The 57,671-nt window shown below is 30.5% G+C and carries 56 protein-coding genes, 7 tRNA genes, 2 pseudogenes, 1 riboswitch and 1 other annotated feature (1 of these 67 running past the window's edge); of the genes and pseudogenes, 14 read left to right on the top strand and 51 right to left on the bottom strand.

Going from position 1 to position 57,671, the window contains the following annotated elements:
* The 7 genes from OCU47_RS00325 to OCU47_RS00295 form a co-directional block, all read right to left on the bottom strand.
* Positions 1 to 549, bottom strand: the 5' portion of a protein-coding gene (locus tag OCU47_RS00325) for a tetratricopeptide repeat-containing diguanylate cyclase (protein ID WP_261826635.1). It extends 924 nt beyond the left edge of the window; 549 of the gene's 1,473 nt are visible here — the first part of the coding sequence; it begins with the start codon at positions 547 to 549; its stop codon lies beyond the left edge, outside the window.
* 255 nt (positions 550 to 804) lie between these two features.
* Entirely contained in the window at positions 805 to 2,331 is a 1,527-nt protein-coding gene (locus OCU47_RS00320; protein WP_261826634.1) for a recombinase family protein, read from the bottom strand.
* 8 nt (positions 2,332 to 2,339) lie between these two features.
* A complete protein-coding gene (locus OCU47_RS00315; protein WP_261826633.1) occupies positions 2,340 to 2,504 on the bottom strand; it encodes a hypothetical protein in 165 nt (54 codons plus the stop codon).
* Between the two features lie 228 nt (positions 2,505 to 2,732).
* Entirely contained in the window at positions 2,733 to 3,683 is a 951-nt protein-coding gene (locus OCU47_RS00310) for an aminoglycoside phosphotransferase family protein (RefSeq protein WP_261826632.1), read from the bottom strand.
* A gap of 78 nt (positions 3,684 to 3,761) precedes the next feature.
* The gene (locus OCU47_RS00305; protein WP_261826631.1) at positions 3,762 to 4,724 is read right to left on the bottom strand and encodes an aldo/keto reductase; all 963 of its coding nucleotides are present in this window, start codon (positions 4,722 to 4,724) and stop codon (positions 3,762 to 3,764) included.
* Between the two features lie 81 nt (positions 4,725 to 4,805).
* The gene (locus tag OCU47_RS00300) at positions 4,806 to 6,590 is read right to left on the bottom strand and encodes an ABC transporter ATP-binding protein (protein ID WP_261826630.1); all 1,785 of its coding nucleotides are present in this window, start codon (positions 6,588 to 6,590) and stop codon (positions 4,806 to 4,808) included.
* On the bottom strand, positions 6,591 to 8,348 hold the full coding sequence (locus tag OCU47_RS00295; protein ID WP_261826629.1) for an ABC transporter ATP-binding protein: 1,758 nt from the start codon (positions 8,346 to 8,348) through the stop codon (positions 6,591 to 6,593).
* Positions 8,349 to 8,479: 131 nt separating this feature from the next.
* Here OCU47_RS00295 and OCU47_RS00290 point away from each other — a divergent pair, with 131 nt between their 5' ends.
* Positions 8,480 to 9,325: an AraC family transcriptional regulator gene (locus OCU47_RS00290; protein ID WP_261826628.1), complete on the top strand. Its 846-nt coding sequence runs from the start codon at positions 8,480 to 8,482 to the stop codon at positions 9,323 to 9,325.
* A gap of 167 nt (positions 9,326 to 9,492) precedes the next feature.
* Here OCU47_RS00290 and OCU47_RS00285 read toward each other — a convergent pair whose 3' ends face one another.
* The 7 genes and pseudogenes from OCU47_RS00285 to trhA form a co-directional block, all read right to left on the bottom strand.
* Entirely contained in the window at positions 9,493 to 9,672 is a 180-nt protein-coding gene (locus OCU47_RS00285; RefSeq protein ID WP_261826627.1) for a (2Fe-2S)-binding protein, read from the bottom strand.
* A gap of 167 nt (positions 9,673 to 9,839) precedes the next feature.
* A complete protein-coding gene (locus OCU47_RS00280) occupies positions 9,840 to 10,412 on the bottom strand; it encodes a hypothetical protein (RefSeq protein ID WP_261826626.1) in 573 nt (190 codons plus the stop codon).
* A 248-nt stretch (positions 10,413 to 10,660) separates the two neighbouring features.
* Complete coding sequence (locus tag OCU47_RS00275; RefSeq protein WP_261826625.1) at positions 10,661 to 11,578, bottom strand: coiled-coil domain-containing protein; 918 nt, start codon at positions 11,576 to 11,578, stop codon at positions 10,661 to 10,663.
* A gap of 11 nt (positions 11,579 to 11,589) precedes the next feature.
* Positions 11,590 to 13,365, bottom strand: a complete 1,776-nt coding sequence (locus OCU47_RS00270; RefSeq protein WP_261826624.1) for a hypothetical protein — start codon at positions 13,363 to 13,365, stop codon at positions 11,590 to 11,592.
* A gap of 158 nt (positions 13,366 to 13,523) precedes the next feature.
* A complete protein-coding gene (locus tag OCU47_RS00265; protein WP_261826623.1) occupies positions 13,524 to 14,090 on the bottom strand; it encodes a LytTR family DNA-binding domain-containing protein in 567 nt (188 codons plus the stop codon).
* A gap of 428 nt (positions 14,091 to 14,518) precedes the next feature.
* Positions 14,519 to 14,779: pseudogene (locus tag OCU47_RS00260) on the bottom strand (sugar phosphate nucleotidyltransferase); the annotation flags it as partial.
* 65 nt (positions 14,780 to 14,844) lie between these two features.
* Positions 14,845 to 15,492, bottom strand: a complete 648-nt coding sequence (trhA, locus tag OCU47_RS00255; protein ID WP_261826622.1) for a PAQR family membrane homeostasis protein TrhA — start codon at positions 15,490 to 15,492, stop codon at positions 14,845 to 14,847.
* A gap of 293 nt (positions 15,493 to 15,785) precedes the next feature.
* Here trhA and OCU47_RS00250 point away from each other — a divergent pair, with 293 nt between their 5' ends.
* The gene (locus OCU47_RS00250) at positions 15,786 to 16,112 is read left to right on the top strand and encodes a hypothetical protein (protein ID WP_261826621.1); all 327 of its coding nucleotides are present in this window, start codon (positions 15,786 to 15,788) and stop codon (positions 16,110 to 16,112) included.
* Between the two features lie 56 nt (positions 16,113 to 16,168).
* Here the strand turns inward: OCU47_RS00250 and OCU47_RS00245 are convergent, their stop codons facing one another.
* On the bottom strand, positions 16,169 to 16,336 hold the full coding sequence (locus tag OCU47_RS00245) for a hypothetical protein (RefSeq protein WP_261826620.1): 168 nt from the start codon (positions 16,334 to 16,336) through the stop codon (positions 16,169 to 16,171).
* 426 nt (positions 16,337 to 16,762) lie between these two features.
* Here OCU47_RS00245 and OCU47_RS00240 point away from each other — a divergent pair, with 426 nt between their 5' ends.
* On the top strand, positions 16,763 to 17,503 hold the full coding sequence (locus OCU47_RS00240; RefSeq protein ID WP_261826619.1) for a hypothetical protein: 741 nt from the start codon (positions 16,763 to 16,765) through the stop codon (positions 17,501 to 17,503).
* A gap of 270 nt (positions 17,504 to 17,773) precedes the next feature.
* Positions 17,774 to 18,181: a hypothetical protein gene (locus OCU47_RS00235; protein ID WP_261826618.1), complete on the top strand. Its 408-nt coding sequence runs from the start codon at positions 17,774 to 17,776 to the stop codon at positions 18,179 to 18,181.
* 622 nt (positions 18,182 to 18,803) lie between these two features.
* On the opposite strand, the gene OCU47_RS00230 is transcribed toward OCU47_RS00235, so the two are convergent.
* From OCU47_RS00230 to manA, 7 genes are all read right to left on the bottom strand, one after another.
* The gene (locus OCU47_RS00230) at positions 18,804 to 19,445 is read right to left on the bottom strand and encodes a hypothetical protein (protein ID WP_261826617.1); all 642 of its coding nucleotides are present in this window, start codon (positions 19,443 to 19,445) and stop codon (positions 18,804 to 18,806) included.
* Between the two features lie 61 nt (positions 19,446 to 19,506).
* Complete coding sequence (locus OCU47_RS00225) at positions 19,507 to 20,148, bottom strand: hypothetical protein (RefSeq protein WP_261826616.1); 642 nt, start codon at positions 20,146 to 20,148, stop codon at positions 19,507 to 19,509.
* Between the two features lie 61 nt (positions 20,149 to 20,209).
* Complete coding sequence (locus OCU47_RS00220; protein WP_261826615.1) at positions 20,210 to 20,854, bottom strand: hypothetical protein; 645 nt, start codon at positions 20,852 to 20,854, stop codon at positions 20,210 to 20,212.
* A 61-nt stretch (positions 20,855 to 20,915) separates the two neighbouring features.
* On the bottom strand, positions 20,916 to 21,563 hold the full coding sequence (locus OCU47_RS00215) for a hypothetical protein (RefSeq protein WP_261826614.1): 648 nt from the start codon (positions 21,561 to 21,563) through the stop codon (positions 20,916 to 20,918).
* 61 nt (positions 21,564 to 21,624) lie between these two features.
* Complete coding sequence (locus tag OCU47_RS00210; protein WP_261826613.1) at positions 21,625 to 22,272, bottom strand: hypothetical protein; 648 nt, start codon at positions 22,270 to 22,272, stop codon at positions 21,625 to 21,627.
* A gap of 61 nt (positions 22,273 to 22,333) precedes the next feature.
* Positions 22,334 to 22,981, bottom strand: coding sequence for a hypothetical protein (locus OCU47_RS00205; RefSeq protein WP_261826612.1), 648 nt, complete (start codon positions 22,979 to 22,981; stop codon positions 22,334 to 22,336).
* Between the two features lie 562 nt (positions 22,982 to 23,543).
* A complete protein-coding gene (gene manA / locus OCU47_RS00200; RefSeq protein WP_261826611.1) occupies positions 23,544 to 24,479 on the bottom strand; it encodes a mannose-6-phosphate isomerase, class I in 936 nt (311 codons plus the stop codon).
* Positions 24,480 to 24,617: 138 nt separating this feature from the next.
* On the opposite strand from manA, the gene hydE reads away from it, so the two are divergent.
* Entirely contained in the window at positions 24,618 to 25,664 is a 1,047-nt protein-coding gene (gene hydE, locus OCU47_RS00195) for a [FeFe] hydrogenase H-cluster radical SAM maturase HydE (RefSeq protein ID WP_261826610.1), read from the top strand.
* An 89-nt stretch (positions 25,665 to 25,753) separates the two neighbouring features.
* On the opposite strand, the gene OCU47_RS00190 is transcribed toward hydE, so the two are convergent.
* The 4 genes from OCU47_RS00190 to OCU47_RS00175 form a co-directional block, all read right to left on the bottom strand.
* A complete protein-coding gene (locus OCU47_RS00190; protein ID WP_261826609.1) occupies positions 25,754 to 25,882 on the bottom strand; it encodes a hypothetical protein in 129 nt (42 codons plus the stop codon).
* Positions 25,883 to 25,985: 103 nt separating this feature from the next.
* Positions 25,986 to 26,822, bottom strand: a complete 837-nt coding sequence (locus OCU47_RS00185) for a YjjW family glycine radical enzyme activase (RefSeq protein ID WP_261826608.1) — start codon at positions 26,820 to 26,822, stop codon at positions 25,986 to 25,988.
* Positions 26,823 to 26,825: 3 nt separating this feature from the next.
* The gene (locus OCU47_RS00180; protein ID WP_261826607.1) at positions 26,826 to 28,304 is read right to left on the bottom strand and encodes a YjjI family glycine radical enzyme; all 1,479 of its coding nucleotides are present in this window, start codon (positions 28,302 to 28,304) and stop codon (positions 26,826 to 26,828) included.
* A 335-nt stretch (positions 28,305 to 28,639) separates the two neighbouring features.
* On the bottom strand, positions 28,640 to 29,356 hold the full coding sequence (locus tag OCU47_RS00175; protein ID WP_261826606.1) for a DUF3298 and DUF4163 domain-containing protein: 717 nt from the start codon (positions 29,354 to 29,356) through the stop codon (positions 28,640 to 28,642).
* A 394-nt stretch (positions 29,357 to 29,750) separates the two neighbouring features.
* Between OCU47_RS00175 and OCU47_RS00170 the strand changes: the two genes are divergently transcribed.
* The 3 genes from OCU47_RS00170 to OCU47_RS00160 all read left to right on the top strand — a co-directional run bounded on the left by OCU47_RS00170 (position 29,751) and on the right by OCU47_RS00160 (position 32,694).
* Complete coding sequence (locus OCU47_RS00170) at positions 29,751 to 30,683, top strand: alpha/beta hydrolase (protein ID WP_261826605.1); 933 nt, start codon at positions 29,751 to 29,753, stop codon at positions 30,681 to 30,683.
* Between the two features lie 4 nt (positions 30,684 to 30,687).
* Positions 30,688 to 31,542 carry a polysaccharide deacetylase family protein gene (locus OCU47_RS00165; RefSeq protein ID WP_261826604.1) on the top strand — a complete coding sequence of 285 codons (855 nt, stop codon included), beginning with the start codon at positions 30,688 to 30,690 and terminating at the stop codon, positions 31,540 to 31,542.
* 273 nt (positions 31,543 to 31,815) lie between these two features.
* Positions 31,816 to 32,694: a polysaccharide deacetylase family protein gene (locus tag OCU47_RS00160; RefSeq protein ID WP_261826603.1), complete on the top strand. Its 879-nt coding sequence runs from the start codon at positions 31,816 to 31,818 to the stop codon at positions 32,692 to 32,694.
* 23 nt (positions 32,695 to 32,717) lie between these two features.
* On the opposite strand, the gene rluF is transcribed toward OCU47_RS00160, so the two are convergent.
* From rluF to OCU47_RS00145, 3 genes are read right to left on the bottom strand one after another with little or no spacing between them, the layout of a single operon-like run.
* The gene (gene rluF, locus OCU47_RS00155; RefSeq protein ID WP_261826602.1) at positions 32,718 to 33,485 is read right to left on the bottom strand and encodes a 23S rRNA pseudouridine(2604) synthase RluF; all 768 of its coding nucleotides are present in this window, start codon (positions 33,483 to 33,485) and stop codon (positions 32,718 to 32,720) included.
* Complete coding sequence (locus tag OCU47_RS00150; RefSeq protein WP_261826601.1) at positions 33,485 to 34,513, bottom strand: anti-sigma-I factor RsgI family protein; 1,029 nt, start codon at positions 34,511 to 34,513, stop codon at positions 33,485 to 33,487. The genes rluF and OCU47_RS00150 overlap by 1 nt, the downstream gene beginning before the upstream one ends.
* A gap of 11 nt (positions 34,514 to 34,524) precedes the next feature.
* On the bottom strand, positions 34,525 to 35,118 hold the full coding sequence (locus OCU47_RS00145; RefSeq protein WP_261826600.1) for a class D sortase: 594 nt from the start codon (positions 35,116 to 35,118) through the stop codon (positions 34,525 to 34,527).
* 236 nt (positions 35,119 to 35,354) lie between these two features.
* Between OCU47_RS00145 and OCU47_RS00140 the strand changes: the two genes are divergently transcribed.
* Together OCU47_RS00140 and ispF are read left to right on the top strand one after the other, a co-directional pair.
* Positions 35,355 to 35,525, top strand: a complete 171-nt coding sequence (locus tag OCU47_RS00140) for a hypothetical protein (RefSeq protein ID WP_261826599.1) — start codon at positions 35,355 to 35,357, stop codon at positions 35,523 to 35,525.
* Between the two features lie 107 nt (positions 35,526 to 35,632).
* The gene (ispF, locus tag OCU47_RS00135) at positions 35,633 to 36,109 is read left to right on the top strand and encodes a 2-C-methyl-D-erythritol 2,4-cyclodiphosphate synthase (RefSeq protein ID WP_261826598.1); all 477 of its coding nucleotides are present in this window, start codon (positions 35,633 to 35,635) and stop codon (positions 36,107 to 36,109) included.
* Between the two features lie 41 nt (positions 36,110 to 36,150).
* Here ispF and OCU47_RS00130 read toward each other — a convergent pair.
* The 8 genes from OCU47_RS00130 to OCU47_RS00095 form a co-directional block, all read right to left on the bottom strand.
* A tRNA-Lys gene (locus tag OCU47_RS00130) sits at positions 36,151 to 36,226 on the bottom strand.
* Positions 36,227 to 36,232: 6 nt separating this feature from the next.
* Positions 36,233 to 36,306: transfer RNA gene (locus OCU47_RS00125), tRNA-Gly, on the bottom strand.
* 136 nt (positions 36,307 to 36,442) lie between these two features.
* A tRNA-Gln gene (locus tag OCU47_RS00120) sits at positions 36,443 to 36,517 on the bottom strand.
* A 57-nt stretch (positions 36,518 to 36,574) separates the two neighbouring features.
* Positions 36,575 to 36,649, bottom strand: a tRNA-Gln gene (locus OCU47_RS00115).
* A 5-nt stretch (positions 36,650 to 36,654) separates the two neighbouring features.
* A tRNA-Arg gene (locus OCU47_RS00110) sits at positions 36,655 to 36,731 on the bottom strand.
* Positions 36,732 to 36,979: 248 nt separating this feature from the next.
* Positions 36,980 to 37,654 carry a coiled-coil domain-containing protein gene (locus tag OCU47_RS00105; protein ID WP_261826597.1) on the bottom strand — a complete coding sequence of 225 codons (675 nt, stop codon included), beginning with the start codon at positions 37,652 to 37,654 and terminating at the stop codon, positions 36,980 to 36,982.
* A 300-nt stretch (positions 37,655 to 37,954) separates the two neighbouring features.
* Positions 37,955 to 38,029: transfer RNA gene (locus tag OCU47_RS00100), tRNA-Gly, on the bottom strand.
* 5 nt (positions 38,030 to 38,034) lie between these two features.
* Positions 38,035 to 38,119, bottom strand: a tRNA-Leu gene (locus OCU47_RS00095).
* A 154-nt stretch (positions 38,120 to 38,273) separates the two neighbouring features.
* Here OCU47_RS00095 and OCU47_RS00090 point away from each other — a divergent pair.
* On the top strand, positions 38,274 to 38,537 hold the full coding sequence (locus OCU47_RS00090) for a hypothetical protein (RefSeq protein ID WP_261826596.1): 264 nt from the start codon (positions 38,274 to 38,276) through the stop codon (positions 38,535 to 38,537).
* Between the two features lie 61 nt (positions 38,538 to 38,598).
* Positions 38,599 to 38,808: a binding site (T-box leader), on the top strand.
* Between the two features lie 89 nt (positions 38,809 to 38,897).
* Positions 38,898 to 40,835, top strand: coding sequence for a threonine--tRNA ligase (gene thrS / locus OCU47_RS00085; protein ID WP_261826595.1), 1,938 nt, complete (start codon positions 38,898 to 38,900; stop codon positions 40,833 to 40,835).
* Between the two features lie 139 nt (positions 40,836 to 40,974).
* Here thrS and OCU47_RS00080 read toward each other — a convergent pair whose 3' ends face one another.
* From OCU47_RS00080 to OCU47_RS00070, 3 genes are all read right to left on the bottom strand, one after another.
* Positions 40,975 to 42,195 carry a homoserine dehydrogenase gene (locus tag OCU47_RS00080; protein ID WP_261826594.1) on the bottom strand — a complete coding sequence of 407 codons (1,221 nt, stop codon included), beginning with the start codon at positions 42,193 to 42,195 and terminating at the stop codon, positions 40,975 to 40,977.
* Between the two features lie 31 nt (positions 42,196 to 42,226).
* On the bottom strand, positions 42,227 to 43,507 hold the full coding sequence (locus OCU47_RS00075) for an O-acetylhomoserine aminocarboxypropyltransferase/cysteine synthase family protein (RefSeq protein ID WP_261826593.1): 1,281 nt from the start codon (positions 43,505 to 43,507) through the stop codon (positions 42,227 to 42,229).
* A gap of 253 nt (positions 43,508 to 43,760) precedes the next feature.
* Positions 43,761 to 43,895, bottom strand: a riboswitch (SAM riboswitch).
* Positions 43,896 to 44,124: 229 nt separating this feature from the next.
* On the bottom strand, positions 44,125 to 44,670 hold the full coding sequence (locus tag OCU47_RS00070; protein ID WP_261826592.1) for a 5-formyltetrahydrofolate cyclo-ligase: 546 nt from the start codon (positions 44,668 to 44,670) through the stop codon (positions 44,125 to 44,127).
* A gap of 172 nt (positions 44,671 to 44,842) precedes the next feature.
* Here OCU47_RS00070 and OCU47_RS00065 point away from each other — a divergent pair, with 172 nt between their 5' ends.
* Positions 44,843 to 47,278, top strand: a complete 2,436-nt coding sequence (locus OCU47_RS00065) for an ArnT family glycosyltransferase (RefSeq protein WP_261826591.1) — start codon at positions 44,843 to 44,845, stop codon at positions 47,276 to 47,278.
* 59 nt (positions 47,279 to 47,337) lie between these two features.
* On the opposite strand, the gene OCU47_RS00060 is transcribed toward OCU47_RS00065, so the two are convergent.
* The 7 genes from OCU47_RS00060 to OCU47_RS00030 form a co-directional block, all read right to left on the bottom strand.
* Complete coding sequence (locus tag OCU47_RS00060; protein WP_261826590.1) at positions 47,338 to 49,086, bottom strand: methyl-accepting chemotaxis protein; 1,749 nt, start codon at positions 49,084 to 49,086, stop codon at positions 47,338 to 47,340.
* A 471-nt stretch (positions 49,087 to 49,557) separates the two neighbouring features.
* On the bottom strand, positions 49,558 to 50,016 hold the full coding sequence (locus tag OCU47_RS00055) for a GNAT family N-acetyltransferase (RefSeq protein ID WP_261826589.1): 459 nt from the start codon (positions 50,014 to 50,016) through the stop codon (positions 49,558 to 49,560).
* The gene (locus OCU47_RS00050) at positions 50,016 to 50,501 is read right to left on the bottom strand and encodes a hypothetical protein (protein ID WP_261826588.1); all 486 of its coding nucleotides are present in this window, start codon (positions 50,499 to 50,501) and stop codon (positions 50,016 to 50,018) included. Before OCU47_RS00050 ends, OCU47_RS00055 begins: the two co-directional genes overlap by 1 nt.
* 57 nt (positions 50,502 to 50,558) lie before the next feature.
* Positions 50,559 to 51,353 (bottom strand): sugar phosphate isomerase/epimerase family protein, encoded by a 795-nt coding sequence (locus OCU47_RS00045; RefSeq protein ID WP_261826587.1) that lies wholly within the window; start codon positions 51,351 to 51,353, stop codon positions 50,559 to 50,561.
* Positions 51,354 to 51,410: 57 nt separating this feature from the next.
* Positions 51,411 to 51,911 (bottom strand): GNAT family N-acetyltransferase, encoded by a 501-nt coding sequence (locus OCU47_RS00040; RefSeq protein ID WP_261826586.1) that lies wholly within the window; start codon positions 51,909 to 51,911, stop codon positions 51,411 to 51,413.
* A 34-nt stretch (positions 51,912 to 51,945) separates the two neighbouring features.
* Positions 51,946 to 52,401 (bottom strand): GNAT family N-acetyltransferase, encoded by a 456-nt coding sequence (locus tag OCU47_RS00035; RefSeq protein WP_261826585.1) that lies wholly within the window; start codon positions 52,399 to 52,401, stop codon positions 51,946 to 51,948.
* Positions 52,402 to 52,438: 37 nt separating this feature from the next.
* Entirely contained in the window at positions 52,439 to 53,350 is a 912-nt protein-coding gene (locus tag OCU47_RS00030; protein WP_261826584.1) for a nitroreductase family protein, read from the bottom strand.
* Between the two features lie 422 nt (positions 53,351 to 53,772).
* Between OCU47_RS00030 and OCU47_RS00025 the strand changes: the two genes are divergently transcribed.
* Positions 53,773 to 54,210, top strand: a complete 438-nt coding sequence (locus OCU47_RS00025) for a GNAT family N-acetyltransferase (protein ID WP_261826583.1) — start codon at positions 53,773 to 53,775, stop codon at positions 54,208 to 54,210.
* Between the two features lie 94 nt (positions 54,211 to 54,304).
* On the opposite strand, the gene OCU47_RS00020 is transcribed toward OCU47_RS00025, so the two are convergent.
* From OCU47_RS00020 to OCU47_RS00005, 4 genes and pseudogenes are all read right to left on the bottom strand, one after another.
* Complete coding sequence (locus tag OCU47_RS00020) at positions 54,305 to 54,520, bottom strand: heavy-metal-associated domain-containing protein (RefSeq protein WP_261826582.1); 216 nt, start codon at positions 54,518 to 54,520, stop codon at positions 54,305 to 54,307.
* Between the two features lie 80 nt (positions 54,521 to 54,600).
* On the bottom strand, positions 54,601 to 57,060 hold the full coding sequence (locus tag OCU47_RS00015) for a heavy metal translocating P-type ATPase (RefSeq protein ID WP_261826581.1): 2,460 nt from the start codon (positions 57,058 to 57,060) through the stop codon (positions 54,601 to 54,603).
* Between the two features lie 32 nt (positions 57,061 to 57,092).
* On the bottom strand, positions 57,093 to 57,359 hold the full coding sequence (locus tag OCU47_RS00010; RefSeq protein WP_261826580.1) for a metal-sensing transcriptional repressor: 267 nt from the start codon (positions 57,357 to 57,359) through the stop codon (positions 57,093 to 57,095).
* A gap of 126 nt (positions 57,360 to 57,485) precedes the next feature.
* A pseudogene (locus OCU47_RS00005) lies at positions 57,486 to 57,671 on the bottom strand (hypothetical protein); the annotation flags it as partial.

Below are 57,671 nucleotides of genomic sequence, written 5' to 3'. Positions count from 1 at the left end.
CGCTAATTTTATTTTTCCTAATTTGGAATACGCATATCCCAAATTACTATAAATCATAGCCTCCAAATCATAATATTCACAATTTTTTATTGCTTCTATTCCTTTTTGAAAATACTTTAATGCTAATCTCTTAGCTTCTATATTATTCTCATCTGTGCTATCAATACACATTGCACCTAATGCATTATAGGATTTTCCAATGTAAAACTTGTCCCCATCATTTTCAGCTATAGTTAAAATTTCTGCTATTAAATCTTTCACTTTTTCAAAATCAGATATTGCACAATACACAGAAATCATGTTGTATTTAGCTTCAAATATTAATTTATTATCTTTAAACTCTTCTGCTATGATTAAACAATTTTTATAGTAACTTATTGCTTTCATATAATTGGCTAATCTATAATGAGACATACCTAGATATTTATTTATTTTAAGTATTTCTTCTTTATCAAAGGAATCCAAAGATTCTATACTTGTTAATAATTTAATTGTTTCTTCATACCTATTTTCATTATAAGCTTGTATTCCTTTTTCCAGTGTCCCCATATGCTTCACCTCAACACACTTTTCTTCACCTTGATTTACACAACACTTAATTTTCTTTAATAACTTTTATCAAAATACCATTATTTTTAATTTATTTAAAATATTATATCATAAAAGCAGCTATAATTTTGTTAATTAATAAATATAAATATATTTTTTTCTTATAATCCAAAAAATAACAAATATTGGCTTATAATAAAAAAGAAAGCAACTCACTGAAAGTTCTATACTTTTGTAAATTGCTTATATTATACATTATTTTTTAAATTTAAAAAATATTTCTATATACTTTTGTTTAGTTAAATTATTTTCTGAAACAATAATTTTATCCACAAAGGATTCAATAAAATTACGATCAATATTTTTTAGTTTTATAAGATCATCTATCTCTCTTGTTACACGCATTTTTATATCTACATCTCTGCTTTTTTCTTCAAGGATTGCATTGTTAATACCCACCCTTTTTTCAATGAGTTTTTCCTGTCTTTGCTGTATGGAAAACAACATATTTTCAAAGTTCATATCTGACAGTATGTTCTTAGATTTATCCTCATATAATTGTTCAATTCTTCTATTTATTGTGGATAACTCTGTATTAATACTGGATAACTTTTTTTTAAAGCTACTACCAAAGTTAATATTACTTATACTTTTATAATAAATATCTATGTTGCTTACATTATTTATACTATCCTTTATACATTTTTTCAGCTCATTAAGTAAGAATTCCTCTTTTATGCTGTGTGCTGTACACTTTTTTTCACCACTTTGAGACTTTGCACATTTGTACCCTAAATACTTACTTCTATATTGCATTCTACTTCCACATTCAGCGCATCTCAACACTCCACTAAAAAGATGTTTGACTCCACCTTTATATCTATAACTTTTTCTCTTTTTATCTATTAACTCCTGAACATAATTAAAGGTATCTTTTTCAATTATCCCTTGAAACTCAGCACCTATTATCCATTCTGCTTTAGGCACAGCTATTACCTTTTTACATTTATAGCTAACTTTTCTGTATCTTTGTTGGACCATATATCCACCATACTTAGGATTTTTAAGTATATAAACTATGGTGTTATTGGTCCATCTAGAATTTCTATTTGAGGGAGAAACTACCCCCTTTTTATTCAAGTAAGATGCTATTTTGCCTATCCCAAAACCATTTATATATAATTCAAATATCTTTCTTACTACCTCTGTAGTTTCATCTCCTCTTGGTACTAAATATATATATTTTTGTGATCCCACCATTTTTGTTTCAAACTTATATCCATAAGGTGGCTTACTAGCAATAGATGAGCCTCTTTGCATCCTTTCTGTCAATGCTGCTCTTACCCTCTTGCTACAATCTTTTATATACATCTCATTTAAAATATTCTTAAATGGGATTATATCATCAAAATCTTTATCTGTATCTACATTATCTAGTATTGAGACAAATCTAACATTATTAACTTTGAAATAGTCCTCTAGGTAATATCCTGCTAATATATAGTTTCTTGAGAACCGAGAAAGATCTCTTGTAATCACCATATTTATTCTAGCCTTTTCAATATCCTTTTTCATTCTTATAAATGCATCTCTTTCAAAGGTTGAACCTGAAGTCCCTTCATCTTCATATATGTCTACTATGTTATATATATTTTCTTTGTCTTGTCTTGACTTTTCAACAATCCACTTTTTCATGTTCCCAATTTGTGAAGAAATTGATTCAGATTGATCCTGCTTGTCTGTTGATACTCTTGCATATATTGCAACATTCCATACCTTCATACTAGCATTCACTCCTGACATTCTTCATAATTATCACTTGATGTATTGCACTGCTTGTATTCACCATTTTCAAGCTGCATTGTGAGCATTTCTATTTTTTCATTGATCAAACGTTGCATTATTTTCTGGAAATCTTCTTCACCATAATGTATCTTTGTAGTTATCTTTACCAACTTACTACACCTATCAATATTATTGTTGTTATACTATATTCCTTATAAAATATAAAAATGCTTTGTTACTTGTTGCAATTTGCAAAGAGCTTATCTTTTCCAAACATCTGGTTTTTCTTGCACTCACTAAGTTAGTAAATTAAAATTCATAAGCAAAAATGAGGCTGCAATTGCAACCTCATTCAAGTTCATTTTCTATATAAGCTCAAATAATATCCTACATCTATCTTATAATAATTTATCTAATTCTTGCTTTAGCATATCCTTTGCCCATTCTCTTTGTCCACTTTCATTATGCCTATAATCACATTCTATAGTCATAACCAAAAACAAATAGATGTTGTATAGAATTCTTCTCGTCTTAGCCTTATCATCTAGCTTTATAGGATTATATCCAGAATTAAATTCTGCACTAAAAGCCAAATTGCTAAAGTAATACTCCATCAATGGATCTCCCCAGATGGCTCTTTCAAAATCAATTATACCTACTATTTCACCATTATCGACAAATACATTTCCATCCCATAAGTCCCAATGTACCAATTTAGGCTGTAACACATCATCACAAATATATAAGTTAGATTTAACTATACTCAAAATGTTATTGGACTCCATAGGAAGTTCAGTACCAATATCAATAGAATCATTAATCAAATCAGATACAAAATTATAAAAGGTTTCTGACCAATTCGTATTCTGCTTACCTTCTTGTGCAAAATACCCAAATCTATCATTGGTAATCTCGTTTATTTTTCTATTATACTGACCTAACTTAAACTCAATAACTTTCCTCTCATCTTCAGTTAATGAATCTTTAATTGAAGAATAACTACTTCCATCAAGCTTAGTCATAAAGAAATAATCAGAATCACATATACTATGAGTATCATCGTAGAACAAAATTTCTGGAACTGGTACCTTAGTATTTTTTCTGACTAATCTCATAACCTCCACTTCTGCTTTCATTATGTTTTTTTCATAACGCATTACTTTGGCTGAACTTGGTGGCGCAATCTTTAATATTACCTCGTTTCCATTAGATAAAGCTATTAAATAAGCTACATTAAAATATCCTTCTGTTAATTCTGTAACTTTGTCAATGTATACATCTTTAAATGCTTTTTGAACTAATTTATTTAGAGTTTCTTCATCTTTATAATTCTTAGTTAAACTCTCCATATAATATGCCTCTACATATTTAGACATATGAAAATACATAGGTTTATATGCTAATCTATTTTCAGATGCCTTATTTTTCTATCTCAATATTGTGTCTATCATATCTAATTCTTCTTGAGAGAAACTTAGATTTTCTATTGCCTTTACATTATCTTCAACTTGTTTAACCTTACTTGCTCCTATTAAAGTTGAAGTTAAATCTCCTCTTAATGTCCAAGCTAGTGCCATTTGGGCAAGACTTTGGCCTCTTTCTTTTGCTATTTCATTTAGCTTAATAATCTTATTTACTTTTTCTTCTGTTACATCATTATCATGAAGATATAAGCTATTTCTTCCTATTCTTGAATCCTCAGGTATTCCATGAATGTACTTATCTGTAAGTAATCCTTGAGCCAATGGCACAAAGGCTATGGTACCAATTCCTTCTTCCTTATGAGTTTCAAAAAGATTATCTTCTTCAATATGTCTATCAAACATTGAATAGCTGACTTGGTTTATAAGACAAGGTGTTCCTAACTTCTTCAAAATCTCAGAAGCCTTCTTTGTTTGCTCTGAATTGTAATTTGAAATACCTACATATAAAGCTTTTCCTTGTCTAACAATCAAATCAAGAGCAGCCATAGTTTCTTCTAATGGTGTTTCTGAATCTGGAACATGATGATAGAATATATCTACATAGTCGAGTCCTAAACGCTTTAAGCTTTGATCTAAGCTGGAGATTAAATATTTTTTTGAGCCTCCAAATTCATAAGGACCGCCACCCCACATGTCAAACCCTGCTTTTGTCGCTATAACCATTCTATCTCTATCATTTGAACTAAAATTCTTTTTTAGTATTTTTCCAAGAGTCTCTTCTGCTGAACCATCATATGGTCTTCCATAATTGTTTGCCACATCAAAGTGCGTAATTCCAAGTTCATAAGCTCTCTTTAATATAGCTTCACTATTAGCATAAACATCACCTGCACCAAAATTATGCCAAAGTCCTAGAGAAATTGCAGGTAACTTAAGTCCACTGTTTCCACATCTGTTATATATCATAAATAATCCACTCCTTAATTAAACGTCTGAAAATAAATAACAAGTCCAAATACGCGATCTTAATTATTTTTTGAAGATGCTTTATATTGCTTTTATCATATCATATTGAGAGCTATAAAGCTCATAATACTCTCCTTTTAGTTCCATTAGTTCATCATGATTTCCTTGTTCTACAATTTGCCCATTATTTATAACCATTATTCTTGTTGCATTCTTAATAGTTGATAATCTATGAGCAATTACAAAGGAAGTTCTGCCCTTTAACAATCTATCAAGCCCTATTTGTAAAGCTTCCTCTGTCTTAGTGTCTATACTTGAAGTTGCTTCATCTAAAATGAGAATCTTAGGATCAGCTAAAAGAGCTCTTGCAAAAGAAATAAGCTGTCTTTGTCCAACTGAAAGTCTGCTTCCTCTTTCATTAACCTCTGTATAATATCCATCCTTCAAAGTTACAATGAAATCATGAGCTTTTACTGCCTTTGCAGCTCTTATTATCTCTTCATCTGTAGCATCTAATTTTCCATATCTTATATTGTCCATTATTGTTCCTGAGAATATGAAGGTATCCTGTAACATTACACCCATTTGCTTTCTTAGAGAATCCAAGGTTACATTTCTAACATTATTACCATCCACTAGTACTTCTCCAGAGTAGACATCATAAAATCTGCTTAATAAATTTATAATTGTAGTCTTTCCAGCTCCTGTTGGTCCAACTAAGGCTATATTTTCTCCTGGCTTTACTTCAAAAGACACCTTCTTTAAGATTTCTCTTCCATCGTCATCATACTTAAATACTATATCTTTAAATTCTACATGACCATTTATGTTTGGCATCTTATATGCACCAGGCAAGTTATCTATATCCACTGGTTCATCTAAAGTTTCAAAAATTCTTTCAAGATATGCCATAGCCATTATCAAAGTGTTATAGAAGTTTGAAATATTAACTATAGGATTCCAGAATCTCCAGATGTAACCCACAAATGCTATAAGTGTTCCTATGGTTATACCATTTCCTATAGAACTTACGCCTATTAGATATACAAAAGAAATTGTTATTACTGATATATTATCAATAGCTGGCCAAAGCAGCATTTGATATCTTACTGCTGTCATCCAAGTACTTCTATTTTCATCACTTACTTTTCTAAACTTCTCTGCATTGGTCTTCTCTCTTGTAAAAGCTTGAGTAACCTTCATACCACTGATGCTTTCTTGAATATAAGCATTTAAGTTTGATTGCTTATTACTAAAGATTTGAGTTGTTCTTCTTTGCACCTTTTTAAGCAAACCTACCACCAAAATAAGAAATGGTAAACCAAGCATACACACTATAGTCAACTTAACATTTATAGCAAGCATAAAACCTATTATTACAAAAATACTAAGTAAATCCGTAACTAAATTAATCAATCCGTTTGATAGTAAATCACTTAATGAGTTTACGTAGTTAACTACTCTTACTAAGATCTTTCCATGTGGTTTATCATCATAATAGGAAAAAGGTAATCTTTGAAGATGATTAAATATATCTGTTCTTATATTTTTAATTACACTTTGTCCAACATATGTCATGGTTTTAATCTTATACACCATGCAAGCAGCACCTATAACTATAGTAAGTAAGATCAGAGCACATACTCCTATTAATCCTTTTATATCCTTATTAGGTATGCTTGTATCCATTGCAATCTTAACTAAGTATGGGCTTAATAAGCTGGCTATACTAGCTATGATCATAATAATAAGAGTAATAATCATTTCTTTCTTATATGGCTTAACATAAGCTAGTAATCTTTTTGTGTACTCCCAACTAAATTCAATCTCTAAATCTTCATCTACATCATATTTATTTCTTGCCATTTATTGCACCTCCTCACGTTGCTCTTCTTCCTCTGACAGATAGCTACCATATTGTGCCTGATACACTTCATAGTAATGTCCTTTTTTCTTAAGCAATTCATTATGTGTTCCACTTTCAACTATTCTTCCATCATCTAAAACTAAAATTAAATCTGCATCCTTTATTGATGAAATTCTATGAGCAATTATAAAGCAAGTTGTGTCTTTATAGACTCTATTTAAGTTTTGTTGAATCATAGCCTCTGTTTCCACATCTAAACTTGAAGTAGTATCATCTAAAATTAATATAGATGGATCTTTTATTATAGATCTTGCTAAGGTTATTCTTTGCTTTTGACCTCCTGAAAGACCTACTCCTCTTTCACCCACTACAGTTTCATAGGAGTCAGATAATCTTTGGATAAAGTCACTGGCATCTGCCATTTCAGCAGCCCAACTCACCTTATCTTCATCCATCTTAGGAAGACCATAACTAATGTTCTCTTCTATAGTATTTGAGAATAAAAATACATCCTGCATTGATATTGATATGCTTCTTCTTAAAGCTTCAAGGTCATACTTCTTAATGTTTATTCCATCAATTAGCACCTCACCTGAAGTTACATCATAAAACCTTTCAATAAGATTGATTATTGTAGATTTTCCTGCGCCTGTTTGTCCAAATATAGCTACAGTCTGTCCCTGTTCTACCTTGAAATTAATATCCTTTAAGACAGGTTCATAGCCATACTCAAAGTTTACATTTTTAAATTCAACGCTGCCCTTTATTCTTTCTGGCTTAATTCCATCCTCAGGGTTCTTTATTTTAGTTTCTTCACTAATTAAAATTTTTATTTTTCTTGATGATGCTAAGAATCTTTGAACATCATTTATAAGGAATCCAACCATATTCATTGGATTGTTTATCGCCCAAATAAGTCCATTAAATGTTACTAACTCACCCATTGTCAGCTCATTATTTATAATTAGGATTCCACCAACCAAAACCATAACTATGGTAAACATATTTGCAAGGGCATTTAATATTGGTAAATATGTCTTAGTAACATTAGCTAACTCCATATTAGTTTCCATATATCCTTGATTTTCATTTTCAAACTTAACCTTTTCATAGTCTTCCTTGGCAAATGCCTTTACAACTCTATTTCCACTAATATTCTCTTGAACCACTGTATTTAATCTTGAAAACTTTTCTCTAATTTTATAAAACACTGGATTTGAGCTTTTAGCCATCATATATGCACTTAATCCTACAAAAGGAGTTACTAATAACATAAGTAAGGTAAGTTTAATATTAATAACTGCCATTGTTAGTACAGCACAAATAAATGCAGTAGCATTTTCTAATATATTGTACATAACCCAAGAAACAAAATGTCTAACTGCATCCATATCACCAGTCATTCTAGCCATTATGTCTCCAGTTCTAGTTCTATTGTAATAATCTAAATCAAGCTCCTGAAGTTTATCATACATTTCTCTTCTTATTTCAAATATTACATCTTGAGATATTCTCTCAAACAACATCTGATAAGTATATCTAACTATTGATTTAACTAGTGTTATCCCTATCATCATTGCCAAAATAGAGATTAATAAATTCTTCTTACCATGAAGTATTACTTCATCAACTAATTTTCCACTTAAGTATGGATTTATCATAGATATTGCAGAACAAACCAATACTATTATCATTGCAAAAGTAAACTTGAACTTATACTTATTTATATAGCTAAAAATCCATCTAATTCTATCCATCCCTATAACCTCCTTAAAATGCTGCTGTTGTTTTTAACAATTTTAATTATCTAATAAAAACATTTAAATAGAAATGTACTTTTCTAAACATATGATGTATATTCTTATATATAAAAGGGGTGTGATGTTTAGTGTGTAACGTTGGAATTTCTATTGATAAATTTAATCCTGAAATACTATTTGCATTTAAGGTTGATAATAAAGATTACATTAATACAACATATCATTGCCATGACTTTATTGAGTTTAGTTATGTTGTGTCTGGATCTGTGACATATAGAATAAATGATAAATATTATAAGATTAAGGAAAAAACTCTTCTACCTTTTAACCCCAATGTATATCACAAAGAGTCATTAAACGTGGGGGAAACAGCAACAGAACTTCATATTGGTTTCAGAAACCTTCAAATAGAAGGCCTTCCAATCAATACAGTTATAAGCGAACATTTTGAAGGGCCTCTTGAATTTAAGCAATTTAGAGAAGATTTTCATAAATGCTGTTTGGAAATAATTGAAGAACAAACTGCCTGTGAAGTAGGACATGAGCTTATTTTAAAAAGCCTTATAATGAAATTGATTGCTCTCTTTTTAAAAGAAACAAATTATGTACAAAATAAAAAGAAAATTAATCGCTGCGAATTTTCTTTTTACGATAAATCCAACATTGTGGAGATTATATTAAAATATTTTGATGAAAATTATATGGACAACATATCACTTGATAATATAGCAAAAAATATGTACCTAAGTTCAGTTTACATCTCCAAGATATTTAAAGATAAGACTGGTGAATCTCCAATAAATTATTTAATAAATCTTAGATTAGAAAAGGCAAAAGATTTGTTGGCCTCTACAGAGCTTCCTATAAAGGCTGTTGCTCAGTCTGTAGGATATAAGGATGCATATTACTTTAGCAAATTATTTAAGAAATACTCTTGTTATTCTCCAAGTAAATATAGAAGTATAAATTCATAATATATCCTTTAAATAAAGCTTTTCTATATAATTTAAATTAATGTTTTATAAAATAGACAATATAGTATACTTATAAAGTTTCAATCACATAAATTAGAACCTATACAATATAACTTTCATACCAAAAAAGTGTATCAAAGACTCATGTCTCTGATACACTTTTTTAATTACTTGCCTAATAGTTGATTAACTATTTCTCTTGCATGTTCTTCGCATCCACCACAACCAGTACTAACTTGAGTAGCTTCTTGAACTTCTTCAAATGATTTTGCTCCATTCTTTACAGCATCCTCTAAATCTTGTACAGTAACGTTCATGCAGTTGCATACTACTTCACTCTTATCCATAATTCTGCCTCCTAAAATTCAATTTTTTATGCAATTCTTTATAATCACAGAAAAATCACAATATTCTGTCTTATTTAATTTTACCATAACTTATTTTATTATGTATACAATAAATTATAAGCATGAAAAACTTCTATGATTTAAAATATCTTAGAGGCTTTTTATATCTAAATTGCTAAAGTTTGAGTACTTGCAACAGCTGGTATTACGCCAGGAGGTGAATCAACATTTATAATATGCTTTCCTGCTGCGTGATAATGTCGGCTATTAAAATTCCAATTTACACCTGTCCAGTGCAAAAAATTTGTAACAATACGAACAGAATCCATATAGTTCCATGGATAATTATTAGGGTTATAGCTAACAACATTGACTGGGAGAAATGGTCCAACGCCAGCGTCAGCTAAGTCAGCATAAGCAGCAAAACGAATTGTATATCCTGCAGCTTGCCATTGGGCAATTGACCTATGATCATGATCATGCATCACTCTCCAAGCACCATGAGCTAACGGCGCAGCACCAATTGGTACAGCTGATGCAACCACAAGCGAGCATCCATTCATACCTGTGGTAAATAAAAAATGAGCATCTAAAGGACCAGGTGCAATAGCAATGTCGCAAAAAGGCAAGGCATTAAATGCCATCCCACCATTGCCAGCTCTACAATAGAACGCATCAATTGTTCCTAAAACTCCACCTCCTGGCTGAGCAACAACAGGTGGAGCACCTGCTGGTTGCATACGTAATTCTGGAAAATCATCATCGCCTGGAATACCGGCGTCCGTATTTGTTGACAAAGTAAACATTCTACGTAAGTTATTATTCGCAGGTATACCAACGCCAAGTAAATTATCAGCTATAAAATTTAATACAATAGGATTTGCAATAATAAACGCTCCCGGCGCTTGTATAAATGCTATAGAATCATCTCTCATATTTACACCTCTTTCTACTTTTTTATTAAGAATTAATATCCAACTTATAAAATTTATGCTATAGAATCTAAATCAACAGTTTCTAAGATTTTATCAAATTTCACTAAGGCTTCATTAAGTGAAATTAGAGTTCCTCCAGAGCTATCAAAATCTACTATTGTTGGTGTGCTATCATTCAACAGACTTACAATATCAATAACATCATCTATTCTATGACGTATTTGTTCCAACATAATTGATAATTTACCATAAAACAAAGCTATATCTGTTATAAAAGCAAGGTTTTGCCTGCATGTTTTTTCATATTGTTGCAGAGTATATTCTCTTGATTTTAATTCAGCAATTTGAACCTCATATAAATTTTTCTGTTCATATAAACTTTTTAGAAGAGAGTCCGCTGTTTGAATTCCTTGAGCATTATTCTCTAATTCTTGTCTGAATTTAGAAATTTGATCCTTTAATGATCTTATACGACCAGTATCATCATTAATTAAGCTTTGGATTCCCATAATTGCTCTATCTAGCCCTAATGAACAAATAGACCTAATTATACTCCATGCAGAAGAATCATTAAGTTCATCTAACTTTTTTTGATGCTCTCGAAGGCTTCTCTCGTCCTCTTCTAATTCTCTTTGAACCGAATTAACATGCTTTATAAGTTCAGTTCTTTCAGTGCTCTTTTTGCTGATATCTACATTCAAAGTGTCAATACTTTTTTGTGTTCCTAAATAACTATCTCTAATAGTAGCTTCACTTTTAATCATATCAGCAAGAGTTTCTGTAAGCTTTGCTTGTTCTTTTTTATTTGCAACTTCCATTTTTTCCGAACTAGTACTTAAAAGTTGAATTTCCTGAGAAATACCTAAAACTGTGTTTATTGCTTCTTCTTTCTTTTCACTTTTTAATTGATCAACTGATTTTTCTAGTGCATTCATTACAATACTAAAATTGTTTTTTCCAATTGAACTCATTTTTTCTCCTTTTAATTACTTTTTTCTGTAATAATAGATTTCTGCTGTTCTAAATCTGCAATAATCTGTCCAGATTCATTTAGACTCTTACCAATCATCACTTCCATATTCTTAGCTAATTCAGGAGCCTTTCTTAACGCTTCTTCTATTGTTGGAGATTGTTTTAAATATTCAACTGCTTTTTTCTGCGCTTCACTAGCAGTTATTAAATACTCACCAGATAATCCGTTTATAGCCACCCATTGGCACATATAAGTTAAAAATGATCTCATAAAATCATTTGCTCTATATTCCACTATTCTTTCTTCAGGACTTAAACCAGATTTAGGATCAGTTAAATCAGTTATTTGTTGCTGAAAACCTTGTTTTGACATTCTTTTACAATAACTTGACATCTGATCCCAAAATAAACTTGCATCAGTAAGTGTCGCAATAATTTTTCCTACGGCTTCAACAGCTGCATGTAAAGAGTTTACTGACACTGATGTCATACTTTCTTCAACTTTTAGATTTTTAACGCTTTCTGCATATTCCGCTAAAGCAACCAAGGACTGTCTTTTTTGTTTCTCTAATTCTAACTTTTGATTAAGAAAACGCATTTTTTCTTCATGTATAGACTCTTCTGCATTTGCTGCTGCCTGCGTCATTTGTCCAGTACTTTTAGCCAACTCTTGTAATACAGTAGCTGCTGCTGCATAATAAGCTGTTGCATCCTTAGAAGTTTTCTCCAAACCTTCAATTTCACCACTTATTTTTGTTAATTCTTTTTTAGCTTCATCCAACTCGTTGCTTTTTGCATCTTTTTCTTCTTTTAACTTTGAAAGATTATCTGGATTTTGCTCACTCTCTGTGATTTTCTTATTTATTTCCTCAATTTCTTTTGTCAATTTATCTACTAAATTTTGTTTTATTACTTTTTTATCATTAGCAGCTAATAGATCTTGTTGCGCTTTATCTGCTTGTGCTTTTTTATCAGTGGCATTCTTCTGCGCTTCTGCTACTTGTACATTAGATGTTACATTTGTCAATTGGGAAACAGGATTCTGGGCAGCAACAAATGCACCTAACCCTGCACCTATTGAAGTAGTTATAGCTGATGTAATGCCCAAAATAAGCGCCTTAGTTGATTCTTTTTCTTCCCTTTCTTTTGATTCATTATACTTACTTTGCATATCAGCAATTTGTTCCAACAACTCTTGTTGATTTTGTTGTTCTGCTGCTTGCTTAGCTACTAATTCTCTCTCAGCTTTCTCAGCTGCTAGTTTTTTATCTCGCTCGCTAGCTTCCTCCTCAATTGTGTTGGATCTTGCCTTTGTAGATCTAATTTGTAACTCTTTAAAGCCTTCAGCCAAACTGTTGGCTGCTGCTGACATATTTAATGATGATTCTGAACAATGTGATAGTTTCATCAACGCTAAATTTTCTTTGCCCTTTGTGAGCCATTTATATGTGTCAACCAGTTCCATAAGTATATTTTGGGTTTCTACTTTAAAACTAGTCATTGTCTTTACACACTCATTGCAAAGCATTGCTAATTTACTTTGTATTGATGCTATTTCTGCTTGTATTGTTCCACCTCTTGCACCTGCAACACCATTATACGCAACATAAAACAATTCTACAGTAATATATAAATTATCCGTAATATCTTTAAGGCTTAGCTGATTTAATACAGTCTTGACCTCTTCCTGGACTAGTATGTCAGTATAGTTCGGTATAGTGGTCAAGTTATATGTTTTACCATTTATTTCCACAGAGTTCTCATCCTTCACTATTATTTCTGGCATTCTTTAACACTCCTCATATTTTAATATATTAATTTGCATTATGGCTATCTAGATAACTATATAAACAGTATACGTACATATTTAAAGAATATATTTCTTTAAGGATAAAATGCCAAAAACGGTGTGCGTACTTCAAAAATATGAGGTTGAAATACATATTACCAACCTATTGCGTATTTTAAATGTTTTACAAATTTCCTTCCTACAGGCACAATGTTTTTATGCGCCTTGAACTTTAACGCTAATGTAGAATTAAAGTAAGGAACTATCTCTATCACTTTTTCTATATTTACTAAGTATCCCTTTTGACATCTAAAGAAATTCTCTTTTGAAAGCCTTTTTTCCCAAAAGTTAAGAGATTGATCTACATAATACGTAGACTCATCATCTATCACTATTTTTATGTTTTTCCCATCACAATAAAAATACAATATCCTATCTATATTTAATAAAAATCTTTTGTTCTCTCTTGAAGCAACTATTTTTTTAGGAAATACTTGAACTGCTGTATCTGTCATATTCAGATATTTAGAAAGGTCTTGCTTTTCTTTACTCTTTTCAGTTTCATCATCCCAAAAGATAAGAATGGCATTTCTCCAATTTGTTATAGCAGGTAAGGATATCGAATTATCTATGTTATTAATAAACTCAAACTCCTCATTTTCAGGAATTCTACCCAACTGTTTCAGTGATTCGTCTCTACATAAGGTCAGTATTTTTATCATAATTGATTCCTCCTATAATTTAATTAACTCATTACTATAATTATTAATGCTATTTTTTTAAATTTATTCAGTTTTTTCATATTGATAAAATTACACATTATAGACTTGCACAAGTTCTATCACTTTATCTATCTTTCACGTATCACCTTGACTCTTCTTTAAAATATTAGAAGCATCTTTTGATTTCAATAATCCGCTTTCCTCTTAACATAAAAAAATATGCTCACTTTGTGATAAACAGTTTTATTATTTTAACTGTCTATCACAAAGCGAGCATATCAAGTTTTACACTCACAATATAATACATGTTTATTGGCATGTTGGTAAGAGTTATTTATACTGTATTAATACTAATACACTTTACATCATTGTTATAATATTTAAGAGCCACACTTTCATTACCTACAAAGGACCAATATCATCTACAAAGCAGTCTCTTTATTCTCAGGTTCAGTAAATATATTTTCTTCTTTTATATCATTTAATTCCTCTTTTACCTTTTGTCTATAGGTTTCATTGGTAACTACATATACATTATCCTTATCTACAATTGGAGCCACCCTTTCCACAGTATTTACTAGGAAACTCTTGTCATTGACTACCTTTAAGAATTGTTTAGGATTATTAGATCTTGATAAAGGATATAATCTTGATCCTTTACCTCCAGCCAAAACTAGTGCATAAAGCAAGGTTACTCACTCCAGCAAATTATTTATATATTAATATATGATAAGTACCAAATTGTGTGCCTACTCTAAATATATAATAAACTCATAACTGCTACAAAATGTAATGCACTTCCTGCAAGTACAAATAGATGCCAAACTCCATGATTATAGTTTAAATCATCACGAGAAAATACATAAGTACCTGCTGTATAAGCAACTCCCCCTAAAACAAGAGTAGTTAACCCCCACCAAGTCATTTGTCTATATAAGGGTAATATAGCTATAATTATTATCCATCCCATAGCTATATATAGTGCTACAGATAACTTCTCATATTTTCCTGTCTTAAAAGACTTTATTATTATACCTACTACAGCACAAGCCCAAACGATTCCAAATATTGTCCAACCTATCGCACCTCTTAATATAGTTAAACAAAAAGGAGTATACGTTCCTGCAATAAGAATAAAAATAGACATATGATCAAATTTTCTAAAAACACGCTTTGCTTTCTTATTAGTAATGCTATGATACAAGGTGGATTCTAAATAAAGAATAAATTGTGTTACACCGTATATAATAAAACTAACAACGTGCCAAGCTGTTCCTCTCATAGTTGAAGCTATTATTAAAATTACTAAAGCAGCTATTGCAAGGGCCGTACCAACACCATGAGTAATTGCATTAGCTATTTCTTCACCTTTGGTATAAAAATTATCATTTTTTTCATCCATAACACTACATCCTCCATTCCATATTTTTGATATTCTTATAATATGATAACTCAAAATCATTAAAATATGAAATATTTTTCTTGAAATATTTTTCTTTTACTCTTAATATGTTATTATGTCATATGTATGATTACATTGTTATAAACAATTTAGACATCTTCAAAAAAATAAATAAATTTATGTGCTAGTCTATTTTCAGATGTCTTATATAAAGTTTATAACTTGCAGTAATGGTATATAAACTATGATATAGTTTAAAATATTATTATCTAACGCAGAAGGGGTGCTAATATATGAAATCTTTTCAATCTTTAATAGATGAAACATTAGAAGCAGAGGACTTAGAAGAATTAGAATCAGCTGCTGACCTATTCCAATTTGGTGTTGAAAAAGGATATTATAATAAAAGACAGGCAGATAAATTTAACGTAACTTATTGGAAAAAGAAAAACAAATTTTTAGCTTATGATATTTCTCCAGAATTTAAAATGAGCAAAATAGACTTAATAACTATAGTTTCTAATGCTCCTATGGAGATTAAGGACAATAGAGAAGAACTAATGAACTATGTAAGAGGACGTTTAAAAGCCCTTAAAGGAAAAATACATGGTATAAAATAAAAAATAGTACTGTCTTATTAGCTGTAAAAACTTTGCTAATAGGCAGTACTTATTTTTTATATAACACTATGGAAGTTTATATGTTCTATTCCATATAGATAATTGTCTCTCGTAATGTCACCCTCACTATATGTAGTAAAATATGCATCTGCAAGATACATCTTATACGCATTAGAACCTTTAACTATTATACCATTCTTTACTGCTTCCTCTGCAGCATACAAATATGAATCTAACTTCTATTTATATCACCCAGAGAAGTCATCATTAGACATTCTATAATTATAATATTTTAAAGCATCATTATAGTATTGATTTAAAAAGTTAATATAGGCATCTTGTTTCTTCACTATTATTGTTCTATGATAGTTTAGTTCTACTCAGTCATTACCTAACTAACTTTGCCAGCAAATTATGAAGATAATAAAATATCTCTATTTCTTGATATCATGATATCAAGAAACGCTAAAAGACTAGGTTTATTAAAAATAAGACTGTCTTATTAATTATTTTTTATATGATAAAATTTATACGCTTTTATAAAGTACCTTGCAATTATTAAAACGAGAAAATATGGTATAATATACACAAATATGAATCAATGCGATTTATTTTACAAAAACAGTTTTATTAAAAGGGGATTAATGAATATGGGAAAAATACTTTTCATTTTTAAAAAAGCACCTTTTCCAGCAATAATAACAATACTTTCTTTTGTAGCATTTATAGGTGTATATTGGCTAATGACTGCAAAATCAATTGAACCACATTATTTTAAAGGGTTAATATTTGCCATCCCATTTATTTGCTTTGGGATAATAACATTTTTTACTACAATAGGAAAATTGAATTTTGGTGTTTCATCTACAATAACCATTTGTTTAATTTTTATTTTAGGGATTGGCTCTTTATTTATGTTTATTTATATTGCTATCATTGAATCAACAGATTTAATTACTGATACAAGTAAATATGAAAGAGTTTTAAAAGTCACTGGCTATCCCAATAAAGAATTAATAAAATACTTTCCTAATAAAATTCCTAGAAATGCAAAAAATGTTGTGTTTAAGTATTCCCCTGCATTCTTACAAGGTGGTGAAGATTTTAACTTAAAATTTGAAACTGATTCACCTTCAATTAATAATTATAGCAATGAATTTTCAAAGAAAGCCAAATGGATAGGAAAATGGAGCAACAGCCAAACTGAAAATAACGGAATAATTCTAGGCACATTTGGTATGGTAGGTTATGATGTTCTCCCTGAAGATTTTACAATATATTTATTTGACAGCAAACCATATCACTCAAATGATTGGAATCATGGTCATTTAAGTACTGCTGCTATTAGCAAACAAAGAAATATGATAATATTCATTTCAGAAGATTGGTAATTTACACCTAATCATTAGCAGTACTCTCTGATTTATAAAATAAAAATAAGTACTGTCTTGTTAGCTGTAAAAATATCTAATAGACAGTACTTATTTTTTTATATTTCTTCTGTAAACAAATTTTGCTGCTTCATCATGTCCGTTCAATAAAATTTCTTAATTAACACTAGAATGATTAATAATACTATAAGTTAACTTCTATATTCTTTGAAAAAGAACTTTTATATGGTAAATTAGTAATTAATACAATAAATCATTGGGGGGAGAAGTATGAAAATAATAATTGATAATTTATTAAGAAAAATATGTAAAGTATGGTCTGTAATAGTTTGCATTATAGTAGGTATATTAAATCTGTTTTTGTTTGCAGCTGGTGTTCCAGTTTTTGATATTACCAATAATAGAACTAGCATATTGTTAATAATATATATATTCATAATTATATTATTAAATAATAAAAGAAAAATCGCCATAAAATATTTAATCCAATTGACTTTTAGTTTATTATTAGCACTCTATGGGATATTGTACCTAAGACAAATTATTAATGATCCATCTGTTAAGTTTAATGCTGATACAGCACATATGTATCTATATATAATTGGAGGAAGTATAATTCCAAGTATTCTATTATTATTATCAACAGCATGTTCCTTCTTTTTGAATAAAAAGAAATAAATAACGAATATTCAATTTATAAATTGAATATTCGTTATTTAGTGAAAAAAGATGGCTGTATAATGGTATTATAGCCATCTTTTAAGTTAATTAATATTTTTACAGATCGTTAAAAATATAACTGGCTAATGCTTCTGAAGCTACCATAGGAATTTTAGAATCATTTTGGTCTGAAGTAGCATCAAATTGTTTATTAGCAACCTTGTGTCTTAATGCAACGCCTTCAACATGTTTGAATCCACTAGTACCTGTAATTAAAGTGAAAAACTTATTTTTTAAATCAGATTGTGAAGCAGATGAGATAGACCTTATCTTTTTAAACTAACTATTTTATAAATACCTAAAGCACCTAATACTAATGCTATAACTAAATATACCACAATATTAGTTGTGATAAGAAAAGTGGAACTAACACTAAACTAAATAAGTTAAAGAGACAATGAGCCACTATATTACCATATAAAGAATCTGTATATATTTATTAGAGCTAAGATTATACCAAAAACAAAGGTATAAATATTTTTAATGGTCTCCTTCTTCTATTTATACTAACGCCATTAACATACTGTCTTTTTGATTTAATGCAATTGCTTCTGATATTTCTATATTCATATGTCCTCCTTCACTCTGCTGGATAATCTATTATCTTCGTCTCCGCTGTACTTCTCTCTTGCAAGGTTTTTAAAATTTCTTCATTTCCTTCAAAATATAAATACAATCTTATTCTTGTTCCTGGTTTATTAACATTTTTATTTCTTGTATACTTTCCATTTCTATAATCCGGATACCATAGTTCCTTCCTTCTCCCATAAATATCAACTTGTTGATTATATGTGTTATATATAATTTCCGTTATATCTTCATATCGCATTTCTAATTGCTCAAAGCTATATACATCACTCCTGTCACTTGGGTGATATATATATTTTAAGTCTTCATCTGTAATAACTAAGGTATCATTTTGCCTATCACGACTTTCACCCACACAACTTCCTTCCAGAATCTTTCTGTATCCTATATATGGAATTAGTGCAAAAATTCCCATTCCTACTGCCATCATAACATTCATTGAGAAAAGATTCTCACCATCATATTGTAGCTTTGAATTTTTACTAAAGTAAAAGTAAAATATTATTGTAGCTATTGGACCAATCATAGCTAATATTGTCCTTACCCATTTTCTCTTAAGCCACTTAGGATGCTTCTTATATTGTGCTCTTTCACATATTTTCTTTAACTTTGGATTTGGATAATATTGCTTCATATTTAAATCTCTCTTCTTTCCACACTAAAAACTTAAAGTCTCTATACTTATTCTTAACTATTTACTCTGTCGGATAATCTATTATCTTCGTCTCCGCTGTACTTCTCTCTTGCAAGGTTTTTAAAATTTCTTCATTTTCCTCAAAATATAAATATAGTCGTATCGTTTCATTTGGATCATCTACATCTGCAATCCTTGCTATTTCTCCTGTAGTAAAGTCTTTATAATATATCTCTTTTTGCTTTCCATAAATATCTACCCTGTTGTTATACGTGTTATATATAATCTTGGTAATATCTTTAAATCTGATTTGGAATTCAGTAAATAACACTATATTACTCTTATAACTTGGGTGATATATATATTTTAGCTCCTCATCTGTAATAACTAAGGTATCATTGTCTCTATCACGACTATCGGTAACGCAGCTTCCTTCCAGAGCCTTTCTGTATCCTATATATGGAATTAGTGCAAAAATCCCCATTCCTACTGCCATCATAACATTCATTGAGAAAAGATCCTCACCATCATATTGTAGCTTTGAATTTTTACTAAAGTAAAAGTAAAATATTATTGTAGCTATTGGACCAATCATTGCTAATATTCTTCTTACCCATTTTCTCTTAGACCACTTAGGATGCTTCTTATATTGTGTTCTTTCCAATATTCTCTTTAACTTTGGATTTGGATAATATTGCTTCATATTTAAATCTCTCTTCTTTCTACACTAGAAACTTAAAGCCTCTATACTTATTCATAACTATTTACTCTGCTGGATAATCTATTATCTTCGTCTCCGCTGTACTTCTCTCTTGTAAGATTTTTAAAATTTCTTCATTTTCCTCAAAATATAAATATAGTCGTATCGTTTCATTTGCATCATCTATATCTGCAACCCTTGCTATTTCTCCTGTAGTAAAATCTCTATAGTATATCTCCTTTTGTTTTCCGTAAATATCCACTCTGTTATTATACGTGTTATATATAATCTTGGTAATATCTTCAAATTTAATTTGAAATTCGGTAAATAACACCCTATTACTCTTATAACTTGGGTGATATATATATTTTATCTCCTCATCTGTGATAACTAAGGTATCATTTTCTCTATCGCGACTATCAGTCACGCAGCTTCCCTCCAGCACCTTCCAATAGACCATGTATGGTATTAATGCCAAAATACCCATTCCAAATCCCGTAATGACATCCATAGTATTCACATAGTCTTCATCTAACTCTATTAAAGGTTTCTGCTTACTTATATTTAGATAAAACATCACTCCTACTATTGGCCCAATTATAAACAATATTCTTCTTACCCATTTTCTCTTAGGCCACTTAGGATGCTTCTTATATTGTGTTCTTTCACATATTTTCTTTAACTTTGGATTTGGATAATATTGTTTCATATTTAAATTTCTCTTCTTTCCACACTAGAAACTTAAAGTCTCTATACTTATTCTTAACTATTTACTCTGTCGGATAATCTATTATCTTCGTCTCCGCTGTACTTCTCTCTTGCAAGGTTTTTAAAATTTCTTCATTTTCCTCAAAATATAAATATAGTCGTATCGTTTCATTTGGATCATCTACATCTGCAATCCTTGCTATTTCTCCTGTAGTAAAGTCTTTATAATATATCTCTTTTTGCTTTCCATAAATATCCACCCGTTCATTATACGTATTATATACAATCTTTGTAATATCCTCAAACCTGATTTCAAATTCAGTAAATAGCCTTATATCACTATCATAGCTTGGGTGATATATATATCTTAAATCTTCATCTGAAATAACTAAGGTATCATTTTCTCTATCACGACTATCAGTCGCACAACTTCTCTCTAAAAACTTACGATATCCTATATATGGTATTGAAAAAAATATTGCCATACATACTGGTATAGAGATATTTGTTACTTTAATAAACAATTCATCCTGTACGTATATCGGTTTAGGAGTATTTATATTATAAAAATATATGATTATCCCACTTATAGGTACAATCATTGCTAATATTCTTCTTACCCATTTTCTCTTAGACCACTTAGGATGCTTCTTATATTGTGTTCTTTCCAATATTCTCTTTAACTTTGGATTTGGATAATATTGCTTCATATTTAAATCTCTCTTCTTTCTACACTAGAAACTTAAAGCCTCTATACTTATTCATAACTATTTACTCTGTTGGATAATCTATTATTTTCATCTCTGCTGTACTTCTCTCTTGCAGTGTTTTTAAAATTTCTTCATTTCCTTCAAAATATAAATACAATCTTATTCTTGTTCCTGGTTTATTAACATTTTTATTTCTTGTATACTTTCCATTTCTATAATCCGGATACCATAGTTCCTTCCTTCTCCCATAAATATCAACGCGTTGATTATATGTGCTATATATAATTTCCGTTATATCTTCATATCGCATTTCTAATTGTTCAAAAATATATACATCACTTCTATCACTTGGGTGATATATATATTTTAAATCCTCATCTGTAATAACTAAGATATCATTTTGCCTATCACGACTTTCACTCACGCAGCTTCCCTCTAAAATCTTACGGTATGCTACATATGGTATTGAAAAAAATATTGCCATACATAGTGGTATAGAAATATTTGTTACTTTAATAAACAATTCATCTTGTATGTATGCAGGTTTAGGGGTATTTATATTATAAAAATATATGATTATCCCACTTATAGGTACAATCATAGCTAACATTCTTCTTACCCATTTTCTCTTAAGCCACTTAGGATGCTTCTTATATTGTGTTCTTTCCAATATTCTCTTTAACTTTGGATTTGGATAATATTGTTTCATATTTAAATTTCTCTTCTTTCCACACTAGAAACTTAAAGTCTCTATACTTATTCATAACTATTTACTCTGTTGGATAATCTATTATTTTCATCTCTGCTGTACTTCTCTCTTGCAATGTTTTTAAAATTTCTTCATTTTCCTCAAAATATAAATATAGTCGTATCGTTTCATTTGGATCATCTATATCTGCAACCCTTGCTATTTCTCCTGTAGTAAAATCTCTATAGTATATCTCCTTTTGTTTGCCATAAACATCCACTCTGTTGTTATACGTATTATATATAATCTTAGTAATATCTTCGAATCTGATTTGAAATTCAGTAAATAACACCATATTACTCTTATAACTTGGGTGATATATATATTTTAACTCCTCATCTGTAATAACTAAGGTATCATTGTCTCTATCACGACTATCAGTCACGCAGCTTCCCTCTAAAATCTTACGGTATGCTATATATGGTATTGAAAAAAATATTGCCATACATAGTGGTATAGAAATATTTGTTACTTTAATAAACAATTCATCCTGTACGTATATCGGTTTAGGAGTATTTATATTATAAAAATATATTATTATCCCACTTATAGGTACAATCATTGCTAATATTCTTCTTACCCATTTTCTCTTAGCCCACTTAGGATGCTTCTTATATTGTGTTCTTTCCAATATTCTCTTTAGCTTTGGATCTGGATAATATTGCTGCATATTCAAACTCCCCCTTTTATCAGACTATTCTTTTAATTTAATGAAAACTTATACCATTTTACTTTGGAATCTTCAATACCCTTCAATACCCTTCAATATTCTTCAATATTTTCTCTATATTTTCTTTTATTTTGCTAATATTAGGGGTAACTGATTTACTTATATTAACTTAAAATAAATAGCTGTTGCATACAATACCCTCTTCTTACCATATTACCAAATTTCACTCATATGATAAAGTACTTTCCGCATTTTATGTATATAATACCATTATTATGTATTATCCTGTAAATTAGTCCATGCTTGCTTTTAATTCTTTTTTTCGTATATTCCTCATAGTTCAAATGCCTCCATTTATATATGAATACATCGAAAAATTAATAACTTCAGCCTTTAACAAATGAAATCCTTAACAATTATCCGAATAAAAATAGAGCTATTGCACTAATTATTTCATGCAATAGCTCCATTTTTATTTCTTCTATATTCTTTTAGGAATCTGAAAATAAATAACAAGCCCAAATAGACTAGCAGATGGACTTATTTATTTTTTGAAGATGCCTTATATAGTAGCCATTAATATTTCAACTTTTCCAGTAAACATTAATTGCTTATAGCCACTTGGTATAATAAAGTTGTCACCTTTCTTTATAACTTCATCACCAATTTTTCCGTTTCCCTCTACTACAGTACATAATATAAATGGCGCCTTTTCGTTAATTTCAGCTTTTCCATCAATACTGTATCTAAAGGAAGTAAAGTATTTGCTTTCAACAAAAGTAGTCTTCTTATAACCTTCTCCTGCTTCTTCTTTAGGTACAACAGGTGTATTTTCTTGTGGAACCTCGATTACCTCAATTGATCTATCAATGTGAAGCTCTCTCTTGTTTCCATTATCATCTACTCTATCATAGTCATACAATCTATAAGTTGTATCAGATGATTGTTGTATTTCATATATTAATGTATTTTCACAGATAGCGTGAACTGTTCCTGATGGAATGAAGAAATAATCACCTTTCTGTATGTTTCTATAATTAAGGAACTTATCCCATTCTCCATTATTAATTCTATTAACTAACTCTTCCTTAGTTTTTGCTGTGTGCCCAATTTCTAATACAGTGTCTTCATTGCAATCAAGCACATACCATGCTTCTGTCTTGCCAAATTCTTGATTTTCAACCGTTCTTGCAAATTCATCATTTGGATGCACTTGAATTGAAAGATTATCAGATGCATCTAAAATCTTTGCTAGTAGTGGAAATTCCTTATCTTGAATGTTTCCAAACAGTTCTCTATGTTCTCTATATAATGAAGATAAAGTTTCTCCTTTAAATTCATCATTTAATATGTTACAATCTCCTTCTTTATGAGCTGAGATTGCCCAGCATTCCCCTGTCTTATCTGATGGTATATCATATCCATATATCTCTTTTAATTTTTTACCACCCCATATTTTTTCTTTAAATACAGGTTGTAATCTAATTATGTTTTGCATTCACTTTCCTCCAATCATCTATAGATAATTTCTTTATTTATCTGTATAATAATTTTATCATACTTACTATAATATTTTTACTAATCATAAAAAATGTATAATAATCTAAAATATTGTCTTATATTTATAGGAGGCCAGATGAAAAATTTAATTATAAAAGCAAAAGAAACTCATTCATTAACCAAAGAAGAAATTATAGCCTTACTTCAAGATGAAAGTATAAATGAAGATTTGCTTAAGGCTGCTGATGAGGTTCGTGAAAAATATATAGGTAATGCCGTTCATTTAAGAGGACTTATAGAATTCACTAATATTTGCAAAAGAAATTGTCTTTATTGCGGCTTAAGAAGGGATAATGACAATCTAAAACGTTATAGATTATCTGAAGAGGAAATCATTGATTTTGCCACAAAAGCTGTTGAGTATGGCTATAGAAGTATTGTTCTTCAAGGTGGTGAAGATGATTATTTTACTGTTGAAAGACTTACTAGCATAATAAAAAAGATTAAGGCTCTTGATGTAGCACTTATACTAAGTATTGGCGAAAGAAGCTATGAGGAATACAAGGCATTAAAAGAAGCTGGAGCAGATAGATATTTAATAAGAATAGAAACTACTGATACAGCTTTATATGAAGAGCTTGATCCTGGCATGAGTCATGAAAATAGAAAACAATGCTTAAGAAATTTAAAAGAAATAGGATATGAAGTTGGAAGTGGTTCTCTTGTTGGTCTTCCTGGACAAACTGTTGAATCTCTTGCTGATGACATACTATTCTTCAAAGAAATTGATGCGGATATGGTTGGTATTGGCCCATTTATTCCAAATGAGGATACCCCTCTTAAGGATGCTAGTGTAGAAGGACACTTTACCCTTGCCTTAAAGGTAATGGCAATAACAAGATTACTTATGCCTACTCTTAACATTCCAGCTACAACTGCTATGGAAAGTTTAAATAAAAATGGTAGAGTTATGGCCTTACAAAGTGGTGCAAATGTTGTTATGCCTAATGTTACAGAAGGTGAATATAGAAAATTATATGCACTTTATCCAGGAAAGATATGTATAAGTGATACTCCTGCTCATTGCAGAGGTTGTATTTCCGGAAAAATTCAAGGCATTGGCAGAACCATTTCCACAACTACTGGTTCCCATAAAGATCAAATGTCTATGCATAAGGAATAATATTTTGCAAATAATAAGAACTAGGAGAAGGTTACCCTCTACCTAGTTCTTATTATTTACTATAAACTATTATTGTGCATCTTCACACATTATCTTCTATTAACTCTTACTCTCTTAACTCTTAATGAATTAAGAACTCTGAATTTTCTGTAAAACCATACTGTTACAGCTACGACTTCTAATACGAATCCGCCTATTAATAAACTATGTGTTAACATATAACATCAACTCCTAAGTATAATTTACTTTTAAGCTATATTGTTATTATATCACTTTCAACTTTAATCTCAATGGTTATATTGTTACTAAAGTTTTAACATTCTACACTATCACCACATTTTCACATCCATTAGAAATACAGATATCCTTCAATGCTTCCATATACTCTACTGATGGAGACGGACAATTTTTAATATCTTCTCTTACTCCTAATGGACGAAATTTTATAAGTTTATATCTAACCTTTGGATTTAATTCAGCTATTTTTTTGCTTACCTTTTGTATTGTCTCTTCATTATCTAATATGTCTGGAACAACTACTGTTCTGACCTCATACATCTTATCCTCTTTTAAAAGATAGTCTAGATTGTCCAAAACATTTTTATTGTCTGCTCCAATATACTTTTTGTGTTCTTCACTGTCCCAAGCCTTAACATCTAACATAACTTTGTCTGTTAAACTAAGTAATTCTTGCATTTCACTGAATAAATTAGATCCATTAGAATCAATAAAGCAAGTTAGACCTTTCTTCTTTGCTTCCCTGAAAAGTTCAATCAAAAATTCTTCTTGAAGAGTACATTCTCCTCCAGAGGTTGTAATCCCCGAAATAAATGGTTCATACTTTTCTATTTCCGCAATTACCTGCTGTACATTCATTTTTTGAGTCTTTGGTGTACTCAGCTTTTTACAAGTCTTAACACAGGTATCACAATTCACACAAATCTCTTTGTTCCAAATTACATTACCTTCTGATAAGGTCAATGCCTTAACTGGGCATGCTTCCACACATTGTCCACAACCCACACAACTCTTTATGGTTTCTGGATTGTGGCAATATATACAATTAAAGTTGCATCCTTGAAGAAATATAGCAGTTCTATTACCGGGCCCATCTACAGAACTAAATGGAATAATCTTATTTACTATAGCTTCTTTCATAGACTATCTTACTTTTCTCTCTAATACTTTAGATGCTTTACATGTTCTTAAACCTAGAACTACTGTATCTTGAGTAACTGCTTCACCCCTGTCTAACTTCTCCATATCACTTCTTTTTACAAGATATCCAGTGATTCTTATAACATCACTATCTGATGAATAAAGTGAGAAATATCTAACACCTTGCTTAAAGGCTCCATTAATGATATCAAGGATGTATTCAGGATTATTTGTAGAATTCTTTTCAAATGGGAATATGTCTCCAATTCCTGATACGAAATACTTATGGAATAATCCACAATGTCTTAATTGTTTCCACAATTCTGGTTCTTCACCTAATGGAATTCTACATCCTGGACTTGTTCCATTATCACTTTCTATACCTACTTGAGCATGTAAAAGGAACTGCTCATTTGTACAGTACTTATTTTTGTGCTCTTTAACCATCTTATCCATAATCTCTATGATTTCAACACCTAGGTTATCAGCCTTATCTGAATGTCCAAATCTATCTTCTTGCTTTGTAGCATTTAATAAACCATTAACACATTCAGCTAAACCAAACATTCCAAACATACCTGTGAATTTATCTCTGTGAATAAATCCTTCCTTAACCAAGAAAGAAGTTTCAAAGAATCCGCTTTCTTCAACCAAGTATCTTATTCTTTCGTCCATATAACCCAACATCTCTTTTATGGCATGTGGTAATTGAACATTTTTAAAATCTTCTACTGAACTAGCTTTTGCTGCAAGTTTAGCTAAATTCATTCTTACAAGGGTAAAGCTACCTCCCCCTATGCTTAGGCCGTTATAGCAGCTTGCTATAGCATACTCTCCTTTAAAATCAGCTCTGAACATCTCATCATTTGCAAAACTAGGCTTTGCTGTAACTAATGCTGTCTTAACTGATTCTATTGCAAATTCTCTTTCAGTTTCTTTGCTATACTTTAATGTTATATTTGGTATAGCAGTTTCAAGCTCTCTTTCTGCTCTTAATATTATTCTTCCCGCCTTAGAATCTCTTGGTCCTATATCGGCATGGCAGAATGAATCAGTAATTGTTCTATCAATATGCTTTAAGAATAGTTTAATTGCCTTATATGCCTCTTCTTCATCCTCTATATATGGATCAAGTAAGTAATCAATGTTTCCAAGATATACAGGCATAGTTGTTATTGATGGAACGTGTTTGTAAAGTATCAATAAATTATTCACTGCATCCCAAATGTCTGTTGCTGGCTCTAAGCCTAAGAATTCACATCCGTCTTTCATGAATTTTTCATAATCAGGAATAATGTATCTTGGTCTGTAAGGTGCATGACCTTCAAACAAATCACATATTATTCCTTCATCTCTTAGTTTTTGAGCTTCAGCACTAATGTTCAATACATTTAGAGAATCTTCTGCTGCATGAGCTAAAGAAACTAATCTTTGCTCGTAAGTTAAAGTTGGGTCCTTAATAATTTTTTCTACTTCGTTCATTTATACATTCACTCCATAATCATATTTTAACTACTCGAATAAATGTAGTTCTTTAACATGTAAATGGATTAAGGCATCTGAAAATACATAGGTTTATATACTAGTTTATTTTCGAATACCTAGACATGCTGTTAACCTTATTTTATACTAAATTTTTTCTTTCGTAAATATCGTCTTTCCACTAAATATGTATATATTTATATTGATACATATATATTTTTTTATTATTAAATATTTATATTTTTATGCCCAAATTATAAACATCTCTATAAAACTTATTTTTCTAATCTCTCTCTAAAATTAATAAGGAAAGTCAATAAATGACTTTCCTTACACTAAAAATTATATATTAAACCATCTTTAATCAATGAAAATGGTATTAAAAATTCTCTATATCCTGAGGAATATGGTGCAATTTCATATAATCCAAAATGAATCACTATACCATCTTTAGTTATGTAGTAGCTTTGATTATCTTTTATTCCTTTAAATTGTTTTCCTGCATCAAAATATATATCCTTCTCCTTGAGTATATCCGTTCTAATTTTAGTGTTTATTACTCTTTTAAAATCATAATTTTTCTTAAATAGTTCATTTAACTTTATATACTTCTGCTTTTTTATATCAAAGTTATACATAGACTTTGAGCTTATACCATGAGCCCCTCCTGTATATTGATATTTATCTAAAAAAGTGCTTATAAAATCATTGTTATTATATGTAATTTTATATGTACCAAATAACTCAAATTCTCTTATTGGAAAATTATTTTTCTTTGCTTGTTCAATATATTGTTTATCTAACTCCATCATATCTCTTTTCCACGTATCTATTTCTTGCTTTATTCTATTGTTTAAATCTTCAAGCTTTTTATCCTTACCACCAAATTGCGGATATTTTATGTTTATCTTGATATTCTCACCAACACTGTTCTCACTCATTTCAATCTCAGGTACTGAATTTTCAATAGCATAACAGCTTTGAACCATTCTATTTTGAAAAATAATCATTATAATCAAAACAAATATGGAAAATCTCGTAATTTTTTTCATAACTTAAACCTCCAAATTATTTTTTAATATACCTTATCCACAGTTATTATTATCCTAAGCTAAATTTTTTATTATATATGCCACTATTACTTTTCTACATCTATTTTTTAGCCATTTGCTTAAAACGTTGAATAAATAAATATCATTTTACTATACTAGAATATATTACTTAAGCATCTTAAAATAAATAGCAAGTCTAAATATGCTAGTGAACTTCATAATTTTGGATTTTTTTCTTTATTAACATACTATTCAACAAGTTATCCACAGGCACCTGTGGATTATGTTGATAACATCCAATTTTTGTATTTAATTTTATTTAAACTTTATTAACTGTTATTATTACCCGTTTTTTGTTATTATTATATTGATTCTATTTTTAGGGGGATTGTACATGCTTTTTTATATTATTTTCATTGTTTTTATAATATTTATGTTGAGTTTATATTTTACAAGCAATTATCTTTTAAGCTTAGTTACTAGTCGTAAACTACATAATGAAGAAGAATCTCTAAAAAAATTAGCCAATAAGAAAATACTTAATATGAATTTACTAAAATCTTTAGATAAAGAAGATATATTTATTACATCTAAGGATTCTTTGAATCTTCATGGTGTATTAGTAAAAAATTCGCAAAAAACAGATAAATTTATTATACTTATTCATGGAGTTTCTATCGGTTATGTAGGTTCATTAAAATATATTGAGTCTTTTTATAATAGGGGATTTAACATTCTCATTATAAGTCAAAGGCGTCATGGTAAAAGTGAAGGAAAATATTCTACTTATGGTTATTACGAAAAATATGATTTAGATTGTTGGGTAGAATATTTAATAAATAGATTTGGAAAACAAATTTATCTTGGAATGCACGGTGAGTCAATGGGAGCTGGTACTGTTCTTCAATACCCTGCTTTAAATAAATATGTCAAGTTTATAATTGCTGACTGTGGATATAGTGATATGATTACATTGATAAAATTTGAGATCAAGCATGACTTTCCAAAATATCTTCATGCTTTTCTACTTTTAGTGCTGAAGTTATCAAGAATAAGAGCTCTTTATAAAGCTAAATTTGATTTTTCTAAAGTATCACCAATTAAAGTTGTTGAAAAAACAGAACTTCCAATCTTATTTATTCATGGAAAAGAAGATTATTTCGTTCCTTGGCACATGAGTGTAGATATGTATGAAAAAAAGCTTCACGGATATAGACAATTACTTCTAGTAGATAAGGCTGAACATGCTAATTCTATAGAAGTTAACAAAAAGCTCTATGAAGAAGCTATAGATACTTTCTTTAAAGAAATTCAATGTAAGGAGTAAACAAATGAATTTTAAAAAACAAAATATTATTCTAGTTCTTCTTTGTATTATGTTATTCTGTACTACCAGTTATGTTGTTTTCTTAGGGAAAAATAACCTATTAGCTGAAATAGCAAAAAAGGCAGAACAAATACAAAATAAGCAAAACAAAACTGCATCTCAACAGAAGGAATCACCTGCTAATGAGGATGATTTAACGACTGATGATATTGGCATTCCTGTTCTTGTTTATACTGCTATTAACTCAAATAACGTTACCCCTGAAAACTTTAAAGCTCAAATGAATTATATAAAGGATAATGGTTACACAACTATAACTTTGGATGATTTGTACCAATATCTTAGCGCATCAAAAAAAATACCTAAAAAGTCTATTGTAATAACTATAGATAATGGATACTCAAGCATATATAGATATGCTTATCCAATATTAAAAGAATTAAATTTCAAAGCTACAGTATTTGTTTCTTCTGATTCCATTAATTCTAAAGACTATCTAAAAAACAATGAACTTAAGGACATGGTCAATAACTCTATTGACATTGAAAGTAATTCTGCAAAAGATCAAATTCTTTCTAGCTTAAGCGTTAGTACACAAAACACAAGTTTAGCAAATTCAAAAAAGAGCATTCAAGATATTACTGGAAAAGAAGTAAAATATCTAGCCTATCCTCAAGGTAAGTGTTCAGAATCAACAAAAAAGGCAGCTAAAGATTCTGGATATCTAATGGCTTTTAATCTGGCAAATAAACTTGCTGATAAAAAAGATAATCTCTTAAATTTGGATAGATTATTCATAACAAAGGCTGACACATTAGAATCCTTTATGCAAAAGGTAACTAAAAGTCCTAAAAATTAATGTATTTAATCAGTATTCTTCTGGACATATCACTCAATAAGCAATTTAACTTAATATGACTTTTTTCAAAAATCTCTTTTCAAATTAGATTCTTATTAGAAATTTAATTTAAAAAGAGATTTTCTTATTTCAAGGATTCATATGAAATTTTTTTAGAAATTATGGCAATAATATATTTCTAGAAACATATATTTCAATTATTATGCTTCATTTTCTAGAACAAGCAAGTAATTTGTCTATATAAAATCTACTTGATATTGGAGTTGATAATTAATGAATAAGAAAAAAGTCATTCTCAATCTGGCAGCTACTATAATTTTAATCGCTGCTTTCAGTATTTTTATATTATTAAAAACCAAATATATACATAATCCTATTTCTAATGGATCTATTACTTCAAATATTAAAACTGCTGATGCAAAGGTAAAAAATAACGTTAAAGAGCAGGTACTAAATTTCAATGAAATCCCACTAACTAGAGGAGATATCAATATTCCAGTGCTTTGTTATCATGATGTGAACCCAAAACAAAGTAATGCTCTTTTATTAGATCCAGAAAAATTTAAAGCTCAAATGCAGTATTTAAAAGACAATAATTATATTCCCATTACTCTAGAAGAACTTTATGGTTTCTTAAAAGAAAATAAAGAAATTCCAACAAAATCAGTAGTTATTACTTTTGATGATGGATATAAAGGAAACTATACCTATGCCTATCCTATTTTAAAAGATTTTAACTTTAAAGCTACCATATTTATGATATCTGATTTTGCCGACAATGATTTATACTTAAGCAAAAAAGAATTAAAGGAATTATCAGATAACGGAATAGAAATTCAAAGCCACACTGACATACATCGCGATTTATCTAAATTGAGTAAAGAAGCACAAATTTCAACTATGAAAACTTCTAAGAAGAACCTAGAAGCTATTATTAATAAATCTGTAGATTATATTGCTTATCCTTTTGGTAATAGCAACCCTTCTACTAGAGAAGCAGCCAAAGAAGCTGGTTATAAACTAGGCTTTAACCTTAACGGGAAAATGGCAGATAAATCTGATAATAGCTATAATATAGATCGACTATATATTAGCAATGATTATTCTCTGCAACAATTTATAAATAAACTAACTAAAAGCCCTAAAAATTAAACCATATAAATAGAGGAAGCATACTAAATTTTTGATGCTTCCTCTGTCTTTTTAGATGATTTTATAAGTTTATCAAGTTCTCTAAGCTCATTCTCCGTTATATTTCTCCACTTACCTATAGGTAAATTACCTAGCTTTATATTCATTATTCTAACTCTCTCAAGTTTTACTACCTTATACCCAAAGAATTCACACATACGTCTAATTTGTCTGTTTAAGCCTTGAGTAAGAATTATTCTAAACACTTTCTTACCTTCTTTTTTGACTGTACACTGCTTAGTAACACAGCCTAAAATGGGCACACCATTTGCCATTCCATCAATAAAACTATCTGTTATAGGCTTATCTACTGTTACAACATATTCCTTATCATGGTTATTTCCTGCTCTCAAAATTTTATTTACTATATCACCATCATTAGTCAAAAAAATTAATCCTTGTGAATCTTTATCTAACCTTCCTATTGGAAAAATTCTTTTTTCGTGATTTACGAAGTCAACTATATTTCCTTTAATCTTATGTTCTGTTGTGCAAGTAATTCCTACTGGCTTATTTAATGCTATATAGACTAGTTTCTCTTCTTGTGATATAAGCTTGCCCTGAACTTCTACCCTATCACCTTTTTTAACTTTAACTCCCATAATAGCAACTTCGCCATTTACTTTTACCTTGCCTTGTTCTATTAACTTATCTGCTTCTCTCCTAGAAGTGTATCCAGATTCACTAATAAATTTATTTAACCTTACCTCATCTTTTCTTTCTTCATGAGTTATTATAGAATTGTCATGCATTAATTACTATCCTTTCCTTTTTTATCACTCTTAAACTCTACTTCAGTTCCAGCATTATTTACATTGACTTGTATGTTTTTATCATTAAGTGTTTCCTTCATTAATATAAAGTCTTTCTCCTCTAGGGGTTTCCCACTTACTACTATAAGTAACTTGTTAGGACTTTGTGGTACCATTTCTTCTTTTATTATATCCAATGCTAGAATATTTAATAAGGAATCCACAGGTTGAGATTCATAATCAATATCTGCAATTAATCTCTTGCCCCTCTTAGTTTCAGATGTTAAATTTATAACCTTTGAAAATCTGTTTATATCTATTTTAATATCTGATGTACAGCTAACAACTACTGTAGTAGTTACAGAACTACTTATAGCTATCCAAGCTATTATTGCAATTGTAAGAATGCCAGCTGCAGGAATAATAAACTTACTATAAAATTTAAATCCTTTTGCTTTGATACCTGTAACCTCATATCCAATATTAGAATCAGGTAACTTTAATTTTTGAACTTTTCCATTTGCGGTCAGTATTATTGTATATCTATTATTTTTTGCTAAAACAAGCCCTGTTGCCATCTTCTTCTCATCCTTAATTAAAGCTATCTCAGTATCTTCAACACTCTCAATAGCAGATATTTGAAGATAGTCTTTAATAATTTTGTAATCCGGTCTTGATAGCATTACAACGTAAAATTTAATATAGTCACTCCACTTTTCCAAAAAACTTTTAGATTCAAAAGTTTCTTTTACTATTCCTCTATACGGCAAATCTCTTTTTCTAAAAAAAGCCTCCATCAATTCTTCATTTTCTACTATAAAATAGGCTATATTAAATATAACATTTCTTACATCATCTGATGGGATATTACTGCATAGATCTGCTAAATGAACTTTATACAGTCTAAGTTCCTTATAAAAGAAAGATATAGCTTCCTTTTTCTTTTTTACATCAATCTCATTTTCTACAACTCTTATACTTCTTCTTTGACTAAACTTATATTTACTTCTATTAAATATCTCGCTCATCTTTTCTTCCCCTATTTCTTTAATATACCTTTAATAACCAACCTCTGCTTTGCACCAATTGTACATGTTACTAAAGTAATTGTTTTTTCTTTTGTTGAATCTAAGATTTCTACTTTATCTGGGTTTACTATAAAACTATCGTTAACTATATACGTGAATTGTGCTTCTTTAGTTTGTACTATAATTTCATCACCTTTATTGAGCTTGTCCAAATCTTTAAAATACTCCGCATAGGTAAAATTTCTGTGTCCTGCCACAGCAAAGTTACCATTTTCACCTGGCATAGCAGTCTTTTTAAAATGCCCCAATGCATACCTAAGTACTTCATCTCCCGTTCCTTCTGCCACAGCTACCTCTACATTTATTTTAGGTATCTTCATTAAGGCAATAGGAGTAATATTGCTAACAATGCTATTGTCTTCTTTCTTGCTGTTATTTTCTGCTGGCTTATCTGGCTCCTTTTGTTTCAATATCTGCTGAAACTTATCCTTTAGCTGCTGCTGACCTTTATATGTAGTATATTTCCTATAGCCCACTACACCGATAACTGTAATGCCAATTAGTATAAATAAAATTCCTAGATAACGTAATAATTTTTGTTTCATAATTCTACCATACCCCTATAAAAATTTTCTTACTAATTATATTTTACAACATAGTCATTTTTATGTGAACTAAAAAAATATACACAACTATAAATCTTCTTATACATCTGCCTTTTTAATGCATATGAGAACATTTGCTTCAAGGGCAAAAAAATTTTCAGAATATTATAAATATTATTAGTCAAATACTAGGTTTCATGATATAATAATAATATAAATCATTAAGAGGTGTTTTTATGAAAAGTAAAGTTATATATGTTAATTTTAATTCTAAAAACAAGGTTACTAAAAATCCTATTTCAAGGAACTTATTTAGATTGATCATAAATAAGGTAAAAAGATTTTTCAACCGTAATTCATCTAAATCAAATATAATTGAATTCTATAACAAAAATAACATCGTTTAATATTGCTTTCAACTTTTTGTTAACGTTAACATCGCCTTTTGTAAATGTGTTCAATTATTAATTTATATGTTACAATATGTAAAGATTAATAATAACGAGGTGATTTAATGAGAATTGGATTAGGATATGATGTGCATAGATTAGTCAATGATAGACCTTTAATTCTTGGTGGCGTTAAAATTCCATATGAAAAAGGACTGCTTGGACATTCTGATGCAGATGTTTTACTTCATGCTATAATGGATGCACTATTAGGTGCATTAGCTTTAGGAGACTTAGGAAAGCATTTTCCTGATACAGATAACAACTTTAAAGATATTTCTAGTGAGCTTCTTTTACAAAAAGTCTATGATTTAATTTTAAATAAAGGCTATAAGGTTTCTAACTTAGATTCAATAATTATTGCTCAAAAACCTAAAATGGCTCCTTATATAGATTCTATGCGAGAGAATATTGCTAAACTACTTAATATTTCAGTGGATGATGTTAGCGTAAAAGCTACTACAGAAGAAGGGTTAGGCTTCACTGGAAGCGGTGAAGGAATATCTTCACAATGTGTATGTCTTTTAGAAAAAATAAAATAGAAATGAAATAGCCTGTAAGAAATTCTTACAGGCTATTATTTTGGTGCACCATCAGGGACTCGAACCCAAGACACCCTGATTAAGAGTCAGGTGCTCTACCAACTGAGCTAATGGTGCATAATTTGGAGCGGGTGATGAGAATCGAACTCACGTAACTAGCTTGGAAGGCTAGGGCTCTACCATTGAGCTACACCCGCTTAACACAAGTATTATTATAGTAACTCTTGTCCATTTTGTCAAGCATTTTATATTTTGGATACAACTTCTTTACTTACTCTACTCTTTTAATAAGATAAAAAAATCAATCCGCATGACCAAATACATATTAAAATTTGGCTGGGATAGTAGGATTCGAACCTACGAGTGCTGGAGTCAGAGTCCAGTGCCTTACCGCTTGGCGATATCCCATCATTTTTAATATAATTTTATTATGGAAAATAGATACAGAATCAATTCTGTATCTACTGGCTGGGATAGCAGGATTTGAACCTACGAATGATGGAGTCAAAGTCCATTGCCTTACCGCTTGGCGATATCCCAATATATGGTGCGTCTTAAGAGATTCGAACTCCTGGCCCACGCCTTAGAAGGGCGTTGCTCTATCCAGCTGAGCTAAAGACGCTTATTTGTTACGAACTTAATTATACTTACCTTAATATCACTTGTCAATATTTTTTTCTCTATTTTGACATCTTAAGCCATAGCTTCTACTGAAAATATACAATTAATTTATATAAATACTCTGCTTTCTCAAACTAAGTTCTTATTCCACTTTAAAAGCTATCTGGGAATTTATTTCTATTATGATTTCTAAAAAATAAAAATTCTTAGAATTAAACTTGTCCATTTAATTCTAAGAACTAATATTTATTATAATATGTCAACTAAATTTACTGCTAAAATCTTCTTTAACTTTTCTCCCTTGCTTAGATCCGTTCCAGCATTTTTACAAATATCTCTTAATTCACTCTCAGTAACCCCTATTTTATCCACTAAAGTTTCCTCACTACCTGTAACACTATTGCTATAGGTTATAAAATCAAATAGTTCATCACTATTAAACAATACTTTTAAATATAAAAATCTCTCACTATTTCCTCTCCAAGATTTATTAAAATCTCTTGCAAAGCGATTTAACTCCTTAGCCAAATTTACACTGCCAAGCTGCCAACAGTTCTGCAACCTTTGTACTTGTCTCTTCATTTCAATTATTTCATCCCTAAATTTATCACTATCTTTCATTGCAACTTGAATAACGTCCTCTACAGTTTTTACTGAGCCATCAGTTATTTTTCCACCTTTTCCTTCTATCCATCTCTCATAAGCCATTGGCAAAAAACAATATTGGATATAACCTAGTAACATTTTTAAATTCGGTATTGGTGCCCATACGCTTTCTATACCTGTTTTTCTATTAAAAACTATTGAATGAAAATATACTGTTTTGTTGGTGATAGGTTCTCCTAAAAAGATTCTTCCTTTGTAAGTTCTATTCTTTTCTATTACTTTTTGCCAGTAATTGAATGAATTGTACTTTGCTATCATTACCTTACACCTCAATTCCATAATATTTAGTATATTGAAATTAAATTTGTACGTTACAGAAAAGACTATTAAAAAATTTATTAGTTCCACTAGTATTGAGTTATTAAATACTAATTTCAATAATATATATCTTACTATAATTATATATTAATAACGTTTACATTGCAACAAGAATAATGAAATTAAAGGCTTAATAACCATTTTTTTGCACAATAATCTTTTTGTTTGCAATATGCATATTTTTATTGTATAAAATCTCAAAAAAATAAAAAAAGTAGTGCTAATCAACACTACTTTCTTTGGAGCGAAAGACGGGACTCGAACCCGCAACTTTCACCTTGGCAAGGTGACACTCTACCATTGAGTCACTTCCGCATAATTGGTGCAGGTGAAGGGAGTCGAACCCCCACGTCGTAAAACGCTAGATCCTAAGTCTAGTGCGTCTGCCAATTCCGCCACACCTGCATTACATTATTCATTATATCATTGTTTTCTACAAAATCAAGAAAAATTTTGATTATTATTTTGTAATTTTTTTAACATTACTTGAATATTACTTTGTATAAGGAAGTATTTTTTACCTATACTTATTTAATAACGAGGGGGTCTATTACTTATAATGTTAAACTTGGATGATCTATTATTGAAAGAAGCCAAAAAAGCAATAAAATCTTTAAATAAGGAATATTGCCAAATATCAACCATTAAGATTATTGAAAAAATGACTGGAACTAGGTACTCTCCTCAACATAGTACTAACAACATTGGTTTATCTGGCTTTTTAAGCATTCATCAAAAAGAACTTGGAATTGAGTATCTTAACACTGAATTCGTTACCATAGATGAAATTCCAATTTCTACAACTGTTTGGAGAGTAATATAATTTTTTTGGATGTAATTTAATAGTTGACATATTTAAACATGATAACTATAATGAGACTTATATTAAAACAATGACGAGGACAGTAGATTATCTAATCATTTTCAGAGAGAAATACATTGGTGTGAGTATTTTAAATGATTTTTAATTGAAGACCACCTCTGAGTGACTCTAATAAAGTCCGTGAAATCACGTTACGATTTATTAAGTGGTTAATCTATAACTAGGTTAGCAATTAGGGTGGAACCGCGAGATTTATACTCTCGTCCCTTTCTATATATTTTAGAAAGGGACGGGAGTTTTTGTTTTTTAATCTTGTATTCTAAAAATTAATATACATACAAATATGAAAGGAGAATTATTATGATAAAAATTACTTTAAAAGACGGTTCAGTAAAAGAATTTGAAGCTGGACTTTCTGTGTTAGAAATCGCCAAAAATATAAGTGAAGGATTAGCAAGGGTGGCTTTATGTGGAACCGTAAATGGAGAAGTGGTTGATTTACGTCACATTGTAAATAGTGATTGTAACCTAAACATCTGCACTTTTGATTCACAAGAAGGTAAAGATGCTTTCAGACATACAGTTTCTCATGTATTATCTGCTGCAGTAAAGAAGTTATATCCAAATGCTAAGCTAGCAATCGGGCCTGCAGTCGTTAATGGATTCTATTATGACTTTGATATTGATGGATCTTTCTCTGCTACAGACTTAGAAAAAATTGAAGCTGAAATGAGAGAAATAATTAAAGCTAATGAAGAAATCAAAAGATTTGAACTTCCAAGAGCTGAAGCTTTAAAATTAATGGAAGACAAAAATGAACCTTACAAGGTTGAATTAATTAATGATTTACCTGAGGATGCAGTTATTTCTTTCTACGAAATTGGTGGTCTTGTTGACTTATGTGCTGGTCCACATATTATGTCATTAAAACCTCTTAAAGCAATAAAATTAACAAGATCAACAGGTGCTTATTGGAAGGGAAATGAAAACAATAAGATGCTTGCAAGAATTTATGGTACTGCTTTCCCTAAGAAGAGCGATTTAGATGAATTCCTTGAAGCTTTAGAAGAAGCTAAAAAGAGAGATCACAACAAATTAGGTAGAGAATTAAAATTCTTCACTACTGATGAAAATGTTGGTCAAGGTCTTCCTCTACTAATGCCTAAGGGTGCAAAGATAGTTCAAGTTCTTCAAAGATGGATAGAAGATGAAGAAGAAAAGAGAGGCTACCTATTAACAAAGACTCCTTTAATGGCAAAGAGCGACCTTTACAAAATTTCTGGTCACTGGGATCACTATAAAGATGGAATGTTTGTTTTAGGTGATGAAGAACATGATGCTGAAGTTTTAGCTTTAAGACCTATGACTTGCCCATTCCAATATTCAATTTACAACAGTGAACAACACAGCTATAGAGACCTACCACTAAGATATGCTGAAACTTCTACTCTATTCAGAAAAGAAGCATCTGGTGAAATGCATGGTCTTATAAGAGTTAGACAGTTTACTTTAGCTGATGGTCACCTAATTGTTAGACCTGATCAGCTTGAAGAAGAATTTAAAGGTGTTGTAGACCTAGTTAAATATGTAATGACTACTTTAGGAATTGAAAATGATATATCTTATAGATTCTCAAAATGGGATCCTAACAATACAGAAAAATATATCAATGATCCTGAAGCTTGGGAAAGCACTCAAAACTTAATGAGACAAATATTAAATCATTTAAATATAGATTTCATTGAAGCAGAAGATGAAGCTGCCTTCTATGGTCCAAAACTTGACGTTCAATTTAGAAATGTTCATGGAAAGGAAGACACTCTTTTCACTATTCAAATAGACTTCGCTCTTGCAGAAAGATTTGATATGTCTTATGTTGATAAAGATGGCGAAAAGAAACGTCCATATATAATTCACAGGTCTTCAATAGGCTGCTACGAAAGAACTTTAGCAATGCTTATAGAAAAATATGCTGGTGCTCTACCAACTTGGATGGCTCCAGTTCAAGCTAAGGTACTTCCAATTTCAGATAAGTACAATGATTATGCTGAAGAAGTTACTAAAGCATTAAGAAACAAAGGTCTAAGAGTTGAGACTGATTATAGAGCTGAAAAGATTGGTTATAAAATCAGAGAAGCTAGACTTGAAAGAACTCCTTATATATTAGTAGTTGGAGAAAAAGAAGCTGCTAACAAAGAAGTTTCTGTAAGAAGCAGAAAAAATGGAGAAGAAGGTTCACTTCCATTAGTAGATTTAGTTAATAGAATCGTTAAAGAAGTTGAAGATAAAGAAAAATAATATTTAAGCAAAAACCCTGTAGTGAATTAATTTTAGTTCACTACAGGGTTTTAAATATTATAATCTAATAACTTGTCTAATAACTTAATTACCTGTTAAATTACACAGATTCCTCTTCTTATCTGAGAACTCAGACAGCTTATATTACCATCATTGTTTTTACACCAGAAACAAAAGCAAGATTACTTATTTGTTTAACTCTATTTTCTAATTCATTTTCAGAATCAGCCCCTGCTAATATAATAACTTCATCCTCTGCTATATCTACACACTTTACATTTTCAAAATGCTGCTTAGCTTCATTTATTGCTGTTTCAGATTCAAGTGTGCTTATTCTTATCATAGCTTCACATGACTGTGAAATGCTGTTATCTAATTCTGATATATTTCCTTTAAAACAATCTACAGTATAAGTTCTGTTCTCAATCAAATCAATTAAATCTCCAAATACTGCTGATGCGGTTGGTAATTTTCCAGCACCTTTACCTGTAAAAATCAATTCTCCTACTGCATCCCCTGTAACTGTAACTGAATTAAATTCATTATCAACATTGGCTAACTTATCTTCATTGCTTATTAATACTGGCTTGACTGCTGCATATATACTGTCTTTATTTCTTTTGCTTTGAGCTACCAGCTTTATTTTGCAGTTAATTGAATTGGCATATTTAAAATCTTTGCTATCTATATTAGTAATTCCTTCGGTGATTATATCCTTCCAGTATACCTTTTGGTCATAGGCGATACTTGATAATATAGCAAGTTTTCTAGCCGCATCATACCCCAATACATCTGCTTCTGGATTAGCTTCAGCAAACCCCAATTCTTGTGCTATTTTTAATGCTTCTTTATATTCAAGCCCCTCTTTATCCATCTTGGTTAATATAAAATTAGTTGTTCCATTTAGAATAGCTTTTATACTTTCAATATTATTTCCTGAGCGAAGAGATTCTGTTAATGGCTTAATTATAGGAATCCCACCAGCTACACTAGCTTCAAATCTTAGTGTAACTCCATGTTCCTTTGCTAATAAAAATAATGGTTCCCCCAATTCAGCTATTAAATCCTTATTTGCTGTTATTATATTTTTGTTTGCCTTGATGGCAGACTCAACATATTCATAAGTAGGATGTAAGCCTCCCATTACTTCTACCAATATATCAAAACCTTTGTTAAGTAATTCATTAATATCCTCAGTAATTAAATCTGAATACAGTTCATCTCTATGCTTTGATTTATTTCTTACCAAAATAGAAACTATATTTATCTCTTTTCTACCAAGTCTATCGTTATATCTTTCAACAAGTTCAACTACTCCGCTTCCAACTACTCCATATCCCAACAATGCTATATTAACCATCTTAAGCCTCCTATTGCCTATTGCTTATTACTTATTTCAATTTGTTAAAGCCCTTTTCAAAGTCTCTAATCAAATCTTCTACTTTTTCTATTCCCACTGAAACTCTTATAAGATCTGGAGCTACCCCACTCTTAATTTGCTCCTCTTCTGATAATTGACTGTGAGTAGTACTTGCTGGATGCAATAATGATGTTCTAGCATCCCCTAAATGTACTGCTAGTGCTACTAATTCTAAGCCCTTTGAAAATTTAGTAGCAGCCTCTACTCCACCTTTGATTCCAAAAGTAAGCAAGCCTGACGCTCCAGTCTTTAAGTACTTATGAGCTCTTCCATAATATTTGTTCCCTTCAAGGAAGGGATAGTTTACCCAACTTACATTTGGATTCTTATCTAAGTATCTAGCAAGCTCCAATGCATTGTAGCTATGTCTTTCCATTCTTAAATGTAGAGTCTCAAGTCCAAGGTTTGTAAGATATGCATTGAAAGGACTTGGACTTGCTCCTAAATCTCTTAGCATTTGAACTCTTAACTTAGTTATATAAGCTGCATTGCCAAAGGTTTCAACATACTTAACTCCATGATAACTTTCATCTGGTTCCACTAATCCTTTAAATTTACCGTTATCCCAGTTAAAGGTTCCTCCATCTACTACAATTCCACCTAAAGCTGTAGCATGACCATCAGAATATTTGCTTGTGGAATGTACCACTATATCTACCCCAAAATCAAATGGATTGCACAAATAAGGTGATGCTACTGTGTTATCAACTATAAATGGTATATCCAATTTCTTTGCAATTCTTGAGAATTTGTCAAAATCCAATATGTTAAGTCCTGGATTTCCTATAGTTTCTCCGAATAAGAATTTAGTGTTTGGTTTTGCTGCCTTAAGTATCTCTTCTTCATCTGCTTCTGGATCAACAAAGGTAACATCTATACCATATCTTTTTAATGTTACATTGAACAAATTAAATGTTCCCCCATAAATTGTAGCACTAGAAAGAATATGATCTCCTTCTTCACAGATATTCAAAACCGCTAAAAGTATTGCAGCTTGACCAGAAGCTGTTGCCACAGCACCTACCCCTTTTTCTAGCTGTGTATACTTATCTTCTAAAACAGCTACTGTTGGATTACTTATTCTTGTATAAAGATGACCTTCCTTTGTTAATGCAAATAATCCTGCTAAATCTTCTGGTGTGTCATACTTATAGGTTGTACTTTGATAAAGTGGTGCAACTCTTGGATCACCTGATTTTGGATTGTATCCTCCTTGCACGCAAATAGTGTCAAAATTCCATTCTTTACTCATATATAAAAGCCCCCTTGTATTATTTAGGCATCTTCAAATAATAAGTAAGTCCATATATGATGAATATTTGAACTTATTATTTATTTTGATATTCCTATAACTAAATATCCCCAATGTAAAATCATGTTAGCCAGTTTTTTGATAAATAAAAAAGCTACTTTTTTATCAATTAAGATAAGAAAGTAGCTAATAAGCATGTACATATGGTTATATTACCGCCTTTTTTCAAAAGCAGAAAAAGCCTATTCACTATCTCTCATCTCTCGAAAAATTTCTATGTATAAATGGATACACAGATAATCTTCGCAGGATTTAGCACAGTCTAACTTATGCGGTTAGTTGTTGCCAGGCTTCACAGGGCCAGTCCCTCCACCATTCTTGATAAAAGATCGATCTAGGCATCTTCAAAAAATAAGTAAGTCCATATTCTAGTCTATTTTCCGTTATACTGCGTCAACAGAACCCTTAGATAGCTCACTATCTGCGGAACCTGTTTCCTTGTCTAACTAAAAATATCCGTCGCATATTTGAACTTGTTATTTATTTTCAGATGCCTTATATTTAATTATTAATACTATTATACACATATCAAAAAATTTTACAAGAGTTATTTTAGTTTATTTAGAAATAATTTTCTTTACTCTTATATCATGCTCATCCATGGGTATATACTCTAATAACTGAAAATCATAACATAATGCTATAGTCTCAGCTTTACTATTTTTCTCTAAAAAAGCATCGTAAAATCCACCACCATAACCTAATCTACCACCATTATTATCAAACGCTAATCCTGGAACTATAATTAAATCTATATCTTCCATTACATTATTACAATCTCTAGGTTCTAATATACCAAAAGGAGGCACTTCTACTAAATCATTTAATGAATTTATGTTTATTGCTTTGATCTCATGCTTTTTAATTACCTTTGGTACAGAAATATTCTTTTCATCTTTAAGAGCTCTTTCTATAAATCTCTTTGTATTAATTTCCTCGTCCATTCCTATATAGCAAAATATATTCTTTGCTTTTTTGTACTGCTCATCATTGATTAACACTTCAATTAATTCATCATCATATCTATCTTTAAGCTCTTTATCAGTTTCATAAAATAACTTTCTTTTTGCCTTTATTTCTTGTCTTAACTCACTTTTTTTCATAATTACCTCCCATATTTGATACCATAAAATAAAGTTTCACTACATCTCCACTATTTTAACACAAAACCATCACATAACACTTTTATTATAATATTAGACATCTTCGAGAAATAAGTAAATTTATATATACTTATTTTCAGATGCCTTATCAAATTATATGGAGTGATTAATAATGCAAAAACTTGAAAACAGCAATAATAAGTTTTTACCTTTATTGAAAAATTATTGGCATCTTATAGTTTTAACCTTAATCGGTATACTTTCCTTTTGGTTTAACTTTTATGCCATATCAAAATACGGCTACGGCAACGAATATTATGCTGCAGCAATAAAAAGTATGACCTTAAGTTTCAAAAATTTCTTTTTTGTAGCTTTTGATCCAGCAGGAATGGTTTCTGTTGATAAACCCCCTCTAGGTCTATGGACTCAAGCAATATCTGTTTTAGTATTTGGATATCATGGCTGGGCAATGTTACTTCCTCAAGCTTTAGCAGGAACTGTCTCTTGTATCATGGTATACATACTAACAGCAAAATACTTCGGCCGTCCAGCAGGACTTATTTCTTCTCTTATTTTTGCACTAACACCAGTAGTTGTAGTTGCATCACGTAACAACACTATGGATATGCAATTAATATTTGTACTACTTGTAGCAACTTGGTTTTTATTTAAATCTATTAACACTGGAAAATGGCGTTATTTATTTATAGCCGCACTATTCATAGGTTTAGGCTTTAACATAAAAATGCTTCAAGCTTACACTATACTTCCAGCCTTTGCAATTGTGTACTTATTCTTTGCAAAAGAAAAATTAATCAAGCGTTTTGCTGCTGGAATAATAAGCATGATTATAGTTGTTGCAGTATCTTTTTCATGGGCTACTGTAGTAGATTTATATCCTTCAAGCCAAAGACCTTATGTAGACAGTACTTCTAACAATTCTGTATTTGAACTTATACTTGGACACAACGGTCTTGAAAGAATTACTGGACAAGGCACCACTGGTGGAATGGGTGGTGGTAGCGGAAAGATGGGTACCCCTCCTTCTATGAATGGTGAAAATGGTAATCCACCTTCAATGCCAAATCAAAATAACAGCAATAACTCTACAAATAGCAATGCAAACTCAAATACTTTTAATCCTAATAACAACCAAAATAACTCAAACAATAATCAAACAACAAATAACACTCAAAACAGTAGTAGTAACAATGCTAATCAATCAACTAATGGTCAAAACAATAGCATGGGAAATCCTCCACAAATGCAGGGTGGCCAAGGAAACAATATGGGAACCCCTCCAGAAATGGGAAAAGGGGGTGGACCAAATGGCGGTCAACAAGGCGGAGGAATGGGAAGCAGTGAAATTGGTACTGCTTCTATAGCAAGACTTTGGAGTACTAACCTTTATGGACAAATATCTTGGTTATTATTAACTGCAATCTGCGGTATAATAGTATTCATTCGTAAAATAAACTTAAAGAAACTCACAGAAAAACAATGTGTATTAGCATTCTGGGGATCTTGGCTTGCAACAATGGGTGCATTCTTCAGCTTTGCAGGATTCTATCACAGATACTACCTATGTATGATGGCTCCTGAAATAGCTGTTTTAGCTGGTGTAGGAATAGTTAAAATGTACGAAGAATTTAGATTAAAAGCAAGTTGGAGACAATTTATGCTTCCTATATCATTAGTTGGAACTATGGCTCTACAATTCAAATGTGTATGGAGCTATACAGCATTAAGATCATGGCTTTTACCTATAATGGCAGTTACAGCAATAGCTTCACTTGTCCTTATGGCAGTAAACTACATTAAACCAAAGAAAATAATATCTCTTGTAGCTACAGGGTTTATGATAGTATCAATACTAGCAGCGCCATTTTATTGGTCATTAACACCTGTTATGTATGTAACAAATACAACAATGCCTTATGCAGATCCTAATTTAGGATCACAAAATAACATGGGTGTACCTAATATGCCAGGCGTATCTTCTTCAAAAAGTAATACTACTAGCAATACAAACACTAATTCAACTAATACTAAATCTAGAACTAAATCAAAAGCAACTTCAAAATCATCTGGACTTGAGAATTATCTAGTATCAAATTATACTGAAGGATCTTTCTTAGTTGTTGCTCAAAGATCTAACACAGTAGCACAAATGATAATCAACACAGGTTTACCAGCTTATGCCTATGGTGGTTTCCTTGGTTCTGATAATTCCTTAACTCTTGATAAACTTAAAGAACTAGTTAAGGAAGGCAAGATAACCTACTTCTTAATATCAGGTGAAGGTGGCGGAAATGAAAATTCAGAGATTATATCTTATGTAAAACAACATGCTACACTTATAGATCCTACAGAGTACGGTGGTACTTCAACTAAAACAAATACTCAAAATTCAAACACAAATATTAATTCAACATCAAAATCAAATAATACTTCATCAACCCAAAATACCACTACAAACCAATCAAACAACAGCACTCAAAACAATGAAAATAGCCAAAATGGGCAAAAAAACCAAAATAATCAAAACAGTGGATTCCAAGGACATGTTGGTGGAATGAGCGAAGATTCATTATATCTATTCAAATAAAATACAAAGCACTTTTGCTTAAACAAATAGGCTGTTGCAAAAACAACAGCCTATTTGTTTTATAGATTAAATTTTTGAGCCATTTCAGTTAATGTTTGAGAAGTCTCTGCTTGATTTTGAGCTGATTTTGCAACTTCCATAATTGCATGACTTACTTCATTTACACTTGCTAAAATATCTTCTGAGCTAGTAGCTGATTCTACAGCAGTATGTGAAAGATTTTCTAATGCAGAATTTATTTGGCTTATAACTTCCTTCATCTTTTTAGATGAATCTGCTATATCCTTAGCCATATCATTTACAAATTCTGCATCCTTTTCATATTGTACACCTGTATCCATCAATAATTTATAGCTTGGTTTAACACTATCTTCAAGATATCCTAGAACATATTGTCCACTCTTAGATAAATTATCAAAAGCCTCTTGTACCTTAGTCACTGTTTCTTGAATATTTTCTACTGCTTGTGAAGATTGTTCTGCAAGAATTCTCACTTCATCTGCAACAACAGCAAATCCTTTTCCAGCTTCTCCAGCTCTTGCTGCTTCAATCGCTGCATTCAATGCAAGTAAATTAATTTGAGAAGCTATGTCTCCAATTGAATCTGCCATAAGCTTAACATCCTGAACAACCTGTCCCGCTTCTATTGCATTTAGAATGTTTTGTTTATTTTCTAGATATATTACATTGCCTTCTTCTATATTTTTAGTAGCCTTTTCTTTTACCTCAATTGCTCTGCTCTTGATTTCTGAAGCAGATGTAAAACTATTATTAGCCTTACTGTTTAATTCAGTTGTTGTGCTGCCAATTTCTTGAGCTGAAGCACTAACTTGCTGAGTAGTTGCACTCAAATCTTGAATTCCTCTTGTAATTTGCTCAGTTGAGTCATTTACCATTTGCATTTTTGAAGATACTTCTTCTGATGTAGCAGATAATTCTTCACTCGTTGCACTAATGTCATTGGCACCATTAATCATTTCTGATATTAATACCTTCATATTATCCTTTGCTTTATTTAAAGCAGTTGCTAATTCTCCTATTTCATCCTTTGCATTTATCTTAATTTCAGTGGTTAAATCACCATTGCCTAAATCTCCAGCAAAATTCACTACCTTCTTTAATGCTCTTGATATATTAGTAGCTATTAATACTCCTAATATAATTGCCAATATAAACCCACCAACGGTAATTCCTATAACAAAAACCTTAGCACTATTATATGTATTATTGTTCAATTGGTATATTGAATCCGCTTCTTTTGTAGCTATATTCCTTAATTCATCTAGTGAATTAAACAATTCAGCTCTAATATTAGAAGCTCCAGAAATTTGTGTTACTGCTGATTTAAAATCTCCAGCCACACCAAAATCACATACCTTTTTTCCCATCTCTAAGTATTGTTTAGATGAACTCTCTATCTTATCTAAAAGTTCCTTATCTTTCTGCCCCTCTGTACTTTTATACATTCTTCCTGCTTCATTAATTTTCTTAATTGTTGCAAATAAATCCGCATTTTTCTTAGTCAATTCATCTATTTCCTGAGTAATTTCTTGATTCTCACCATCATCTTTCTTTTCCTTATACGCCATCTTAATCAGATCTGTTCTAATATCCGAATACCCTCGTCTTAAAGAATCAATTTGCTCTATAATATTTAAATTATAGTTGTGTAATAATGATGTGCCTGAATTAATCTTATCCATATCACTAATACCTATAAATCCTACAACTCCTATAAATATAGAAACAATAGTTACTAGTATTCCTAACTTAATTGCCATTTTTAAATTGTTAAAAGTCTTTTTCATTCATCTACCTCCATACTTCTTTAATTTTTTGACGTTTTTTAATTTTATTAAAACATTTCACTATAATAAAGTTTTACATGTATTTTATTATCGTTTTTTGTTAGATATACTTAATAGTAATAATAGTAAACAATTTGATTAATTTACATTAAAACATTGTTGTTATAACTTTCCTTTTTATAAAGATGATATTTTCATATGTAAATACCCACTTAAATATTAAATTGTTAAAAAAAACTTTATTAATTATATTTGTATCAAAAATCTTTTTACACATATTTACTTATTCAAGCACCTTTCAAAATTAATAAAAATACAGCGCACATGGCGAACATTTTATATTTTTCACACTTTATAATTTACAGTCTTTTCTTCTACTTATATCGACAAATAATTATTAAAAATTATTAAACAAAAAGACTGTAATAAATCTATTAAAAATAAACTCATTACAGTCTTTTTATATACATATTAAAGATTTTTGGTGAAATGCACATCTGTTCCATCATCACAAACTTGGATATAACCACAACTTTTATATAAGCCTATAGCATCATACCAATCATTATTAGTTTCCAATACTATTTGCTTATAATTTTTATCTTTAGCAGCTTGCTCAATGGAAGAGATTATTTTCTTAGCAATTCCTTGCCCTCTACACTCTTTATCTACTGACATACGAACAATCCTGCCAACTTCATGGTTCTCTTTAATTAAGGCTCCTGCTCCTACTACCTTCTCATTATCCAAAGCAACAAAAAACAACTCTCCTGCTTCAGTATAATATTTAAGTATACTCTCTAAATCAGGATTAAATGTAGCATCATAACTACCAAAATGCTCAGTTAATCCTTTTATCACAAGCTCTTTAGCTACTCTTTCTGTTGCCTTATCTACAATTTTAATTATTAATTCATTCATGCTATCCATTAAAATATATCTTTAAGACTTATTTCTAAGCTTTTCGAAGCCTTATCTATTTCTTGCGTAGCATTCTTAGCTGTAGAATAACCCTTGGTAGCAACAATGATATCATCCATAGCTCCAATATATTTCTTATGAATAAAATCAATGTCTGAACTATGATCAAGCTTATTAGCCTTATCTCTTAGAGCAACAATGTCGTTAATATTTTCTTTTACATTTTGTCCTTGCTTAATTTTATCTACATCAGCTTTTGCTTCCACAGTTATATCCTTCATTTGGCTTATATAACTAAAATCAGTTTTGTATCTGTTGATCTCATAACTAAGTGATTTATGACTTATTAAAAGATTGTAACAGCTTACCCCTACTGTTAAAGCTAATATTATTGCTATTATTAACTTGATAACTCCCTTTAAAAACTTAAACACCGCATAGAATAAAACTACTCCAATAATAATTAAGATTAAATTTTCACTTATAAAATTCATTAACTTCATCTCCTCAATTTTATTATTTAAAACATCCAAATATACTACCATATAAACCTATGTGCTTTCAAGATGCCTAATATACTTCACAGATTCTTTTAAACCAGCAATGGTTTTGGTTTCAAGCACACATCTGCACTTATTTTCTTTTGCAATTCTTATTTTTTCTTCTAAATCAATTTCACCTGTCCCAAGCGCCAAATGATCCTTGTTTTTCTTTGCATCATGAATATGCATGTGAGTTAATCTATTGGCTCGTCCTAAAATGAATTGTGAATCAACTTCATTTGCAATATAGTTATGCCCAATATCTAATGTTAAACCAAACACTTCACTCTCAAGCAATAGATCAATTCCTTCTCTCATGAAGTTTTTGTATCCACTACAATTTTCAATGCATATCTTTATTTCAGAATTACCTATAGTTTCAGTGCAGATGTCACGAAAACTTTTTAAGCAATCTAAATACACGTCTTTATACTTATCAAATAAATATACCTTCTCCTCTGGTAAGGTAAAGTGAACTCCCGAATTCATATGCATATTAAGTATAGGTATTTTTAGTTCTTTTGCAAGTTCTATTGTCCATAATACTGTATCTACATATGCTTTTGCCACATCTAAGTTAAAATCACTTACATTAATGTTCTCATCAAGATGAATTGTAAAAAATATATTTTTCTCTTCCATTAACCTTTTAGCCTTATCTACATTAAGAGTATTTATCTGATATTGAGGAAGATTCATATTTATTTCAACAAAATCTAAACCTAACTCCGAACATATTTCCACGCTTTCTTCCAAGGTGCTTGTCTCAATCAATGTTGGCATACCTAATATTAGCCTATGCATCTTCTCACCTTCTACCTAATATTTATTAGTATACATACATAATAATATCGTAAAACTCTAAAATAGTACATCCTTGCTTAACGTTTCTGCTAAAGAACCATCATCTATTGTGAAAGTTTTGCAAGACTTAAATCCATTATTGGTTAATATCTTTCTTGAAGCTATATTCTTTGGATCTATTGTAGCTATAACCTTATTTATACCTTCAGTTTTTGCTAATTCTATTAATTCTCCAACAATTTCACTACCGTATCCTTTTCCCCAATATTCAGGAAGTAACATATATTCAACCTCAGCTTCTGCCAAATCATCATCAGCGTAAATTGCTGCAAGTCCTATAAAATCATCTATAGTCTTTTCAAAAACTTTAAAATATCCTAAAGCTTCATGTTTTGAATTCACACTTAAAATACCCTGATAAAATTTTTTAGATTCTTCTAGAGTAAATACTCTTCCATAATTCATTATCATTACTTCTTCATTAAAAGTCAGCTTTGAAAAATAATGAAAATCCTCTTCTGTAGAAAACTTTTTAAAATATATTCTTACTCTACTCATATTAATCCCCCAGCATTTAATTATCACATTATTTTTATAACTCTAATTCCAATATCTCATTTTTCATAGAAAATCCTTGTCGTTCATAATAATTAACTGACTTTTTGCTTGGCCAAAGAAATAATAGCTCTATTTCATTTTCTACAGCCCAATGTTTTACTTTATTAAGCAATTCAGTTCCAGTGCCCTTATTTCTATATTCTTCTTTTGTATGTACATTTGTTATATAACCAATTTCCGCAAACAATTTTTGAGGTTTAGGTACTTTTCGTATTCTATTCACATAAATATTAGCTATAATACTACCTTCCTCTTCTGCAATCCAATATACCCATGTATTACTCTCTAGCCCTTCTTTTAAAAACACTTTACAATGGCTGATAAATTCATCCTTGGTTATATTGAAATTATTTGTCTCTTCATATTCATGTTGCCATCTCATTTCTGCAAGAGTTTCTAAATCACTTTCTGTTGCCAATCTAAATACCATACTTTTAATTTCTCCTTCAAACCAACTTGTAATTTAATTAATAAAACTTAATATCCGCAAACCTTCTCTTCAATGCAGATTTATACTTAATTTCAGGATACCCGAAAACAACCATTATTCCATTTTTATTTTTTAGTGGCACACCATATTTAACTTTAAACTTCTTTCCAAAGTAATTTAGCAAAAGGTTTGGTGTTCCTAACATACAAGTTCCTAACCCTAATGACTGTGCTGCAAGCATTGCATAAGTTGCTGGAATATATGGGTCAGCAGGATCTGCATATGGAGATACATGAAAAAGCATTGCAAGAGGAGCAGAATGTGTTAGCCAATCCCTGCCTTCATCATAATTATCAACAAATGCTTTTAGTGCAGTTGCAGCAAAAGTTTTAAGAGAATCATAGGATGCCTTTCTCATAAATGGCCTATAAATCTTAAGCATTATAGGTGAAAATAACCACATATTCTTTTTTAAAGCCTTGATTATATCTGCTGTAAACTCTTGAACCTTTTCATTTCCATCCAAAACTAGAATTTCAACATCAGAACTTCCAAGACCATTTGGACAAGTTGATGCTGAATCCAATATTTTTTCTATAACCTCACGCTCTACTCTTTGTTTTTTAAAATCTCTGACACTTCTACGAGACAACATTAATGATTTTAAACTTTCATAGTCAGCTCTATCTTCAGCTTTAGGCATTTCAATAACATCCTCTGGACTCATATCTCTACCATTAATTTTTATGGCATTATTAGGACAGACTGCCATACATTGTCCACAAGCAATACATCCAAATACTCTACTCTGATCTACCTTTACCATGTTATCTTCTATAAATAATGGTACTCCCTTACATACCTTTACGCAAAGACCACAGACAATACATTTGTCTGTGTCTATCTTAACTTCTGCACAATCATAAAATCTACCTGTTTTTAGAGCCATAATTATATCCCCCTTGCAAACTCTAATAATAAATATTATTAGTAAACATACTTATGTAATTTTAAAATTGTAATTTAATTATACCATATATTTCAATTCCCATTTACACACTAAATACTTCCTCTATATAAAAACAAGTAACCTAAATCAAATTTAAACTACCTACTGATGAGGAATCAGAAAAATCACATGATGAACATATATGCAATGGTGATTTATGATAAATTTACAACTACCAAATTAGAACAACTATATATATAATATTAGTTCCACCTTAACATGAAATTGAGGATATTATGGTACTGTAAGGTAATGAGAAAGAGGTTTAATATTTATATTAAAATCAACAAATTTATTTTTTAAAGATAAACTGTCAATGTGTTGATTCGCTATATAAAAAAAGTAGTTGAGAGGGATTAGGAGTGGAAAAAATAAATATTAGAAAAATAAAAATTACTGATTATAATGATATATATTTGCTAAATCAAGAGTTAGGATACCCATACACTATAGAAAAGGTTAAAGAGAGAATTGTATATATAACTAAAAATACAAACGATATTATTTTAGTTGCTGAGAAATATAACGAAGTGATTGGTTATATTCACGGAAGCCCATATGAGTTACTTTACTCCGATTCTCTAATTAATATATTGGGATTTGTTGTCAAAGAAAAGTTTAGAAATACTGGTGTTGGTAATGAATTAATAAATGCCATTGAATGCTGGGCTGAGAAAAATGGATATACTGGAATAAGATTATCATCAGGCATTACTAGATTAAATGCTCATAGTTTTTATCAAAGGCATGGATATATTTGCAAGAAAGAGCAAAAAAACTTTATAAAGGTATTTCAGTAATTTCATATGAAGTGGACATTTAAACTTATTATCTATTTTCACATAGAAAAAGAAGCCTTGGTACACAAAATACCAAGGCCCTGTTGTTATCTGTTTATACTGTTTCTATTCCTACAACTTCATATCCAGCATCATCTATAGCAAATTTTATAGCATCATCAGTTACTTCTTCTGAAACTTCAATAACTGCTGTTTTAGAAGCTAAATCTACATCTGCATTTGTTACTCCTTTAAGTTCTACTAGAGCTTCCTTAACATGATTAACACAGTGTCCACAGCTCATTCCTTCAACCAATATTTTCTTTTTCATTTTTTGTTCCTCCTTAAATTTATGTTTAAATATTTTATATATAAATAGTAATCTATTTTTATATGCAAATTTGGTTACATTTATCTAACTGGTTTGAACCTCTTTAGTCTTAAAGCATTTAATAACACTGACACTGAGCTAAAACTCATAGCAGCTGCTGCAATTATTGGGTTCAAAAGTGGTCCTCCAAATATATATAGAATTCCCATAGCAACTGGAATACCTAAGGTATTGTACCCAAATGCCCAGAATAGATTCTCTTTAATGTTGGTTATAGTTTTCTTGCTTAGTTGGATTGCTGTTGGTACATCCATCAGATCACTTCTCATAAGGACTATATCAGCTGATTCCATTGCAACATCTGTACCTGAACCTATGGCTATACCTATGTCTGCTTGAGCTAAAGCTGGAGCATCATTTATACCATCACCAACCATAGCAACCTTCTTGCCTTCTGCTTGAAGTTTTTTAACTTCACTTGCTTTATCTTGAGGTAGTACTTCAGCTAATATTCTATCAATACCAACCTGCTTAGCTATAGCTTCAGCAGTTCTCTTATTGTCTCCTGTTATCATCGCTACTTCTATACCCATTTGATGAAGTTTTTCTATTGCCTTTTTACTATTTTCTTTCACAGTATCAGCAACAGCTATTATTCCTGAAATCTCTTCATCTATGGCTATATACATAGGAGTTTTTCCTTCTCCTGCTAACTTATGTGAAGTTTCCTCTAAGTTTTCTAAAGATATATTTCGTTCCACCATAAGTTTTCTGTTACCAAGCAAGATATTTTTATCATCTATCTTAACTTCTATTCCATGGCCAGGAATAGCTTTGAAAGATTCTAACTTTTTAAATTCTAATGATTTTTCTTCTGCTTCTTTTACAATTGCTTCACCAAGAGGATGCTCAGAACCTTTCTCTGCTGATGCAGCTAATTGTAATAAGTAGTCTTTATTTACATCATTAGCAGTCACCACATCAGTAACCTTAGGTTTTCCTTCTGTTATGGTTCCAGTTTTATCAAATACTATTGTTTTAATCCTATGGGCAGTTTCTAATGCAACACCACTCTTAATTAGAACACCATATTCTGCACCTTTTCCTGTACCAACCATTATAGCTGTTGGAGTAGCTAGCCCTAAAGCGCAAGGACAAGCTATCACTAAAACCGAAATAAAAATAGTAAGTGCAAAGACTGCTGTTTCACCAGATAAGTACCATGCAAGTCCTGAAATAACAGCTATGGACATAACAACTGGAACAAAGTAACCTGAAATTATATCAGCCATCTTAGCTATTGGAGCTTTTGAACCTTGAGCATCTTCAACTAACTTAATTATCTGAGCCAAGGCTGTGTCCTTCCCAACTCTTGTTGCCTTGTATTTTATTGAACCATTTTTATTTATACTTGCACCTATTATCTTGTCACCAATGTTTTTTTCTACAGGGATGCTCTCCCCTGTAAGCATAGATTCATCTACAGAAGTTGTTCCTTCAATCACTTCTCCGTCTACCGGCATCTTTTCACCTGGTTTAACTAAAATAATATCTCCAACTTCAACTTCATCTATAGGAGTTTCAATTTCCTTACCCTCTCTTATAACTATGGCTGTCTTTGGTGCAAGACCCATTAGCTTTTTAATAGCTTCTGAAGTTTTTCCCTTTGTAACTGATTCTAAATATTTACCTAAACTGATAAGAGTTATAATAACTCCTGCAGATTCAAAATATAAATCCATAGCATAATCAGTATTGCCCTGAAAAATCTGCACTATTGCAAATATTCCATATAGGAAGGCTGCTGAAGTACCAACAGCTATCAACGAATCCATGTTAGGACTTCTTCTAATTAAAGATTTAAAACCTACTCTAAAGAATCTATTTCCTGCAATAAGAACTGGAATTACTAACGCTAATTGTACTAGAGCAAAAGTTCTAGGGCTAATCATTGGATCAATAAAGCTTGGTAGACTATACCCTAGTTTCTCAGCTATCATATGTCCCATGGAAACAGTAAGTAGAGGAACTGTGAATATTAATGAAATAATAAACTTCTTCCACATTAATTTTATTTCATTTTCCTTCTTAACCTTGTCTTCATCTACTGTAGTTACTTCTTCCTCCAAAGTTTTGTAACCAGCCTTTTCTATTGCCTTCTTTATATCTGCTACTCTAACCTTTGAAGGCTCATAGCTTATATTTAATTTTTCTGTGGCAAAATTCACACTTGACTCTGTAACTCCATCTAATTTCTTTGTTGCTCTTTCTACAGCTTTGGCACAGGCTGCACAAGTCATTCCTTCTATTTTTAAAGTCTTACTTTTTGATTCTACAATTGCCTTATATCCTGCCTTTTCTATAGCTGCTTGAATATCTGGCACAGAAACTGAACCTTCATCAAAGCTTATATTAAGTTTTTCTGTAGCAAAGTTTACACTTGATTCTGAAACTCCATCCAATTTCTTTGTTGCCCTCTCTACAGCCTTAGCACAAGCTGCACAGGTCATTCCTTCTATTTTTAATGATTTATTTGTCATAAGTTCACCTCCATAAAGATTTAATTAAAATCTTATTTGTTCATTATCTTTGATAAGATATCTATAATTTCTTCTATTTTTTCGTCTGCCTTATCTTCCATAACTGCTGTCTTAACGCAATGCTCCATATGTTGTTTTAAGATTAATAAATTTGCTTTCTTCAATAATGCCTGAGCAGCTATAATTTGATTCGATATATCAACGCAGTAACGTCCATCTTCTATCATTTTTATTATTCCCTCAATTTGACCCTTCGAGGTTTTTAAACATTGTAGTGCTTTTTTCTTTTCTTCGTTCATTTGCCTACCTCCTTTGTTACCCCACCCCTGTAGGGGGGTATATTTTGAGTATAGTACAAATGAGAAATAATTTCAATAGTTATTACATAAAAATTTTCCCCTCCTATTTTGAGGGGATATAATTAGCTATGCTTTAAGTTTAAATACCTTAACTATCTCATCTGGACTTTGTCCCATACCCATATCATCTTTACTTGCTGCCTTAAACGTCCAGCCACTTCCTGCAAGTTTATTTACATCAAGACCTGCTTTTACAAGTGGTTCAGTCTTAAGTGTAAAGACCATATCTGCATTATTTAATCCTAAGGTTTC

The organism is Clostridium sp. TW13, from assembly GCF_024345225.1.
GTDB lineage: Bacteria > Bacillota > Clostridia > Clostridiales > Clostridiaceae > Inconstantimicrobium > Inconstantimicrobium mannanitabidum.
The sequence above is the reverse complement of the archived record's forward strand: the minus strand, read 5'-3'. Positions and strand labels throughout refer to the sequence as shown.

Bases quoted from the DNA above. Each gene is read 5' to 3' on its own strand.
- OCU47_RS00320 (WP_261826634.1), bottom strand. From the start codon at position 2,331: ATGAAGGTATGGAATGTTGCAATATATGCAAGAGTATCAACAGACAAG.
- OCU47_RS00310 (WP_261826632.1), bottom strand. From the start codon at position 3,683: ATGGAGAGTTTAACTAAGAATTATAAAGATGAAGAAACTCTAAATAAA.
- OCU47_RS00305 (WP_261826631.1), bottom strand. From the start codon at position 4,724: ATGATATATAACAGATGTGGAAACAGTGGACTTAAGTTACCTGCAATT.
- OCU47_RS00300 (WP_261826630.1), bottom strand. From the start codon at position 6,590: ATGGCAAGAAATAAATATGATGTAGATGAAGATTTAGAGATTGAATTT.
- OCU47_RS00295 (WP_261826629.1), bottom strand. From the start codon at position 8,348: ATGGATAGAATTAGATGGATTTTTAGCTATATAAATAAGTATAAGTTC.
- OCU47_RS00285 (WP_261826627.1), bottom strand. From the start codon at position 9,672: ATGGATAAGAGTGAAGTAGTATGCAACTGCATGAACGTTACTGTACAA.
- OCU47_RS00280 (WP_261826626.1), bottom strand. From the start codon at position 10,412: ATGCAACCAGCAGGTGCTCCACCTGTTGTTGCTCAGCCAGGAGGTGGA.
- OCU47_RS00275 (WP_261826625.1), bottom strand. From the start codon at position 11,578: ATGAGTTCAATTGGAAAAAACAATTTTAGTATTGTAATGAATGCACTA.
- OCU47_RS00270 (WP_261826624.1), bottom strand. From the start codon at position 13,365: ATGCCAGAAATAATAGTGAAGGATGAGAACTCTGTGGAAATAAATGGT.
- OCU47_RS00265 (WP_261826623.1), bottom strand. From the start codon at position 14,090: ATGATAAAAATACTGACCTTATGTAGAGACGAATCACTGAAACAGTTG.
- trhA (WP_261826622.1), bottom strand. From the start codon at position 15,492: ATGGATGAAAAAAATGATAATTTTTATACCAAAGGTGAAGAAATAGCT.
- OCU47_RS00250 (WP_261826621.1), top strand. From the start codon at position 15,786: ATGAAATCTTTTCAATCTTTAATAGATGAAACATTAGAAGCAGAGGAC.
- OCU47_RS00240 (WP_261826619.1), top strand. From the start codon at position 16,763: ATGGGAAAAATACTTTTCATTTTTAAAAAAGCACCTTTTCCAGCAATA.
- OCU47_RS00235 (WP_261826618.1), top strand. From the start codon at position 17,774: ATGAAAATAATAATTGATAATTTATTAAGAAAAATATGTAAAGTATGG.
- OCU47_RS00230 (WP_261826617.1), bottom strand. From the start codon at position 19,445: ATGAAGCAATATTATCCAAATCCAAAGTTAAAGAAAATATGTGAAAGA.
- OCU47_RS00225 (WP_261826616.1), bottom strand. From the start codon at position 20,148: ATGAAGCAATATTATCCAAATCCAAAGTTAAAGAGAATATTGGAAAGA.
- OCU47_RS00220 (WP_261826615.1), bottom strand. From the start codon at position 20,854: ATGAAACAATATTATCCAAATCCAAAGTTAAAGAAAATATGTGAAAGA.
- OCU47_RS00215 (WP_261826614.1), bottom strand. From the start codon at position 21,563: ATGAAGCAATATTATCCAAATCCAAAGTTAAAGAGAATATTGGAAAGA.
- OCU47_RS00210 (WP_261826613.1), bottom strand. From the start codon at position 22,272: ATGAAACAATATTATCCAAATCCAAAGTTAAAGAGAATATTGGAAAGA.
- OCU47_RS00205 (WP_261826612.1), bottom strand. From the start codon at position 22,981: ATGCAGCAATATTATCCAGATCCAAAGCTAAAGAGAATATTGGAAAGA.
- manA (WP_261826611.1), bottom strand. From the start codon at position 24,479: ATGCAAAACATAATTAGATTACAACCTGTATTTAAAGAAAAAATATGG.
- hydE (WP_261826610.1), top strand. From the start codon at position 24,618: ATGAAAAATTTAATTATAAAAGCAAAAGAAACTCATTCATTAACCAAA.
- OCU47_RS00190 (WP_261826609.1), bottom strand. From the start codon at position 25,882: ATGTTAACACATAGTTTATTAATAGGCGGATTCGTATTAGAAGTCGTA.
- OCU47_RS00185 (WP_261826608.1), bottom strand. From the start codon at position 26,822: ATGAAAGAAGCTATAGTAAATAAGATTATTCCATTTAGTTCTGTAGAT.
- OCU47_RS00180 (WP_261826607.1), bottom strand. From the start codon at position 28,304: ATGAACGAAGTAGAAAAAATTATTAAGGACCCAACTTTAACTTACGAG.
- OCU47_RS00175 (WP_261826606.1), bottom strand. From the start codon at position 29,356: ATGAAAAAAATTACGAGATTTTCCATATTTGTTTTGATTATAATGATT.
- OCU47_RS00170 (WP_261826605.1), top strand. From the start codon at position 29,751: ATGCTTTTTTATATTATTTTCATTGTTTTTATAATATTTATGTTGAGT.
- OCU47_RS00165 (WP_261826604.1), top strand. From the start codon at position 30,688: ATGAATTTTAAAAAACAAAATATTATTCTAGTTCTTCTTTGTATTATG.
- OCU47_RS00160 (WP_261826603.1), top strand. From the start codon at position 31,816: ATGAATAAGAAAAAAGTCATTCTCAATCTGGCAGCTACTATAATTTTA.
- rluF (WP_261826602.1), bottom strand. From the start codon at position 33,485: ATGCATGACAATTCTATAATAACTCATGAAGAAAGAAAAGATGAGGTA.
- OCU47_RS00150 (WP_261826601.1), bottom strand. From the start codon at position 34,513: ATGAGCGAGATATTTAATAGAAGTAAATATAAGTTTAGTCAAAGAAGA.
- OCU47_RS00145 (WP_261826600.1), bottom strand. From the start codon at position 35,118: ATGAAACAAAAATTATTACGTTATCTAGGAATTTTATTTATACTAATT.
- OCU47_RS00140 (WP_261826599.1), top strand. From the start codon at position 35,355: ATGAAAAGTAAAGTTATATATGTTAATTTTAATTCTAAAAACAAGGTT.
- ispF (WP_261826598.1), top strand. From the start codon at position 35,633: ATGAGAATTGGATTAGGATATGATGTGCATAGATTAGTCAATGATAGA.
- OCU47_RS00105 (WP_261826597.1), bottom strand. From the start codon at position 37,654: ATGATAGCAAAGTACAATTCATTCAATTACTGGCAAAAAGTAATAGAA.
- OCU47_RS00090 (WP_261826596.1), top strand. From the start codon at position 38,274: ATGTTAAACTTGGATGATCTATTATTGAAAGAAGCCAAAAAAGCAATA.
- thrS (WP_261826595.1), top strand. From the start codon at position 38,898: ATGATAAAAATTACTTTAAAAGACGGTTCAGTAAAAGAATTTGAAGCT.
- OCU47_RS00080 (WP_261826594.1), bottom strand. From the start codon at position 42,195: ATGGTTAATATAGCATTGTTGGGATATGGAGTAGTTGGAAGCGGAGTA.
- OCU47_RS00075 (WP_261826593.1), bottom strand. From the start codon at position 43,507: ATGAGTAAAGAATGGAATTTTGACACTATTTGCGTGCAAGGAGGATAC.
- OCU47_RS00070 (WP_261826592.1), bottom strand. From the start codon at position 44,670: ATGAAAAAAAGTGAGTTAAGACAAGAAATAAAGGCAAAAAGAAAGTTA.
- OCU47_RS00065 (WP_261826591.1), top strand. From the start codon at position 44,843: ATGCAAAAACTTGAAAACAGCAATAATAAGTTTTTACCTTTATTGAAA.
- OCU47_RS00060 (WP_261826590.1), bottom strand. From the start codon at position 49,086: ATGAAAAAGACTTTTAACAATTTAAAAATGGCAATTAAGTTAGGAATA.
- OCU47_RS00055 (WP_261826589.1), bottom strand. From the start codon at position 50,016: ATGGATAGCATGAATGAATTAATAATTAAAATTGTAGATAAGGCAACA.
- OCU47_RS00050 (WP_261826588.1), bottom strand. From the start codon at position 50,501: ATGAATTTTATAAGTGAAAATTTAATCTTAATTATTATTGGAGTAGTT.
- OCU47_RS00045 (WP_261826587.1), bottom strand. From the start codon at position 51,353: ATGCATAGGCTAATATTAGGTATGCCAACATTGATTGAGACAAGCACC.
- OCU47_RS00040 (WP_261826586.1), bottom strand. From the start codon at position 51,911: ATGAGTAGAGTAAGAATATATTTTAAAAAGTTTTCTACAGAAGAGGAT.
- OCU47_RS00035 (WP_261826585.1), bottom strand. From the start codon at position 52,401: ATGGTATTTAGATTGGCAACAGAAAGTGATTTAGAAACTCTTGCAGAA.
- OCU47_RS00030 (WP_261826584.1), bottom strand. From the start codon at position 53,350: ATGGCTCTAAAAACAGGTAGATTTTATGATTGTGCAGAAGTTAAGATA.
- OCU47_RS00020 (WP_261826582.1), bottom strand. From the start codon at position 54,520: ATGAAAAAGAAAATATTGGTTGAAGGAATGAGCTGTGGACACTGTGTT.
- OCU47_RS00015 (WP_261826581.1), bottom strand. From the start codon at position 57,060: ATGACAAATAAATCATTAAAAATAGAAGGAATGACCTGTGCAGCTTGT.
- OCU47_RS00010 (WP_261826580.1), bottom strand. From the start codon at position 57,359: ATGAACGAAGAAAAGAAAAAAGCACTACAATGTTTAAAAACCTCGAAG.